The organism is Streptomyces sp. CC208A, from assembly GCF_030010625.1.
Classification (GTDB): Bacteria; Actinomycetota; Actinomycetes; order Streptomycetales; family Streptomycetaceae; genus Streptomyces.
In genome coordinates, this window is record NZ_JASCXN010000027.1 from 1 (window position 1) to 57,265 (window position 57,265).

Below are 57,265 nucleotides of genomic sequence, written 5' to 3' on the forward strand. Positions count from 1 at the left end.
AGGCTCACGACGAGATCGTGCGGACGGACGAGGGCATCAGGCGCACCTCCGGCCGCTCCGGCGGCACCGAGGGTGGTCTCACCACCGGCGAGCTGCTGCGCGTGCGTGCCGCGATGAAGCCGATCGCGACCGTCCCGCGTGCGCTCGCCACCGTCGACGTCGCCACCGGCGAGGCCGCCGCGGCCCACCACCAGCGCTCCGACGTCTGTGCCGTCCCCGCGGCCGGCATCGTCGCCGAGGCCATGGTCGCTCTCGTCCTCGCCGACGCCGTCGTCGAGAAGTTCGGCGGCGACTCGGTCCCCGAGACCCGCCGCAACGTCCAGTCGTACCTCGACCACCTGCACATCCGGTGACCGGCGGCCCCCTGGTCGTCCTCGTCGGCCCGATGGGCTCCGGCAAGTCCACGGTGGGCGCGCTCCTGGCCGCACGGCTCGGCGCGCTCTACCGGGACACCGACGCCGACATCGTCGCCGCCGAGGGCCGCGAGATCTCCGACATCTTCGTCGAGGACGGCGAGGAGCGCTTCCGCGCCCTGGAGAAGGCCGCCGTCGCCAAGGCCCTCGCCGAGCACGAGGGCGTCCTCGCCCTCGGCGGCGGCGCGATCCTCGACGCCGACACCCGCGCCCTGCTGGCCGGCCGGCCCGTCGCGTACCTCTCCATGGACGTCGAGGAGGCCGTACGACGGGTCGGGCTCGGCGCGGCCCGCCCGCTGCTCGCCGTCAACCCGCGCCGCCAGTGGCGCGAGCTGATGGACGCCCGGCGCCACCTGTACGAAGAAGTCGCGCGCGTCGTGGTCGCCACCGACGCCCGCACCCCCGAAGAGGTCGCCGAGGCGGTCCTCGACGCACTGGAGCTGAAGGACGCATGACCACGGACCAGGAAGTGACCCGCATCCACGTCGGCGGCAGTGCGGGCACGGAGCCGTACGACGTGCTGGTCGGCCGGCAGCTGCTCGGCGAACTGCCCGCCCTCATCGGGGAGAAGGCGAAGCGGGTCGCCGTCATCCACCCCGAGGCACTCGCCGAGACCGGCGAGGCGCTCCGCGAGGACCTCGCCGAGCAGGGGTACGAGGCCGTCGCCATCCAGGTGCCGAACGCCGAGGAGGCGAAGACCGCCGAGGTCGCCGCGTACTGCTGGAAGGCGCTCGGCCAGACCGGCTTCACCCGCACCGACGTCATCGTCGGCGTCGGCGGCGGCGCCACCACCGACCTGGCCGGCTTCGTCGCCGCGACCTGGCTGCGGGGTGTCCGCTGGATCGCCGTCCCGACCACCGTCCTCGGCATGGTCGACGCGGCCGTCGGAGGCAAGACCGGCATCAACACCGCCGAGGGCAAGAACCTCGTCGGCGCCTTCCACCCGCCGGCCGGCGTCCTCTGCGACCTCGCCGCGCTCGAGTCTCTGCCCGTCCACGACTTCGTCAGCGGTCTCGCCGAGATCATCAAGGCCGGTTTCATCGCCGACCCGGTGATCCTCGACCTGATCGAGGCGGACCCACAGGCGGCCCGCACGCCCGCAGGACCGCACACCGCCGAGCTGATCGTCCGCTCCATCCAGGTGAAGGCCGACGTCGTCTCCGGCGACCTCAAGGAGTCCGGCCGCCGCGAGATCCTCAACTACGGGCACACCCTCGCGCACGCCATCGAGAAGAACGAGCGGTACAAGTGGCGCCACGGCGCCGCCGTCTCCGTCGGCATGGTCTTCGCCGCCGAGCTGGGCCGCCTCGCGGGACGCCTCGACGACGCCACCGCCGACCGGCACCGCGCGGTCCTGGAGTCCGTCGGCCTGCCGCTCACCTACCGCGGCGACCAGTGGCCCAAGCTCCTGGAGACGATGAAGGTGGACAAGAAGTCCCGCGGCGACCTGCTGCGCTTCATCGTCCTCGACGGGCTCGCCAAGCCCTCCGTCCTGGAGGGCCCGGACCCGGCCGTCCTCGTCGCCGCGTACGGGGAGATCTCCGCATGAGCGGTACGGGGGAGCCCCGCCGCGTCCTGGTGCTGAACGGGCCGAACCTCGGCCGGCTGGGCTCGCGCGAGCCCGACATCTACGGCGCCACCTCCTACCAGGGGCTCGTCGAGTCCTGCCGGACCCTCGGCGCCGAACTCGGCTTCGCCGTCGAGGTCCGCGAGACCAACGACGAGGGCGAGATGATCCGCTGGCTGCACGAGGCGGCCGACGGGCGCGTCCCGGTCGTGCTCAACCCCGGCGCGTTCACGCACTACTCGTACGGGATGCGGGACGCGGCCGCGCAGCGCACCGCCCCGCTGATCGAGGTCCACATCTCGAACCCGTACACCCGCGAGGAGTTCCGGCACACCTCCGTGGTGGCCGCCGTGGCGACCGGCACCGTCGCCGGCTTCGGCATCGGCTCCTACCGGCTCGCCCTGCGTGCCCTCGCCGAGGAGCTCGACGACACGAAGGCCTGACACGGAGGCCTGAGGGGTACGGGGGAGCCCGGAGCGGTACGAGGGCCCCTGGGCGGCCGCCGGTGCGGCGGCCGCCCTCTCTTCGGGCCCGGCCGGGCCACGGGCCGTGGGGACCGGGCACGTTCGGCGGCACCCACCCGTTCCCCGGACGGGGGGACGGGGAGGTAACGTTTTGGCATCCCCGGGCGACCGGAGCGGGGCTGGCGACGGCACCGAACCGGGCGCCCTCACCGACGTACCAGGCCGACGAGACGGAGTGGCACCGGATGCAGCACGCAGTGGGGGGACCGCTGCCACCGCCCGAGCGGCCGGGCCGGGTGCCCGGCCCCGACCAGGCCGGTGGACACGGCTCCGTACCCCCGCCCCCGCAGGCCGCGCCCTACCCGACGCCGCCGTCCGGCGCGCCCGGCGGCCGGCTCGGGGTGCACCCCGCCGTACAGCCAGGACCGCCCCCGGCCCCCGGCGGCCCCGGCTGGGGCGCCGCCCCCGGAGCCGTACCCCCGCACCCTCCCGCCGCCGTGCCCCCGCACGCCACCGGCGCCGTGCCGCTGGCGCCGCCCGTGCCGGTCGTCGAGCACGGGCCAGGGACCGGGGCCGCGACCCTCGCCGTCCTGCTCATCGGGCCGGCCGGCGCGGGCAAGACGACGGTCGCCCGGCACTGGGCGCGCCGCCGGCCCGTCCCCACCGCCCACATCAGCCTCGACGACGTCCGGGAATGGGTGTGCTCCGGCTTCGCCGACCCCCAGTCCGGCTGGAACGAGCACTCCGAGGCGCAGTACCGGCTGGCCCGCCGCACCTGCGGCTTCGCCGCCCGCAACTTCCTCGCCAACGGCATCTCCTGCATCCTCGACGACGCCGTCTTCCCCGACCGGCCCGTCGTCGGGCTCGGCGGCTGGAAGCGGCACGTCGGCCCCGGCCTGCTCCCCGTGGTCCTGCTCCCCGGCCTGGAGGTCGTCCTGGAGCGCAACGCCCAGCGCTCCGGCAACCGGCGCCTGAGCGACGAGGAGGTCGCCGCGATCCACGGCCGGATGGCCGGCTGGTACGGCTCCGGCCTGCCGATCATCGACAACTCCACGCTCGACGTGGAGTCCACCGCCCGGCTCCTCGACGAGGCCCTGGCCCGCGCGATAGCCGTCCCGCCCGGCGGCTGACGGCCCGGCGCTCCCCGGTCGGACGCGCCGACAGGCCGGGGCGGGGCCCGGCTCGTAGGCTCGGAGACATGTCACAGGTGTATGCGGACCGCCGGGTCAGGCTGCGCGACCGGTGCGCGGCAGCCGGCAGCGCGGCGGCCCTGGTCTCCCGTCCTGCCAACGTCCGCTATCTCACCGGCGGCGCCCCGCCCGGCGCCGTCCTGCTCGTCGGCCCCGAGCCCGCCGCCGACGTGCTGCTCCGGCCCGCCGCCGGCGGGGAGGAGCCGTCCGACGGGCGGCTCGACGAGCTGCTCCGGCAGCAGCGGCTCCCGCTCGGCGGCGGCGATCCGGCCGTCGCCGCCGCCGAACTGGCCCGCCGCTCCGGAGCCGACGGGCTCGCCGTGGAGGAGCACCACCTGACGGTGGCCCGCCACCGCAGTCTCGGCGCCGCCGCCCCCGGCCTCCGCCTCGCCGACCTCTCCTGCGCCGTCGAGCAGCTGAGGGTGGTCAAGGACGAGGACGAGATCGCCTGTCTGCGGATCGCCGCCGAGATCGCGGACCAGGCCCTCGGTGAGCTCCTGGAGTCGATCCTCGTCGGCCGCACCGAACGCCACCTCGCGCTCGAACTGGAGCGGCGCCTCGTCGACCACGGCGCCGACGGGGCCGCCTTCCCCACCTCCGTCGCCACCGGGCCCCACTCCGGACGGCGCGGCCACCGGCCCACCGACCGCCGGGTCGAGGAGGGCGACTTCCTCTCCGTCTGCCTGGGCGCCGACTACCGCGGCTACCGGTGCGAGATCGGCCGGACCTTCGTCATCGGCACCGCCCCCGCCGACTGGCAGATCGAGCTGTACGAACTCGTCTTCGCCGCTCAGCGGGCCGGGCGGGAGTCCCTCGTGCCCGGCGCCGAGTACCGCGACGTGGACCGCGCGGCCCGTCAGATCCTCGACGGCGCGGGCCACGCGGAGACCGCCGTGCCCCTCACCGGGCACGGTGTGGGGCTCGAAATCGACGAGGACCCGCAGCTGTCCCCCTCGGCCATGGGTAAACTGGACGCTTGTGTGCCGGTCACCGTCGAACCGGGGGTCCACCTCCCGGGCCGGGGCGGAGTCCGGATCGATGACACGCTCGTCGTGCGCCAGGAGGCGGACGGCGGACCCGAGCTACTCACCATCACGACCAAGGAGCTGCTCGCGCTGTAGGGCGCGTACGCCTCCTCGGTCCCACGTCAGTCCAGGAGATTCCGCAACCGTGGCTTCCACGAACGACCTCAAGAACGGCATGGTGCTCAAGCTCGAAGGCGGCCAGCTCTGGTCCGTCGTCGAGTTCCAGCACGTCAAGCCCGGCAAGGGCCCGGCCTTCGTGCGCACCAAGCTCAAGAACGTGCTGTCCGGCAAGGTCGTCGACAAGACCTTCAACGCCGGCGTGAAGGTGGAGACCGCGAACGTCGACAAGCGCGACATGCAGTTCTCCTACATGGACGGCGACTACTTCGTCTTCATGGACATGGACACCTACGACCAGCTCCACATCGACCGCAAGGTCGTCGGCGACGCCGCCAACTTCCTCGTCGAGGGCTTCACCGCGCTCGTCGCGCAGAACGAGGGCCAGGTCCTCTACGTCGAGCTGCCGGCCGCCGTCGAGCTGACCATCGCCGAGACCGAGCCGGGCGTCCAGGGCGACCGCTCCACCGGTGGCACCAAGCCCGCCACCCTGGAGACCGGCCACCAGATCCAGGTCCCGCTCTTCATCACCACCGGTGAGAAGATCAAGGTCGACACCCGTGACAGCAGCTACCTCGGCCGGGTGAACAGCTAACCGTGGCTGCCCGGAGCAAGGCCCGCAGGCGGGCCTTCCAGATCCTGTTCGAGGCCGACCAGCGCGGTACCTCGGTCCAGGACGTCCTCGCGGACCAGATCCGGCTCCACCGTGCCGACGCGCAGCAGCCGCCGGTCGGTGACTTCACCATGCAGCTGGTCGAGGGGTACGCCCGGCACGTGGCCCGGATCGACGAGCTCATCGCCACCTACGCGGTGGACTGGGACCTCGACCGGATGCCGGCCGCCGACCGGAACATCGTGCGCCTCGCCGCGTACGAGCTGATCTGGGAGGACGGCACCCCGGACGCGGTGGCGATCGACGAGGCGGTGCAGCTCGCCAAGGAGTTCTCCACGGACGACTCCCCGACCTTCGTCAACGGTCTCCTCGGACGCTTCAAGGACCTGAAGCCGCGACTGCGCCGGGACGCGGACGCCTAGTCCCGCCACGGCTCGTCGAAGGGGCCCGCCGCACCTCGTGCGGCGGGCCCCTTCGCGTTCACCCGTACGGGTGAAAAAGCGCCGGGCCCGTGGCGTCGGATGACGTCCACGGGCCCGGCGGCACGTTTCTGCAGAAGGAGCTCCGAGGAGGTCAGTTCTCCTCGTGGGCGACCGCGCGGCGCGCGTCCGCGTCGAGCACGCCCCAGCTGATCAGCTGCTCGGTCAGGACCGAGGGGGACTGGTCGTAGATGACGGCCAGGGTGCGCAGGTCGTCCTGGCGGATCGACAGCACCTTGCCGTTGTAGTCGCCGCGCTGCGACTGGATCGTCGCCGCGTAGCGCTGGAGCGGGCCGGCCTTCTCCTGCGGGACGTGGGCCAGGCGCTCCAGGTCCAGGACCAGCTTCGGCGGGGGCTCGGCGGCGCCGCCGGGGGTCGTACCGGGCAGCAGCTCCTGCACCGGCACACCGTAGAAGTCCGCCAGCTCGGCCAGACGCTGTACGGTCACGGCGCGGTCGCCGCGCTCGTACGAGCCGACCACGACCGCCTTCCAGCGGCCCTGGGACTTCTCCTCCACCCCGTGGAGGGACAGGCCCTGCTGGGTGCGGATGGCGCGGAGTTTGGCCCCGAGCTGCTTTGCGTATTCGCTGGACATAACGCTCCCGGACGCTGTGACGACATGCGGCTGCGCCGCGCGGCTGGTAACTCACTGTGAGGTTACGCAGCGTTACTCTTTCCCGTCAAGCCGAAAAGGGCCCGCCACCCCCTCCCGGGGGACGTTCCCGCGCGGGCGCGGAGCGGACGGGGGCCCGCCCCGGGAAAGCCCGTACGAGCCGCCCTGCTAGAGTGGACCCCGTACATCCGACGTCCTTTAAAGACCGTCCCGTGAGGCGGAGAAGGAGGTCCTTTCTTCATGGACACGCACGCGCATACCGATGAGGCGCGGCCCGTTCTCGAGGCCCCCGACATCGCCCGGGTCCTGACCCGGATCGCCCACGAGATCGTCGAGCGCGCCAAGGGCGCCGACGACGTGGTCCTCCTCGGCATCCCCACCCGCGGCGTCTACCTCGCCCGCCGGCTCGCCGAGAAGCTCGAATCGATCACCGGCACCAAGGTCCCGGTCGGTTCCCTCGACATCACCATGTACCGCGACGACCTGCGGATGAAGCCGGCGCGCGCCATCGGCCGCACCGAGATCCCCGCGGAAGGCGTCGACGGCAGCCTCGTCGTCCTCGTCGACGACGTCCTCTTCTCGGGCCGCACCATCCGCGCCGCCCTCGACGCCCTCGGCGACATCGGCCGCCCCCGCGCGGTCCAGCTCGCCGTCCTCGTCGACCGCGGCCACCGCGAGCTCCCGATCCGCGCCGACTACGTCGGCAAGAACCTCCCCACGTCGCTGCGGGAGACCGTCAAGGTCCAGCTCGCCGAGGAGGACGGTCGCGACACCGTCCTGCTCGGCGGCAAGTCCGCCTAGCCGGACCGGCCATCCCCTGCGGGGACCGGGGCACCGCCCCGCGCCCCCGCATGCCCTCACACCTCCCCACACGGAGAGAAACCCCGATGATGCGTCACCTCATCTCGGCCGCCGACCTCACCCGCGACGACGCCGTCCTGATCCTCGACACCGCCGAGGAGATGGCCCGGGTGGCCGACCGGCCGATCAAGAAGCTGCCGACCCTCCGCGGCCGGACCATCTGCAACCTCTTCTTCGAGGACTCCACCCGGACCCGGATCTCCTTCGAGGCCGCAGAGAAGCGCCTCTCCGCCGACGTCATCAACTTCGCGGCCAAGGGCTCCAGCGTCTCCAAGGGCGAGTCGCTGAAGGACACCGCGCAGACCCTGGAGGCGATGGGCGTCGACGCCGTCGTCATCCGGCACAGCGCCTCCGGCGCCCCGTACCGCCTGGCCAACTCCGGCTGGATCGACGCCCCCGTCATCAACGCGGGCGACGGCACCCACCAGCACCCCACCCAGGCCCTCCTGGACGCCTTCACCATGCGCCGCCGCCTCGTCGGCCGCGACGCCGGGCTCGGCAAGGACCTGGCCGGCAAGCGGATCACGCTCGTCGGCGACGTCCTGCACAGCCGGGTCGCCCGCTCCAACGTCGACCTGCTGCACACCCTCGGCGCCGAGGTCACCCTGGTGGCCCCGCCCACCCTCGTCCCCGTCGGCGTCGAGACCTGGCCCTGCGAGGTCTCCTACGACCTCGACGGCGTGCTGCCGAAGTCCGACGCGGTGATGATGCTGCGTGTGCAGCGAGAGCGGATGAACGCCGCCTTCTTCCCGACCGAGCGCGAGTACTCGCGCCGCTACGGCCTGGACGGCGAGCGGATGGCGAAGATGCCGGAGCACGCACTTGTCATGCACCCCGGCCCCATGGTCCGCGGCATGGAGATCACCGCCGAGGTCGCCGACTCCGACCGCTGCACGGTCGTCGAGCAGGTCGCCAACGGCGTCTCCATCCGGATGGCCGTCCTCTACCTGCTGCTCGGCGGCTCCGAGCCGGCCGCAGCTCCCGTCACCACCGCCCGCACAGAGGAGAGCAAGTAAGCATGAGCAAGATCCTGATCCGTGGCGCGAAGGTGCTGGGCGGCGAGCCGCAGGACGTCCTCATCGACGGCGAGACCATCGCCGAGGTCGGCAGCGGCCTCTCCGCCGAGGGCGCGACCGTGATCGAGGCCGACGGGCAGATCCTCCTCCCCGGCCTCGTCGACCTCCACACCCACCTGCGCGAGCCCGGCCGCGAGGACTCCGAGACCGTCCTCACCGGCACCCGCGCCGCCGCCGCGGGCGGCTACACCGCCGTCTTCGCCATGGCCAACACCCACCCCGTCGCCGACACCGCCGGCGTCGTCGAGCAGGTCTACCGGCTCGGCAAGGAGGCCGGCTACTGCGACGTGCAGCCCATTGGCGCCGTCACCGTCGGCCTGGAGGGCAAGAAGCTCGCCGAGCTCGGCGCCATGCATGACTCCGCCGCCGGTGTCACCGTCTTCTCCGACGACGGCAAGTGCGTCGACGACGCCGTGCTCATGCGCCGCGCCCTGGAGTACGTGAAGGCCTTCGGCGGCGTCGTCGCCCAGCACGCCCAGGAGCCCCGCCTCACCGAGGGCGCCCAGATGAACGAGGGCGTCGTCTCCGCCGAGCTCGGTCTCGGCGGCTGGCCCGCGGTCGCCGAGGAGTCGATCATCGCCCGCGATGTCCTCCTCGCCGAGCACGTCGGCTCCCGCGTCCACATCTGCCACCTCTCCACCGCCGGCTCCGTCGAGATCGTCCGCTGGGCCAAGTCCCGCGGCATCGACGTCACCGCCGAGGTCACCCCGCACCACCTCCTCCTCACGGACGAGCTGGTCCGCACGTACAACCCGGTCTACAAGGTCAACCCGCCGCTGCGCACCGAGCGCGACGTCATGGCCCTGCGCGAGGCCCTGGCCGACGGCACCATCGACATCGTCGCCACCGACCACGCCCCGCACCCGCACGAGGACAAGGACTGCGAGTGGGCCGCCGCCGCCATGGGCATGGTCGGCCTGGAGACCGCGCTCTCCGTCGTCCAGCAGACGATGGTGGAGACCGGCCTTCTCGACTGGGCCGGCGTCGCCGACCGGATGTCCTCCGCCCCGGCCCGCATCGGCCGGGCCACCGGCCACGGACGCCCCGTCTCGGCAGGTGAGCCCGCCAACCTGGTCCTCGTCGATCCGGCTTACCGTGGGACCGTGGACCCCGCGGACTTCGCCTCCCGCAGCCGCAACACCCCCTACGAGGGCCGTGAGCTGCCGGGTCGCGTCACCCACACCTTCCTGCGGGGCCGGGCAACGGTCATGGACGGGAAGTTGGCGTGACACACACCATCGCAAGCGCGGCCCTCGCCGCGGAGCAGAAGTCGGCCGAGGTGACCGACTGGGCCGGCCGCATCGGCTGGGTCGTCGGCCTCCTGATCTTCGTCGCCTTCGTCTACTGGCTCATGCGCCAGGGCTGGAAGTGGCGCGGCAGTCTCCAGTCGGACCTCCCCGCACTCCCCGAGGTGCCGGAGACGCCCGGTGAGGCGAAGCTGAGGCTGGACGGCCGCTACCACGGCTCCACCACCGCCGGGCAGTGGCTCGACCGGATCGTCGCCCACGGCCTCGGCACCCGCAGCCGCGCCGAGCTCACGCTCACCGACGCCGGGATCACCGTCGTCCGCCCCGGGGCGAACGACTTCCTGATCCCCGCCGCCGCCCTGCGCGGCGCCCGCCTCGACAAGGGCATCGCCGGCAAGGTCCTCGCCGAGGGCGGGCTCCTGATCGTCACCTGGGAGCACGGCGGCACCCTGCTCGACTCCGGCTTCCGCTCCGACCGCGCCGCGGAGCACACCTCCTGGGTCGAGACCATCGACACCATGACCGACACGACGGAAGGCATCGCACGATGACGACCTCCACCAGGGGAGCCCAGGCTCCCGCCGTACTCGTCCTGGAGGACGGCCGCACCTTCCGCGGCCGCGCCTACGGGGCCGTGGGGGAGACCTTCGGCGAGGCTGTGTTCTCCACCGGCATGACCGGCTACCAGGAGACCCTCACCGACCCGTCGTACGACCGCCAGATCGTCGTCGCGACCGCCCCCCAGATCGGCAACACCGGCTGGAACGACGAGGACGACGAGTCGAGCCGCATCTGGGTCTCCGGCTACGTGGTCCGCGACCCCGCCCGCATCCCGTCGAACTGGCGCGCCAAGCGCAGCCTCGACGAGGAGCTGGTCGCCCAGGGCGTCGTCGGCATCTCCGGCATCGACACCCGCGCCCTCACCCGCCACCTGCGCGAGCGCGGCTCCATGCGCGCCGGCGTCTTCTCCGGCGAGGCCCTCGCCCCCGAGGCCGAGCTGCTCGCCCGTGTGCAGGCCCAGCCGCACATGAAGGGCGCCAGCCTCTACGAGGAGGTCGCCACCAAGGAGCCGTACGTGGTCCCCGCGATCGGTGAGAAGAAGTTCACCGTCGCCGCGATCGACCTCGGCATCAAGGGCATGACCCCGCACCGGATGGCCGAGCGCGGCATCGAGGTCCACGTGCTGCCCGCCACCGCCACCGCCGAGGACGTCTACGCGGTGAACCCGGACGGCGTCTTCTTCTCCAACGGCCCGGGCGACCCGGCCACCGCCGACGGCCCGGTCGCGCTCATGACCGCCGTCCTGGAGCGGAAGACCCCGCTCTTCGGCATCTGCTTCGGCAACCAGATCCTCGGCCGCGCGCTCGGCTTCGGCACCTACAAGCTGAAGTACGGCCACCGGGGCATCAACCAGCCCGTCCAGGACCGGACCACCGGCAAGGTCGAGGTCACCGCGCACAACCACGGCTTCGCCGTCGACGCGCCCCTCGACAAGGTCTCCGAGACCCCCTTCGGCCGCGCCGAGGTCTCGCACGTCTGCCTGAACGACAACGTCGTGGAGGGCCTCCAGCTGCTCGACCAGCCGGGCTTCTCCGTCCAGTACCACCCCGAGGCGGCCGCGGGCCCGCACGACGCCGCGTACCTCTTCGACCGCTTCGTGACCCTCATGGAGGCCGAGCGTGCCTAAGCGCACCGATATCCAGTCCGTCCTGGTCATCGGCTCCGGCCCGATCGTCATCGGCCAGGCCGCCGAGTTCGACTACTCCGGCACCCAGGCCTGCCGGGTGCTGAAGTCGGAGGGCCTGCGGGTCATCCTGGTCAACTCCAACCCGGCCACGATCATGACCGACCCGGAGATCGCCGACGCCACCTACGTCGAGCCGATCACCCCCGAGTTCGTCGAGAAGATCATCGCCAAGGAGCGCCCCGACGCCCTCCTGCCCACCCTCGGCGGCCAGACCGCGCTCAACACCGCGATCTCCATGCACGAGCAGGGCGTCCTGGAGAAGTACGGCGTCGAGCTCATCGGCGCCAACGTCGAGGCCATCCACAAGGGCGAGGACCGCGACCTCTTCAAGGGCGTCGTCGAGGCCGTCAACGCCAAGATCGGCCACGGCGAGTCCGCCCGCTCGGTCATCTGCCACTCCATGGACGACGTCCTGAAGGGCGTCGAGACGCTCGGCGGCTACCCCGTCGTCGTCCGCCCCTCCTTCACCATGGGCGGCGCCGGCTCCGGCTTCGCCCACGACGAGGAGGAGCTGCGCCGCATCGCCGGCCAGGGCCTCACCCTCTCGCCGACCACCGAGGTGCTCCTGGAGGAGTCCATCCTCGGCTGGAAGGAGTACGAGCTGGAGCTCATGCGCGACAAGCACGACAACGTCGTGGTCGTCTGCTCCATCGAGAACTTCGACCCGATGGGCGTCCACACCGGCGACTCGATCACCGTCGCCCCGGCGATGACCCTCACCGACCGCGAGTACCAGATCCTCCGCGACATCGGCATCGCGATCATCCGCGAGGTCGGCGTCGACACAGGCGGCTGCAACATCCAGTTCGCGGTCAACCCCGAGGACGGCCGGGTCATCGTCATCGAGATGAACCCGCGCGTCTCCCGCTCCTCGGCCCTCGCCTCCAAGGCCACCGGCTTCCCGATCGCCAAGATCGCCGCCCGGCTCGCCGTCGGCTACACCCTGGACGAGATCCCGAACGACATCACCGAGCAGACCCCCGCCTCCTTCGAGCCCACGCTCGACTACGTCGTCGTCAAGGCCCCGCGCTTCGCCTTCGAGAAGTTCCCGCAGGCCGACTCCACGCTGACCACCACCATGAAGTCGGTCGGCGAGGCCATGGCCATCGGCCGCAACTTCACCGAGGCGCTGCAGAAGGCCCTGCGCTCCCTGGAGAAGAAGGGCTCCCAGTTCGCCTTCACCGGCGAGCCCGGCGACAAGGCCGAGCTGCTCCGCGAGGCGGTCCGCCCGACCGACGGCCGGATCAACACGGTCATGCAGGCCATCCGCGCCGGCGCCACCCCGCAGGAGGTCTTCGACGCCACGAAGATCGACCCGTGGTTCGTCGACCAGCTCTTCCTGATCAAGGAGCTCGCCGACGAGCTCGCCGGCGCCGAGAAGCTCGGCCCCGAGCTCCTCGCCGAGGCCAAGCGCCACGGCTTCTCCGACGCCCAGATCGCCGAGATCCGCGGCCTGCGCGAGGACGTCGTCCGCGAGGTCCGGCACGCCCTCGGGGTCCGCCCGGTCTACAAGACGGTCGACACCTGCGCCGCCGAGTTCGCCGCCAGGACCCCGTACTTCTACTCCTCCTACGACGAGGAGTCCGAGGTCGCGCCGCGCGAGAAGCCCGCCGTGATCATCCTCGGCTCCGGCCCGAACCGCATCGGCCAGGGCATCGAGTTCGACTACTCCTGCGTCCACGCCTCCTTCGCCCTGAGCGACGCCGGCTACGAGACCGTGATGGTCAACTGCAACCCGGAGACCGTCTCCACCGACTACGACACCTCCGACCGGCTCTACTTCGAGCCGCTCACCCTGGAGGACGTCCTGGAGATCGTCCACGCCGAGTCCCTCGCGGGCCCGGTCGCCGGTGTGGTCGTCCAGCTCGGCGGCCAGACCCCGCTCGGCCTCGCCCAGGCCCTCAAGGACAACGGCGTGCCGGTCGTCGGCACCTCCCCGGAGGCCATCCACGCCGCCGAGGACCGCGGCGCCTTCGGCCGCGTCCTCGCCGAGGCCGGCCTGCCGGCCCCCAAGCACGGCACCGCCACCACCTTCGCCGGCGCCAAGGCCATCGCCGACGAGATCGGCTACCCGGTCCTGGTCCGCCCCTCGTACGTGCTCGGCGGCCGCGGCATGGAGATCGTCTACGACGAGGCCCGCCTGGAGGCGTACATCGCCGAGTCCACCGAGATCAGCCCCACCCGGCCGGTCCTGGTCGACCGCTTCCTCGACGACGCCATCGAGATCGACGTCGACGCCCTCTACGACGGCACCGAGCTCTACCTCGGCGGCGTGATGGAGCACATCGAGGAGGCCGGCATCCACTCCGGCGACTCGGCCTGCGCCCTGCCCCCGATCACGCTGGGCGGCTTCGACATCAAGCGGCTGCGCGCCTCCACCGAGGCCATCGCCAAGGGCGTCGGCGTCCGCGGCCTGATCAACATCCAGTTCGCCATGGCCGGCGACATCCTCTACGTCCTGGAGGCCAACCCGCGCGCCTCCCGGACCGTGCCCTTCACCTCCAAGGCCACCGCCGTGCCGCTCGCCAAGGCCGCCGCCCGCATCTCGCTGGGCGCGACCATCGCCGAGCTGCGCGCCGAGGGCCTGCTGCCGAGGACCGGCGACGGCGGCACCCTGCCGCTCGACGCGCCGATCTCCGTCAAGGAGGCCGTCATGCCGTGGTCCCGCTTCCGCGACATCCACGGCCGCGGCGTGGACACCGTCCTCGGCCCGGAGATGCGCTCCACCGGCGAGGTCATGGGCATCGACGCGGTCTTCGGCACCGCCTACGCCAAGTCGCAGGCCGGCGCCTACGGCCCGCTGCCCACCAAGGGCCGCGCCTTCATCTCGGTCGCCAACCGCGACAAGCGCTCGATGATCTTCCCGGCGCGCGAGCTGGTCGCCCACGGCTTCGAGCTGCTCGCCACCTCCGGCACCGCCGAGGTCCTCAAGCGCAACGGCATCAACGCCACCGTCGTGCGCAAGCTCAGCGAGGGCGAGGGCCCGAACGGTGAGAAGACCATCGTCCAGCTCGTCCACGACGGCCAGGTCGACCTGATCGTCAACACCCCGTACGGCACCGGCGGCCGCCTCGACGGCTACGAGATCCGTACGGCGGCGGTGGCCCGCGGCGTCCCGTGCCTCACCACGGTCCAGGCGCTCGCCGCGGCCGTCCAGGGCATCGACGCCCTCAACCACGGCGACGTCGGCGTCCGTTCCCTCCAGGAACACGCCGAACACCTGACCGCGGCCCGCGACTAGCAGCGACCGAGGGGGACACCGGAAACGGTGTCCCCCTCTTCATGAGGACCCCACCATGTACAAGCTCTTCTTCCAGCTCGTCTTCAAGCGCATGGACCCCGAGAAGGCCCACCACCTGGCCTTCCGCTGGATCCGGCTCGCCGCCCGCACCCCGGTCCTGCGCACCTTCGTCGCCGCCGTCCTCGCCCCCCGGTACAAGGAACTGCGCACCGAGGCCCTGGGCCTCCGTATGCACGGCCCCTTCGGCCTCGCCGCGGGCTTCGACAAGAACGCCGTCGCCATCGACGGCATGGCCATGCTCGGCTTCGACCACGTCGAGATCGGCACGGTCACCGGCGAGGCCCAGCCCGGCAACCCCAGGAAGCGGCTCTTCCGCCTCGTCCCGGACCGGGCCCTGATCAACCGCATGGGCTTCAACAACGAGGGCTCCGCCGCCGTCGCCGCCCGCCTCCACGCGCGCGTGCCGGTCTTCAGGACGGTCGTCGGCGTCAACATCGGCAAGACCAAGGTCGTGCCCGAGGCCGAGGCCGCCGCCGACTACGTGAAGTCCACCGAGCGGCTCGCCGCCCACGCCGACTACCTCGTCGTCAACGTCTCCTCGCCGAACACCCCCGGCCTGCGCAACCTCCAGGCCACCGAGTCGCTGCGCCCGCTGCTCACCGCCGTCCGCGAGGCCGCCGACCGCACGGTCACCGACCGCCGCGTCCCGCTCCTGGTGAAGATCGCCCCCGATCTCGCCGACGAGGACGTGGACGCCGTCGCCGACCTCGCCGTCGAACTCGGCCTGGACGGCATCATCGCCACCAACACCACCATCGCCCGCACCGGCCTCGGCCTCGCCTCCGACCCGGCCCTCGTCCAGGAGACCGGCGGCCTCTCCGGCGCCCCGCTCAAGGAGCGCTCCCTGGAGGTGCTGCGCCGCCTCTACGCGCGCGTGGGCGACCGGATCGTCCTGGTGGGCGTCGGCGGCATCGAGAACGCCGAGGACGCCTGGCAGCGCATCCTGGCCGGCGCCACCCTGGTCCAGGGCTACAGCGCCTTCATCTACGAGGGCCCCTTCTACGCCCGTGCCCTCCACAAGGGCCTCGCCGCGCGGCTCGCGGCCTCCCCCTACGCCACCCTCGCCGAAGCCGTCGGCGCCGACCACCGAAAGGCCACCACGTGACCCTCCCCTTCGGTACCCGCCTGCGCTCCGCCATGGACGAGCGCGGCCCCCTCTGCGTCGGCGTCGACCCGCACGCCTCCCTGCTCGACGCCTGGGGCCTCGCCGACGACATCGCGGGCCTGGAGCGCTTCACGTACACCGTCGTCGAGGCGCTGGCGGAGACGGTCGCCGTCTTCAAGCCGCAGGCCGCCTTCTTCGAGCGCTTCGGCTCGCGCGGCATCGCCGTCCTGGAGCGGGCCACCGCCGACCTGCGCGCCGCCGGCGGCCTGGTCGTCATGGACGCCAAGCGCGGCGACATCGGCTCCACCATGGCCGCCTACGCGGAGACCTTCCTGCGCAAGGACTCCCCGCTCTTCTCCGACGCCCTCACGGTCTCCCCGTACCTCGGCTACGGCTCCCTGAAGCCGGCCGTCGACCTGGCCCGCCAGTCCGGCGCCGGCCTCTTCGTCCTCGCCCTCACCTCCAACCCGGAGGGCGCCGAGGTCCAGCGGGCCGTGCGGGAGGACGGGCGCACCATCGGCGCGACCATGCTCGCCCACCTCGCGGAGGAGAACGCGGGGGAGACCCCGATGGGCTCCTTCGGCGCGGTCGTCGGCGCCACCCTCGGCGACCTCTCCTCCTTCGACCTCGACATCAACGGCCCGCTGCTCGCCCCCGGCATCGGTGCCCAGGGCGCGACCCCGGCCGACCTCCCGGTCGTCTTCGGGGCCGCGGTCCGCAACGTCGTCCCGAACGTGAGCCGGGGCGTGCTGCGCGCAGGACCGGACGCGTCCGCCCTGCGGGACGCGGCGACGCGCTACGCGGACGAGATCCGGGCGGCCGTCGCGGCCTGACCCGCCTCCACCTCCGTCCTGCCATCCCCGCAGGTGGGAGCGGACGGGGGCGCCGGGCGCGCCTCCTCCGCCCCGCTTGACGCCCCACTTGACGAAAACTTGGCAGAAAACCGGGTCGTTATGCCGGAAAAGTCCTGGTCGGTCGAGGCTGACCAGGACTTTTCCGCTGTTCTCGCTGACTGGAGCGGCCTTGGCCGCTAGTCTCCGGAGCAGAGCAGGCGTTCAACGGTCACGTCGTTGGTCGTTGCTCCACTGGTGTGGGTCGAGCAGGCCTCACCGGTCCGTATCCGACAGATCGACATCCGAGGTGACGTAGGCGTGGCTCTTCCGCCCCTTACCCCTGAACAGCGCGCAGCCGCGCTCGAAAAGGCCGCCGCGGCTCGCCGGGAGCGGGCCGAGGTCAAGAATCGACTCAAGCACTCCGGCGCCTCCCTCCACGAGGTCATCAAGCAGGGCCAGGAGAACGACGTCATCGGCAAGATGAAGGTCTCCGCCCTGCTCGAGTCCCTCCCCGGCGTCGGCAAGGTCCGCGCCAAGCAGATCATGGAGCGGCTCGGCATCTCCGAGAGCCGCCGCGTCCGTGGTCTCGGCTCCAACCAGATCGCCTCCCTGGAGCGCGAGTTCGGCGGCTCCGGCGCCTGACCCGCCACCCGGCCCGGTGCCGGGCCCGGGGCCCGATCCAGGACAAGCGTCCCGGGCACCCCGGCGGTACTGGAATAATCGCTGCATGGCAGCAGAGGCACGTCCGCGGCTGACCGTGCTCTCCGGCCCCTCAGGGGTCGGCAAGAGCACGGTCGTCGCTCATATGCGCAAGGTCCACCCCGAGGTCTGGCTCTCGGTGTCGGCGACGACCCGGAAGCCCCGCCCCGGCGAGAAGCACGGCGTCCAGTACTTCTTCGTCACGGACGACGAGTTCGACAAGCTGATCGCCAACGGTGAGCTCCTCGAATGGGCCGAGTTCGCGGGCAACCGCTACGGCACGCCCCGCAGCGCGGTCGTCGACCGCCTGGAGGCCGGCGAGCCCGTCCTGCTGGAGATCGAGCTCCAGGGCGCGCGCCAGGTCAAGGAGTCCATGCCCGACTCCCAGCTGGTCTTCCTGGCCCCGCCGAGCTGGGAGGAGCTGGTCCGCCGGCTCACCGGCCGCGGCACCGAGTCGCCCGAGGTCATCGAGCGCCGCCTGGAGGCCGCCAAGGTCGAACTCGCCGCCGAGTCGGAGTTCGACACCACGCTCGTCAACACCTCCGTCGAGGACGTGGCACGCGAGCTGCTAACGTTGATGCACGTAGTCTGATCTTTTATCCATCTTCGGAAGGTAGAGCGTGTCCTCTTCCATCACCGCGCCCGAGGGCATCATCAACCCGCCGATCGACGAGCTGCTCGAGGCCACTGACTCGAAGTACAGCCTCGTGATCTACGCGGCCAAGCGCGCGCGTCAGATCAACGCGTACTACTCGCAGCTCGGTGAGGGCCTGCTGGAGTACGTCGGCCCCCTCGTCGACACCCACGTCCACGAGAAGCCGCTCTCGATCGCCCTGCGCGAGATCAACGCGGGTCTGCTGACCTCCGAGGCCGTCGAGGGCCCCGTTCAGTAAGCGTTGCGTGTGTCACCACAGGCCCGGCGGTCCTTCCGCCGGGCCTGTGGTGTCTCATGGAGCCGACAGTGGAGTCGTAACCCATCCGAGTGCGCCTGCGAGCGCGGGGAGTGACAGCCGTGACCAAGCCGAAGGTCGTTCTGGGCGTGAGCGGCGGCATCGCCGCCTACAAGGCGTGCGAGCTGCTGCGCCGGCTCACCGAGTCGGGCCACGACGTCCGCGTCGTCCCCACCGACTCCGCCCTCCACTTCGTCGGCGCCGCCACCTGGTCCGCGCTCTCCGGCAACCCCGTCTCCACCGAGGTCTGGGAGACCGTCCACGAGGTGCCGCACGTCCGCATCGGGCAGGGCGCCGACCTCGTCGTCGTCGCCCCCGCCACCGCCGACATGCTCGCCAAGGCCGCCCACGGCCTCGCCGACGACCTGCTCACCAACACGCTGCTCACCGCGCGCTGTCCGGTCGTCTTCGCCCCCGCCATGCACACCGAGATGTGGGAGCACCCGGCCACCCAGGAGAACGTGGCCACCCTGCGCCGCCGCGGCGCCGTCGTCATCGAGCCCGCCGTCGGCCGGCTCACCGGCGTCGACACCGGCAAGGGCCGCCTCCCCGAGCCCGGCGAGATCTTCGAGGTCTGCCGGAGGATCCTCGCCCGCGGCGTCACCACCCCCGACCTCGCGGGCCGGCACGTCGTGGTGAGCGCCGGCGGCACCCGCGAGCCCCTGGACCCCGTCCGCTACCTGGGCAACCGCTCCAGCGGCAAGCAGGGATACGCCCTCGCCGGCGCCGCCGCCGCGCGCGGCGCCCGGGTCACCCTCGTCGAGGCCAACACCGGCATGCCCGACCCGGCCGGCGTCGACGTCGTCCACGTCGGCACCGCCGTCCAGCTCCGCGAGGCCGTCCTCAAGGCCGCCGCCGACGCCGACGCGGTCGTCATGGCCGCCGCCGTCGCCGACTTCCGCCCGGCCGTCTACGCCACCGGAAAGATCAAGAAGACGGACGACGGCGGGGCGCCCACCGTCGAACTGGTCCGCAACCCGGACGTCCTCGCCGAGCTCTCCGCCGACCGCGCGCTGCCCGGCCAGGTCGTCGTCGGCTTCGCCGCCGAGACCGACGACGTGCTCGTCAACGGCCGCGCCAAGCTCGCCCGCAAGGGCTGCGACCTCCTCGTCGTCAACGAGGTCGGCGAGCACAAGACCTTCGGCTCGGCGGAGAACGAGGCCGTGGTCCTCGCCGCCGACGGCACCGAGACCCCGGTCCCGTACGGCCCGAAGGAAGCCCTCGCCGAGACCGTCTGGGACCTGGTCCTGCCGCGCCTGCGGGAACGGTCCGCCTGAACCGGAAGCGGGCCGAGGGGGCGCGAGAAACGCCGGGGCGCGAGTGATCTGCGCCCCACCGGGCGCCCCCTCCCGGCCCCGCGCAAGGCCGTTTCGAGCCGTCCGCGGGCATTCGTCAGGCGAGACACCTGGTCCAAGGCCCGACCTGGCCCGATAGACTGTCCGTGGAACGTCGCGGGGCGCAGCCCCCTGCCGGTCCGCGAAGAGACAGCCAGCAGCCGCTGCAACCCCAGGGAGCGTTGTGTCCCGTCGTCTGTTCACCTCGGAATCCGTCACCGAGGGGCACCCCGACAAGATCGCTGACCAGATCAGCGACACCATCCTCGACGCGCTGCTCCGGGAGGACCCCACCTCCCGCGTCGCCGTCGAGACGCTGATCACCACCGGCCTCGTGCACGTCGCCGGCGAGGTGACCACCAAGGCGTGGGCGGACATCCCGACCCTCGTCCGCAACAAGATCCTCGAGATCGGGTACGACTCCTCGAAGAAGGGCTTCGACGGCGCCTCCTGCGGCGTGTCGGTGTCCATCGGGTCGCAGTCCCCGGACATCGCGCAGGGTGTCGACACCGCGTACGAGAAGCGTGTCGAGGGTGACGAGGACGAGCTGGACAAGCAGGGCGCCGGCGACCAGGGCCTGATGTTCGGCTACGCGTCGGACGAGACCCCCGAGCTGATGCCGCTGCCGATCCACCTGGCGCACCGGCTCTCCCGCCGCCTCACCGAGGTCCGCAAGAACGGGACCATCCCCTACCTGCGCCCCGACGGCAAGACCCAGGTCACCATCGAGTACGACGGCGACAAGGCCGTCCGTCTCGACACGGTCGTCGTCTCCTCGCAGCACGCCTCGGACATCGACCTCGACTCGCTGCTCGCGCCCGACATCCGCGAGTTCGTCGTCGAGCACGTCCTGAAGGAGCTCGTCGAGGACGGCATCAAGCTCGACACCGACGGCTACCGCCTCCTGGTCAACCCGACCGGCCGCTTCGAGATCGGCGGTCCGATGGGCGACGCGGGCCTGACCGGTCGCAAGATCATCATCGACACCTACGGCGGCATGGCCCGCCACGGCGGCGGCGCCTTCTCCGGCAAGGACCCGTCCAAGGTCGACCGCTCGGCCGCCTACGCCATGCGCTGGGTCGCCAAGAACGTCGTCGCCGCGGGCCTCGCCGCCCGCTGCGAGGTCCAGGTCGCGTACGCGATCGGCAAGGCCGAGCCCGTCGGTCTCTTCGTCGAGACCTTCGGCACCAACACGGTGGAGACCGAGAAGATCGAGAACGCCATCGGCGAGGTCTTCGACCTCCGTCCGGCCGCGATCATCCGCGACCTCGACCTGCTCCGCCCGATCTACTCCCAGACCGCCGCCTACGGCCACTTCGGCCGCGAGCTGCCGGACTTCACCTGGGAGCGGACCGACCGCGTCGACGCCCTGAAGAAGGCCGCCGGCCTGTAAGCGGCACCCGGCACACGGAAGCCCGGCACCCCTTGGGGGGTGCCGGGCTTCCGCCGTCCGGCCGCTGTCCGAGCCGTCTGGTAGGTATGGGGCTGTGAGCAGCGAGAAGGGGAACGGAGTGAGTGGCGACGGGCCCGAGCAGCTCGCGCTCATCCGGGAGACCGTGCGGAAGGCGAAGGTGCCGCGGGCCAAGCCGCGGACGTGGCGGGACGCCGCGCTCGCCAAGGAGCTGCCGGTCGCCCGGGTGGTGGTCAACAAGGGGGCGCTCCACCTCGACCAGTTCTTCGACTACGCGGTGCCCGAGGAGCTGGACGCCGACGCCCGGCCCGGGGTGCGGGTGCGGGTGCGGTTCGGCGCCGGGGCCGGACAGGTGCGGGGCGGCCGGCGCGAGGGCGGCCGGCTCATCGACGGCTTCCTCGTCGAGCGGCGCGCCGCCTCCGACTACGCGGGGCCACTGGCCGCGCTCGCCGACGTCGTCTCGCCCGAGCCCGTGCTCGGCCCCGAGCTCCTCGCCCTCGCCCGCGCCGTCGCCGACCGGTACGCGGGCAGCCTCGCCGACGTGCTCCAGCTCGCCGTGCCGCCGCGCAACGCCGCCGCCGAGCGCCGCCCCTCGCCCCCGCCGCTGCCACCGCCCCCACCGCCAGGGCCCGGCACGTGGAGCCGGTACGAGCAGGGGCCCGCGTTCCTGGAGTCGCTGGCGCGCGGCGGGACACCCCGGGCGGTGTGGAACGCGCTGCCGGGACCGCACTGGGCCGAGGAGATCGCCCGCGCCGTCGTCGCGACCCTCGCCTCCGGCCGCGGCGCCCTCGTCGTCGTCCCCGACGGACGGGCCGCCGCACGGGTCGACGCGGCGCTCACCACCGTCCTGGGGGAGGGCCGGCACGCGCTGCTCACCGCCGAGGCCGGACCCGAGAAGCGGTACGCGCGGTGGCTCGCCGTCCGGCGCGGCTCCGTGCGCGCCGTCGTCGGCACCCGCGCCGCCATGTTCGCGCCGGTACGGGACCTGGGCCTCGCCGTCGTCTGGGACGACGGCGACGGCAGCCACAGCGATCCGCACGCCCCCCAGCCGCACGCCCGCGAGGTCCTGCTGCTGCGCGCCGGCCACGACCGGTGCGCCTTCCTCCTCGGCTCCACCAGCTGCACCGTGGAGGCCGCCCAGCTCGTCGAGTCCGGCTGGGCCCGGCCGCTCGCCGCGAGCCGCGAGGAGGTCCGCAGGGCCGCGCCCCTCGTCCGTACCGTCGGAGACGACCAGCTCGCCCGCGACGGGGCCGCGCGGGCCGCCCGGCTGCCCTCACTCGCCTGGGAGACCCTCCGGGACGGGCTGCGCACCGGGCCGGTCCTGATCCAGGTGCCCCGGCGGGGGTACGTGCCCCGGCTCGCCTGCCAGCAGTGCCGGACGCCCGCCCGCTGCCGCCACTGCGCCGGACCCCTTGAGGCCCCCGAGCAGCGCGCGCTGCACTGCGGCTGGTGCGGGCGCGAGGCCCCCGACTGGCACTGCGAGGCCTGCGGCTCCGCCCGGCTGCGCGCCCAGGTCGTCGGCGCCCGGCGGACCGCGGAGGAGCTGGGCCGGGCCTTCCCCGCCGTGCCGGTACGGACCTCAGGACGCGACCACGTCCTGGACCGGGTGCCGGACCGGCCCGCCCTCGTCGTCTCCACCCCCGGCGCCGAACCGGTCGCCGACGGCGGCTACACGGCGGCGCTGCTGCTCGACGGCTGGGCCCTGCTCGGCCGCCCCGACCTGCGGGCCGGGGAGGAGGCGCTGCGCCGCTGGATCGACGCGGCCTCGCTGGTCCGGGGCCAGGCCGAGGGCGGCACCGTGGTGGTGGTCGCCGAGCCGACGCTCCGGCCCGTGCAGGCCCTCGTCCGCTGGGACCCGGTGGGCCACGCCCAGCGGGAGCTGGCCGAGCGCGCCGAGCTGGGCTTCCCGCCGGTCTCCCGGATGGCGGCGGTCACCGGTGCGCCCGAGTCGGTGGAGGCCTTCCTCGCGGCCGCCGCGCTGCCCATGGACGCGGAGATCCTCGGCCCGGTGCCGCTGCCGGTGGTACGGCCCGGGTCCGTCCGGCGCCCCGGCGACCCGCCGCCCGGCGAGCAGTGGGACCGCGCCCTGGTCCGGGTCCCGCCGGGCAGCGGCGCGGCCCTGGCCCAGGCCCTCAAGCACACCCGCGCGAGCCGCCAGGCCCGGGGCACCGGCGACACCGTCCGGATCAGGGTGGACCCGCCGGACATCGGCTGAGGGTCTCTCGCTCGACTCGCTCGGCCGGGGGGCCGGACACGGCGACGGCCGCCGCCCCCTCGGTCCAGGGGGTGGCGGCCGTGTGTCGGCTCCGCCGCGTCAGCCGTTGCGCGGGACGGGGAAGGCGGGGGAGCGGGGCTCCTCCCGGAGGGCGGCGCTGCCCGAGGTGGGCTGCGGCGGCATCGCACGGGCGGCCGGCACCGCCGGGATGGCGCGGGCCACGCCCGCCTCGGCACCGCGCTCCGGCTCCACCGCGGGCTGCTGGGGCGCCCGGCGGGCCCCGTAACGGCGGTGCACGGCCTGCTTGGTGACCCCGAGCGCGGAACCCACGGCGTCCCAGGAGAACCCGAGGGAGCGGTCGAACTCGACGGCGGCGGTCACCAGGGTCTCGACGCTGTCGCGGAGCTCCTGGGCGAGCCGCACGGTGGGGGCGGGGGCGCGGCCGTAGACGACGAAGCCCGTGGACGGGCCGGAGCGGCGAGGGCGGTAGACATTGCCCAGCTGGGCCGTGAGCGTGCGCAGTGCGTCCACCTGCCGCCGGACCCGCTCGATGTCCCGCACCAACAGGTGCAGACTTGCCCGGGCTTGGGCGTCGTGGGTTGCGTGGTCGGCCATGTGAAAGCCTCTCGAACCGGCGATGGTAAGGGCGGGCCGCAGGGGGGACGGCGGCCCGATTCGGTCAATCTCTCTTGACCAACGCGCCACCGGGAGTTGGGTCACGCTGCGGGGGCGTACACGCATATGCGCGGGGCGCTCGCCGCCGCGTACGCCCCCTGGGGGCCGGACGCCTAGACTGGTGCGTCGCCCGCAACGCCCCCGGACAGACAGGCAGTCGCCACCCATGAAGCTGGTCTTCGCAGGCACCCCCGAGGTCGCCGTCCCCGCCCTGGACGCCCTGCTCGCCTCCGGCCGCCACGAGGTCGCCGCCGTGGTCACCCGGCCGGACGCGCCCGCGGGCCGAGGCCGGCGCATGGTCGCCAGCCCGGTCGCGCAGCGGGCCGAGGAGGAGGGCATCGAGATCCTGCGGCCCGCCCACCCGCGCGACGAGGACTTCCTCGCCCGGCTGCGCGAGATCGCGCCGGACTGCTGCCCGGTCGTCGCCTACGGCGCGCTGCTGCCGCAGAAGGCCCTGGACATCCCGGCGCACGGCTGGGTCAACCTGCACTTCTCCCTCCTCCCGGCCTGGCGCGGCGCGGCCCCCGTCCAGCACGCGCTGATGGCGGGCGACGAGGTGACCGGCGCCAGCACCTTCCAGATCGAGAAGGGGCTCGACTCGGGACCGGTCTACGGCGTGGTCACCGAGGAGATCCGCCCCACCGACACCAGCGGCGACCTGCTCACCCGGCTCGCCTTCGCGGGCGCCGGGCTGCTCGTGGCCACCATGGACGGCATCGAGGACGGCACCCTCAAGGCGGTCCCGCAGCCCGCCGAGGGCGTCACCCTCGCCCCCAAGATCGAGGTCGAGGACGCCCACGTCGACTTCACCGCGCCCGCCCTCCGGGTGGACCGGGTCGTCCGGGGCTGCACCCCGGCCCCCGGCGCCTGGACCCTCTTCCGCGGCGAGCGCCTCAAGCTGATCCAGGCCGCACCCCTCCCCGACCGCACCGACCTCGCCCCCGGCGAGCTGGCGGCCGGCAAGAACAACGTGTACGCGGGCACCGGCTCGTACGCGGTCGAGCTCCTCTGGGTCCAGCCCCAGGGCAAGAAGCCCATGAAGGCCGCCGACTGGGCCCGCGGCGTCCGCATCGCGCCGGGGGAGCGGCTGGGGGCGTAGCCCCGCCCGCACGGCCCTCAGACGGCGGCCTCGGCCTCCCCCCACCTGCGCCAGAGCGTGTGGGCCCAGTCGGGGGCCCCGGGCCCGGGGCGCGGCACCACCGGGGGCGGTGCCGGGGCGGTCTCGACGAGGTGGACGAGGGTCCACGCCAGGCCGTAGCAGTCGTCCGGGCCGAAGCAGCGGGCGAGCGCCGCGGCCTCCTCGGCCGTGACCGGTCGGGGGACCGACTGGAGCTGCCGCTCGCGCCGCTCGATCTCCTCCTCGTCCGCCTCCTGGTCGGGCAGCGGGCCGTCGGTGACGAAGGTCCGTACGTCAGGTCTCATGGCCGCATGACCGGCCCCGGCCTCCGGCGAGAGCAACGTGGCCCGGGCCCGCGCCGCCCGGCCGGGCGGGCCGCTGGATCCGCCGCCCCCCGCGGCGACGTAGGCTGGGAGGGTTCGACCCTCCATTTCGTCACGCGGAGCACCTTTGAGCGAGCAGGCACGTCGCCGTCCCCCCAAGCCCCACCGCCGGCCCAAGAAGGACCCGGTGCGGATGCTCGCCTTCGAGGTGCTGCGGGCCGTCGACGAGCGGGACGCGTACGCCAACCTCGTGCTGCCGCCGCTGCTGCGGAAGGCGCGCGAGAAGGAGGGGTTCGAGGCGCGGGACGCGGCGCTCGCGACCGAGCTGGTGTACGGGACGCTGCGTCGGCAGGGCACGTACGACGCGATCATCGCCGCCTGTGTCGACCGGCCGCTGCGCGAGGTCGACCCGCCGGTGCTCGACGTGCTGTCGCTCGGCGCGCACCAGCTGCTCGGAACGCGGATCCCGCCGCACGCCGCCGTCTCCGCCACCGTCGAGCTGGCGCGGGTGGTGCTGGGCGAGGGGCGCGCGAAGTTCGTCAACGCCGTCCTGCGGAAGATCACGCGGCAGGACCTGGACGCCTGGCTGGCCGAGGTCGCCCCGCCGTACGAGGAGGACGCCGAGGACCACCTCGCCGTCGTGCACTCCCACCCCCGCTGGGTGGTCTCCGCACTGTGGGACGCGCTCGGCGGCGGTCGCGCCGGCATCGAGGCGCTCCTGGAGGCCGACAACGAGCGGCCCGAGGTCACCCTCGTCGCCCGGCCCGGCCGTGCCACCGTCGAGGAGCTGGCCGGTGCCGCCGAGACCGAGCCGGGGCGCTGGTCGCCGTACGCGCTGCGGCTCACCGACGGCGGCGAGCCCGGCGCCATCGAGGCCGTGCGGGAGAGCCGGGCCGGCGTCCAGGACGAGGGCAGCCAGCTCGTCGCGATCGCCCTGGCCAACGCGCCCCTCGACGGGCCCGACACCCGCTGGCTCGACGGCTGCGCGGGGCCCGGCGGCAAGGCCGCCCTCCTCGGCGCGCTGGCCGCCGAGCGCGGCGCCGCCCTGCTCGCCTCCGAGAAGCAGCCGCACCGCGCCCGGCTCGTCGAGCGCGCCCTGGCCGGCAACCCCGGCCCGTACCAGGTCATCGCCGCCGACGGCACACGCCCGCCGTGGCGCGAGGGCTCCTTCGACCGCGTCCTGGTCGACGTGCCCTGCTCCGGGCTCGGCGCGCTCCGCCGCCGCCCCGAGGCCCGCTGGCGCCGCCGCCCCGAGGACCTCGACGGCTTCGCGCCGCTCCAGCGCGGACTGCTCACCGAGGCGCTGCGGGCCGTCCGCGTCGGCGGCGTCGTCGGTTACGCGACCTGCTCGCCGCACCTCGCCGAGACCCGGGTCGTCGTGGACGACGTCCTGAAGAAGACCGGCGGCGCCGAGCTGATCGACGCCCGGCCGCTCCTCCCCGGCGTCGACCGCCTCGGCGACGGCCCCGACATCCAGCTGTGGCCGCATCTGCACGGTACGGACGCCATGTACCTGGCGCTGATCCGCCGGACGGCCTGACGGTTTCCGCTGGTCTGCCCCCGTACGTCCGGTGCCGGAACGGCCGAGCACCGGACCGCGGCAAAGAAGTCGCCAAGAACGTGGCAGGCTTGGCACATGGCGCAGATCAATCCCAGCATCCTCTCAGCGGACTTCGCCCGCCTCGCGGACGAGGCCAAGGCCGTCGACGGCGCCGACTGGCTGCACGTCGACGTCATGGACAACCACTTCGTGCCCAACCTGACGCTGGGCGTGCCGATCGTCGAGTCCCTCAGCCGCGCGACCGACACCCCCCTCGACTGCCACCTGATGATCGAGGACCCGGACCGCTGGGCGCCGCAGTACGTGGAGGCCGGCGCCGGCTCCGTGACCTTCCACGTCGAGGCCGCCGCCGCGCCGGTCCGGCTCGCCCGGGAGATCCGCGCCAAGGGCGCCAGGGCCTCCATGGCGCTCAAGCCGGCCACCCCGATCGAGCCCTTCGAGGACCTGCTCCCCGAGCTCGACATGCTGCTCATCATGACCGTGGAGCCCGGCTTCGGCGGCCAGGCCTTCCTCGACATCATGCTGCCCAAGATCCGCCGCACCCGTGAGCTGATCACCAAGCACGGCCTGGAACTGTGGCTCCAGGTCGACGGGGGCGTCTCGGAGTCCACCATCGAGCGCTGCGCCGAGGCCGGCGCCGACGTCTTCGTGGCCGGCTCCGCGGTCTACGGGGCGGCCGACCCGGCCGCGGCCGTGGCCGCGCTGAGGGCCAGGGCGGACGCCGCCACGGCCGGTGCCGCCTGGGCGTGTGGCCACTGAGCCTCCGGCCGGTGAACGCGGTCCGACGGGCCGCCGACAGGACTGATCAAGGCCCGCCGTTTCTGACAGGATGAACAGCGGGTCCAGAGTGTGAACGAACACGGATCGTGGACAGCGGTGCGTGACAGCAGTGAGGAGATCGCGGTGGCGGGAATGTCGGCGGGACGGTCGGCCCTGCGGATGGGCCCCGCGGAGCTGGTGCAGGCGGCGGCCATGGCGCGCCGCTTCTACCTGGAGGGGAAGTCCAAGATCCAGATCGCCGAGGAGTTCGGCGTGAGCCGCTTCAAGGTGGCCCGGGTCCTGGAGACCGCTCTGGAACGGGATCTCGTACGCATCGAGATCCGGGTACCGGCCGAGCTGGACGCCGAACGCTCCGACGCGCTGCGCGCCCGCTACGGGCTCCGGCACGCGGTCGTCGTCGAGTCCCCGGCCGAGGACGACGAGTCGCCGGATCCGGAGAACCTCGGCGAGGTCGCCGCCGACCTGCTCGGCGAGCTGGTCAACGAGGGCGACGTCCTCGGCCTGGCCTGGGGCCGCTCGACCATCCACATGGCGGCCGCCCTCGACCGGCTGCCGCCGTGCACGGTCGTCCAGCTCACCGGCGTGTACGACGCCGGGACCGCCGAGCGCGGCTCGGTGGAGGCGGTCCGGCGCGCCGCCCAGGTCTCCGGCGGCGAGGCCCACCCCATCTACGCGCCCATGCTGCTGCCCGACCCGGCGACGGCCGCGGCGCTGCGCAGCCAGACCGGCATCGCCCGGGCCTTCGAGTACTTCGACAAGGTCACCGTCGCCTGCGTCTCCATCGGCTCCTGGGAGCCGGGCATCTCCACCGTCCACGACATGCTCTCCGAGGAGGAGCGCGCCCACTACGCCTCCCTCGGCGTGGCCGCCGAGATGTCCGCTCACCTCTTCGACGCCGAGGGCCGCCGGGTCGGCCGCGACCTGGGCGAGCGGTGCATCACCGTCGAGGCCGACCGGCTGCGCCGGATCCCCGAGGTCGTCGCCATCGCGGGCGGGCAGCGGAAGGCGGCGGCGATCGGGGCGGTGCTCCGCTCCGGGCTCGTCACCAGCCTGGTCACCGACCGCTCCGCGGCCGACTACCTGCTCACCGAGTTCAGCCCCGGCCCGCGCCCGGCCCTCGACCGGGCCGACCCGGACACGGGCGGCACCGGCCGCTGACGGCACCGGACCGGAGGGCGTGCCGGACCGGAGGGCGTGCCGGACCGGAGGGTGCCAAACCGAAGGTGCCGGACCGGAGGGCGTCGGCCGTTCTCGTACGGGCGGCGCCCTCCGTGTGTCCGGCGGGTCGGCCGTCCGCGCGGCCCCGCCCCGGGAACGGGCGGGCGTGACAGCATCGGGGCATGATCGCTCGCTGTGTCCGGCTGGGGCTCGCCCTCCTGGCCGGGGTGTCGCTGCTCCTCACGGGCTGCTCCGCCGGGACCGGAACGCCCACCGCCACCGCCGCCCCCACCCGTACCGCCGCGACGGCGGACCCCGCCCCCTCCGCCGCCTCGCGCGCCTCCCGCCTCCCCACCGTCCGCGAGGCGGAGCTGCCGCCCGAGGCGCGCACGACCCTCGCGCTCATCCGCAGCGGCGGGCCCTTCCCGTACGCCAAGGACGGCACCGTCTTCTCGAACTTCGAGCGGATCCTGCCGAGGGAGAAGCGCGGCTACTACCACGAGTACACCGTCCGCACCCCCGGCGAACGCGACCGCGGGGCCCGCCGCATCGTCACCGGCGGGCGCGGGGAGACGTACTACACGGACGACCACTACCAGAGCTTCCGGGAGGTGGTCGGCGATGAGACTGGATGACCCCGTCGTCCTCGATCTGTACGGCGTGACCGACAAGGCGGACTTCATGGACCGCTGCGCCGCCGTGCTCGCGCTGCCGGCCTGGTTCGGCCGCAACTGGGACGCCCTCGCCGAGGCCCTCGGCGAGCTGCCCCGGCCCGTCGCCGTCGTCGTCACCCACTGGCAGGAATACGCCCGGCGCGCCCCGCGCGACTGGGAGACCGCCCAGGAGGTCTTCGCCGCCGCCGTCGAGGATTCCCCCGGGCGGCTGTCGGTGCTGATCGCCCTCGGGGACGGGCGCCGGGAGAGCACGGACGGACGGGACGGGCCGGAGCCGGGAGGCGGTTGAGGGGCGGCGCGGGCCCGGCGCGTACTCCCTGGGGAGTACGGGGTGCGCCGGGGGAGTACGCGTGGGTGTCGGCAGACGGGGGACGCCCGAGGCGGCGCCCGTTCCTAGCGTGGAGGGCGTCGGGTGGAGACGCCGCCCGGCGCCGCTCCGGCGGCTCCCCCTTCCGTCAGGAGGCTCCCCGTGCGGACCCTTTCCCCCGCCCCGTCGTCCTCTTCCCCCTCCACCGCCCGGCCTTCCGGCACCGCCGGCACGGACCGCCGGGCGCGGCTCGGCTCCCGGGCCGTCCTGGCCGCGGCCGGCACCGCCGTGGTGGCCATCGCCGCCGCCGACCTGCTCAACCCGGGGTACAGCCCGGTCACCGAGGTGATCAGCCGGTACGTGAACGGCCCCGCGGGCTGGCTGATCACCACGGCGCTGTTCCTGATCGCGGGTGCCTCCGGCCACCTCGGGGCCCGGCTGCCGTACGCGGTGCAGACCGTGCCGCGCGGGCTCGCCGACGCCCTGCTGGTCGCCGCGGACTTCATCGGCGGCCGGCGCGTCGCCCTGGTCCTCGGCGACAACGTCTTTCACGCCCCCGGGCTGCCGAAGCTGATGCGCCGCGAGATCGCGGGACTCGACGGCTGCACCCTCTTCGGCAGCCGCGTCCCCGATCCGCACCGCTACGGCGTCGCCGCGCCAGCCCCGGACGGCAGCCTCCTCGGCCTGGAGGAGAAGCCCGCGGTCCCGCGCAGCGACCTCGCCGTCACCGGCCTCTGCCTCTACGACAACGAGGCCGTACGGTACGCGGCCGGGCTGACCCCCTCGGCCCGCGGCGAACTGGAGATCACCGATCTCAACCGGCGTTTCCTCGCCGAGGGCCGGGCCCGGCTGGTCCCGGTGGGGCCCGGCACCACCTGGATGGACGCGGGGACGCCGGACAGCCTCCTGGACGCGGGCGTCTTCGCCCGCCGGCTCCACCGACGCGGCGTCCCCTTCCCCACCCTGGAGGACGCGGCCCGCACCTCCGGCTTCCTGCCCGAGGAGCTGCCGGTGGCGGCCGACGCGCGCGTCCGACCCCGCCGGACGGGCCGGGGGAGCCCGTCGGCCGACAGTTCTCGTGCGATCCTCCGAAGGCTCTGCGGCGAGCCTCGGAGGATTCGCCCGGGACCGGTAGGGGTACCAGCGTGGGACAATGAACTACGTGCTTTTTCCCCTGGCTGAAATGCCTAGGGGCCGATCCGAACGACTGGGATGTCAGCACGTGCGTTTCCTCAATGACGTCAAGCCGCCGTACGACCTCACGTACGACGATGTGTTCATGGTGCCGAGCCGCTCCGCCGTCGGCTCCCGCCAGGCCGTGGACCTCTCCGCCCCCGACGGCACCGGTACGACGATCCCGCTGGTCGTCGCCAACATGACCGCGATCGCCGGCCGCCGCATGGCCGAGACCGTCGCCCGCCGTGGCGGCCTCGTCGTCATCCCCCAGGACATCCCGATCGAGGTCGTCACCGAGGTCATCTCCTGGGTGAAGGGCCGCCACCTGGTCCTCGACACGCCGATCGTGCTGGAGCCGCACCAGACCGTCGCCGACGCCCTCGCGCTGCTGCCCAAGCGGGCGCACGAGGCCGGTGTCGTCGTCGACGAGCACCGCCGCCCGGTGGGTGTCGTCACCGACGCCGACCTGACCGGCGTGGACCGCTTCACCCAGCTCGCCGAGGTCATGTCCAAGGACCTGCTCCTCCTCGACGCGGACATCGACCCCCGCGAGGCGTTCAACGTCCTCGACGGCGCCAACCGCCGCTACGCCCCCGCCGTCGACGCCGACGGCAAGCTGGCCGGCATCCTCACCCGCAAGGGCGCCCTGCGCGCCACCCTGTACACCCCGGCCGTGGACGCCAACGGCAGGCTGCGGATCGCCGCCGCCGTCGGCATCAACGGCGACGTGGCGGGCAAGGCCAAGCAGCTGCTCGACGCGGGCGTCGACACGCTCGTCATCGACACCGCGCACGGCCACCAGGAGTCGATGGTCTCCGCCATCCGGACCGTCCGGGCGCTCGACCCGCAGGTCCCGATCGTCGCGGGCAACATCGTCGCCGCCGAGGGCGTCAAGGACCTCATCGAGGCCGGCGCGGACATCATCAAGGTCGGTGTCGGCCCCGGCGCCATGTGCACCACCCGCATGATGACCGGCGTGGGCCGCCCGCAGTTCTCCGCCGTCATGGAGTGCGCCGCCGAGGCGAAGAAGTACGGCAAGCACGTCTGGGCCGACGGTGGCGTGCGGCACCCGCGCGACGTCGCCATGGCGCTCGCCGCCGGCGCGTCCAACGTGATGATCGGCTCCTGGTTCGCCGGGACGTACGAGTCCCCCGGCGACCTCCAGCACGACGCGCAGGGCCGCGCCTACAAGGAGTCCTTCGGCATGGCCTCGGCCCGCGCGGTGCGCAACCGCACGAGCGACGAGTCCGCGTACGACCGGGCCCGCAAGGCGCTGTTCGAGGAGGGCATCTCGACCTCCCGGATGTTCCTCGACCCGGCCCGCCCGGGCGTCGAGGACCTGATCGACTCGATCATCGCGGGCGTGCGCTCCTCGTGCACCTACGCGGGCGCGAGCAACCTCGCGGAGTTCGAGGAGAAGGCGGTCGTCGGGATCCAGTCCGCCGCGGGCTACGCCGAGGGCAAGCCCCTCCACGCCAGCTGGAGCTGACCCCCTCCTTTCCGGTGCGAACGCCGGCGGGGCCGAGTCCTTCGGCCCCGCCGGCGTTCGGCGTGTCAGGCCCCGTTCGACGTCCGCCGCCGGGGGCGTTCTGATCGGAGCATGGGCCGCGGCGAGGACCGGGGGCCGAAGGGCGGCGCCACCGCGACGAGGGCCGCGGCGTGCTGCGCCCGGCTCACGGGCATCGGGTTCGGCGTGCCCTGCGCGTACGGGCTCGTGCACTTCGCCCGCCACGGCGAGGTCTGGACCTTCCTGGGCTTCCCCGCATACGGCGGGGGCCCCTTCGAGCGGATCGGGCTGAGGACCGGCGTGCCGCTGCTCGGCGGGTTCCTGGTGGTCTGCGGGGCGGAGGCGGTCACCGGTCTGCCGCTGTGGCGCCGTCGCCGGGCCGCCCGTTCCCCCGCCCTCGGGCTCCTGCCCGCCGAGGTGGCGTTCTGGACGGGCTTCGCGCTGCCCTGGGGCTTCGTCCTGGGCGCCGCCGCACCGCACTCGTCCTCGTGGGCCGGGACGGCCGTGGGGAGGCGCGGTAGCGGCGCCCGCGCCGCGCGTCACCCGCGGGAACACGGGACGAAGCCCGCCTCCCGCAGCGCCCCCGCCACCGCCGCCGCGATCCGCGCGTGGCCGCGGTCGTTGGGGTGCAGGCCGTCCGCGAGGTCCTCCGGGGCGAGCAGCGGGCCGCCGGGGAGCAGGGTGAGCCGTCCGTCGCCCGCCGCGGCCAGGTCCCGTACGGCGGCCTCCATCGCCGCCCGCAGCTCGCTGAGCGTGGCGCCCAGGGCGTTGCCGGTGTGCTCGGCCGCCGGGCGCAGGACGGGGGAGAGGAGCAGCAGCGGGGTGTCCGGGTGGCCGCGGCGCACCAGGGTGAGGAACGCCCGGGTGGTCTCGTAGAGCAGCGAAGCCGAACAGGGCGCGGCCGCCCAGCAGTTGGTGCCGAACGCGAGGGTGATCAGCTCGCCCGGCAGCCGGGAGAGCTGCTCCGCGAGGGGGAGCTCGCCGCGCGCCCCGCCCGCGTAGCCGAGGTTGACCGGATCGAGGCCCAGCGCGCGGCCGGCCACCGCGGGCCAGGAGTGCGCGGGGCGGGTGGACCACCAGCCCTCGGTGATCGAGTCGCCGTGGACCAGCCAGCGGGGCTTCCGGGGCGTGGGGACCAGGGACCCGCCGACGGCCCGCAGGGCGCGTACGACGGGCGCCTGGGCCTCCGGCAGGTGGACGGTGAACTCCCCGTCGCCCGGCGGGAGTCGGAGCCGTACCGTGGCCTCCTCCGCTGGCTCCGCGAAGACCTCCCGGACGCACCGTCCGCCCTGCCAGAGGGCGAACGCGTGCCGCAGCGCCCGCAGTTCGTCCCCTGCCGCCGGAACGGCCGCCCGGTAGCGCAGTTCCACGGCCGTCGTGCCCGGCTCCGCCAGGAACTCCACCCGCACCCCGATCGGCAGTGCGGCCCGCTCCGCGATGTCCCACGGCAGCCGGTCCAGGTCCTCGGGGTCGGCGCGGACCGGGCGGTCGCCGTCCCACCACGCCGTGCCGCGCAGAAAGGGTCCGGGCTCCAGCCAGCTCACGCGACACCTCCGATCGGCCGCGTGCAGGGTGGTCCCGCGGGGCCGAGGAGTCAAGACGCGCGCGCCGGATCCGGCCCGTCCCCGATGCGGATCGGGGTCGTTCCCGAAGCGGATCCGGCCCGTCCCCCACGTGGATCCGGCCTGCCTCCGACAGAGGTCCTTCCCGTCCCCGATGTGTCGATTCATGCGGGGGCGCGCAATGTTTCCCCGTCCGGGCCCGAAGTGCGCAATGATCATCCGCCACTGCGCAACAACACTGCATTACGGATGCGAATCTGGGCGCTAGGCTCATCCCTCGTACCAGGAGTGGCGGGAACCGCCTGCTCGGCGGACTTCCTGCCCCCGTGGGCCGCATCGGCGTGCCCGCGCGTCCGGCACGAGGTCCGTCGCCGTCCCCGTCCCACCGACAGGCAGCGATAAGGAGCCTCCGCAGTGCTGGATCACGGCGCAGCCCCACCGGTCGACCCCGCGACCGTCCGCAAGACCTCCGGGCTTTCCGCCCTCACCCGTCGTAAGCCGGTAGAAGCCCTGGTCGCCGAGGGTGGCCAGGGCGAGGGCGGTACCCTCCGCCGCTCGCTCACGATGTGGCAGCTGACCATGATCAGCATCGGTGCGACGCTCGGCACCGGCATCTTCGTCGTCCTCGGCGAGGCGACCCCGCTGGCCGGCCCCGCCGTCGCGATCTCCTTCGTCATCGCGGGCCTCACCGCCCTCTTCTCGGCGCTCTCCTACGCCGAGCTGGCCGGCTCCATACCGGTCTCCGGCTCCTCGTACTCGTATGCGTACGCAACGATGGGCGAACTCATCGCCTGGGTCTGCGGCTGGTGCCTGGTCCTGGAGTACGGCGTCTCGGTCTCCGCGGTGGCGGTCGGCTGGGGCGAGTACCTCAACGAGCTGCTCGACGGCACCATCGGGGTGACCATCCCCGAGGCCTTCTCCGCGCCGCTCGGCGAGGGCGGTTTCATCAACCTCCCGGCCCTCGTCGTGGTCCTCCTCGCCATGGTCTTCCTGATGGGCGGCGCCAAGGAGAGCGCCCGCATCAACACGATCATGGTCGCGGTGAAGATCGTCACGCTGCTGCTCTTCATCGGCATCGGCTTCCTGGGCATCAAGGCGGGCAACTACGCCCCGCTCGCCCCGCTCGGCGTCACCGGCATCAGCGCCGCCGCGGCCACGCTGTTCTTCTCGTACATCGGCTTCGACGCCGCCTCCACCGCCGGTGAGGAGGCCAAGAACCCGAAGAAGGACCTGCCGCGCGCGATCATGCTCTCCCTGGTGATCGTCACCGTCCTCTACTGCCTGGTCGCCCTGGTCGCCGTCGGCGCCATGCCGTGGCAGGACTTCGAGGGCACCGAGGCGGCCCTCGCCCAGATCATGAAGGACGTCACCGGGCAGAGCTTCTGGGGCGTCGTGCTCGCGGCGGGCGCGGTCGTCGCCATCGCCAGCGTCGTCTTCGCCGTCCTCTACGGCCAGACCCGCATCCTCTTCGCGATGTCCCGCGACGGCCTGGTGCCCAAGGTCTTCGCGAAGGTCGACCCGAAGACCGGCGCGCCGCGCGCCAACACCGTGATCGTCTCGCTCTTCTGCGGCACCCTCGCCGCGTTCATCCCCCTGGGCGAACTGGCCAACGCCACCAGCATCGGCACGCTCTTCGCCTTCGCCCTGGTCAACGTCGCCGTCGTGGTCCTGCGCTACACGCGCCCCGAGATGAACCGCACCTTCAAGGTGATGCTCTTCCCGGTCACGCCGATCCTCGGCTTCCTCTTCTGCGCGTACAACATGTACAGCCTTCCGCTCATCACCTGGCTGTGGTTCGGCGGCTGGATGATCGCGGGTCTCGTGTTCTACTTCCTGTACGGCATGCGCCGCTCCCGACTGGCCGCGGCTCCGGCCCCGGCCGAGGCACCCGCAGAGAAGTGATCCACCCGTAGTGCGACTCAACGACCTCGACGAACGCATCGTCCACGCCCTCGCGGAAGACGCCCGCCGCAGCTACGCCGACATCGGCTCGCTCGTCGGCCTCTCCGCGCCCGCCGTGAAGCGGCGTGTGGACCGGCTCCGGGCCGAGGGCGCCATCACCGGCTTCACCGTACGGGTGGACCCGGCGGCGCTCGGCTGGGAGACCGAGGGCTTCGTCGAGATCTACTGCCGCCACAACACCTCGCCGGACGACATCCGGCGAGGTCTGGAGCGGTACCCCGAGGTGGTGTCCGCGTCGACCGTCACCGGTGACGCGGACGCCGTCGTCCAGGTCTTCGCCTCCGACATGCGCCACTTCGAGCGCGTCCTGGAGCGGATCGCGGGCGAGCCCTTCGTGGAGCGCACCAAGTCCGTCCTGGTGCTCTCGCCGCTGCTGCGGCGCTTCTCCTCGGGCTCGCCCGCCTGACGGGACCCTCCGCCGGGCCGGAGCCGTACACCCTTCGCGATCACCGCCGGAAGGGCGTACGGCTCCGGCCCGGTGCTGGTCATGGGGGGTGTACGGCCCCGGTCCGACCGTGCGCAACGAATCGCCGCCCAGGCCGGACATCGCGCAACGGTTCGACGGTCGGTCCGCAACGGTCCCGTCTTGTCCGGGCCGAGCACGGAACCGTACCGTTTTGAACGTCTCCCGAAGACGCCCCTCCCTCCCCTCCGGCCCCACGAGGACTCACCATGCCCGCGCTGCGCACCGCCCTGCTCCAGAGCTCCGGCCGGCTCGGTGACGTCTCCGCCAACCTCGCGATCCTCGACGAGGCCGCCGGCCGGGCCGCGGCCGCCGGAGCGGGCCTGCTGCTCGCCCCCGAGCTCTTCCTCACCGGCTACGCCATCGGCGCCGACATCGCCCGTCTGGCCGAACCGGCCGACGGCCCCTCCGCCCGCGTGGTCGCGGAGATCGCCGCCCGCCACGGCGTGGCCGTCGCCTACGGCTACCCCGAGCGCGACACCGAGCAGCACGGCGTGATCTACAACTCCGCCCGGCTCTTCGGCGCCGACGGCGCCCCGCTCGCCCACTACCGCAAGACCCACCTCTTCGGCGACTTCGAGCTGAAGTGGTTCACCCCCGGCGACCAGCCCCTCGTCCAGGCCAGGCTCGGCGACCTCACCGTCGGCCTGATGATCTGCTACGACGTCGAGTTCCCCGAGAACGTACGGGCGCAGGCGCTGGCCGGCACGGACCTCCTCCTCGTGCCGACCGCGCTCATGCACCCCGCCGAGATCGTCCCCGAGTCGGTCGTCCCGGTGCGCGCCTTCGAGAACCAGCTCTACATCGCGTACGCCAACCGCGCCGGCGCCGAGGGCGACTTCGAGTTCGTCGGCCTCTCCGTGCTCGCCGGCCCCGACGGCACCGCCAGGGCCCGCGCCGGACGGGGCGAGGACCTGGTCGTCGGCGACGTCGACCCCGGCTTCCTGGCGGCCTCCCGCGCGGAGAACCCCTACCTCCGCGACCGCAGGCCGGGCCTCTACGGATCCCTCGTCTGAGCCGCCCCTTCTCTTCCCGCCCCACCCCCCGTGCAAGGAGTCCGTACCCCATGACGTCCACCGTGCCCAACGCCGTCGAGCACGCCGACGAGCAGCAGCCGCCGATCACCATGTTCGGGCCGGACTTCCCGTACGCCTACGACGACTTCCTGGCCCACCCGGCAGGCCTGGGCCAGATACCCGCCACCGAGCACGGCACCGAGGTCGCGGTCGTCGGCGGCGGCCTGTCCGGCGTCATCGCCGCGTACGAGCTGATGAAGATGGGCCTCAAGCCCGTCGTCTACGAGGCCGACCAGATCGGCGGCCGGCTCCGCACGGTCGGCTTCGAGGGCCCGGAGACCGAGGGCCTGACGGCGGAGATGGGCGCCATGCGCTTCCCGCCCTCCTCCACCGCCCTCCAGCACTACATCGACCTGGTCGGCCTCACGACCAAGCCCTTCCCGAACCCGCTGGCCGAGGCCACTCCCTCGACCGTCGTCGACCTCAAGGGCGAGTCGCACTACGCCGAGACCATCGACGACCTGCCGCAGGTCTACCGCGACGTCGCCGCCGCCTGGAACAAGTGCCTCGACGAGGGCGCCGACTTCTCCGACATGAACCGGGCGATGCGCGAGCGCGACGTCCCGCGCATCCGCGAGATCTGGGCGAAGCTCGTCGAGAAGCTCGACAACCAGACCTTCTACGGCTTCCTCTGCGAGTCCGAGGCCTTCAAGTCCTTCCGTCATCGCGAGATCTTCGGCCAGGTCGGCTTCGGCACCGGCGGCTGGGACACCGACTTCCCCAACTCCATCCTGGAGATCCTCCGCGTCGTCTACACCGAGGCCGACGACCACCACCGCGGCATCGTGGGCGGCTCCCAGCAGCTGCCGCTGCGCCTGTGGGAGCGCGAGCCGGAGAAGATCGTCCACTGGGCGCAGGGCACCTCGCTGGCCTCCCTGCACGAGGGCGGGCAGCCGAAGCCGGCCGTCACCCGGCTGAACCGCACGGCGGGCAACCGGATCACCGTCACCGACGCCTCCGGCGACATCCGCACCTACCAGGCGGCGATCTTCACCGCCCAGTCCTGGATGCTGCTCTCCAAGATCGCCTGTGACGACTCGCTCTTCCCGATCGACCACTGGACGGCGATCGAGCGCACCCACTACATGGAGTCCTCGAAGCTCTTCGTCCCCGTCGACCGGCCGTTCTGGCTGGACAAGGCCGTCGACGACAGGGGAAATCCGACCGGGCGTGACGTCATGTCGATGACGCTCACCGACCGGATGACCCGCGGCACGTACCTCCTGGACGACGGCCCGGACAAGCCGGCCGTCATCTGCCTCTCGTACACGTGGTGCGACGACAGCCTCAAGTGGCTGCCGCTCTCCGCGAGCGAGCGGATGGAGGTCATGCTGAAGTCGCTCGGTGAGATCTACCCGAAGGTCGACATCCGGAAGCACATCATCGGCAACCCGGTGACGGTCTCCTGGGAGAACGAGCCCTACTTCATGGGCGCCTTCAAGGCCAACCTGCCCGGCCACTACCGCTACCAGCGGCGCCTGTTCACCCACTTCATGCAGGACCGCCTCCCCGAGGACAAGCGCGGCATCTTCCTCGCCGGCGACGACATCTCGTGGACGGCCGGCTGGGCCGAGGGCGCGGTGCAGACGGCGCTCAACGCGGTGTGGGGCGTGATGCACCACTTCGGCGGCGCCACCGACGCCACCAACCCGGGCCCGGGTGACGTGTACGACGAGATCGCCCCGGTCGAGCTGCCGGAGGACTGATCCCTACGGCCGGGCCAGTGGGGTGAGCAGCATCCGCCCCACCAGGCCCACCGAGCGGTCGAGCCGCTCGGTGAACTCGGCCGCGAGGCCGGGCAGCGCCCGCAGCTGCCACAGCGAGCGGGCGGCGAGCCAGGCGCCGTCCCTGGCCCGGTCCAGGCTCCAGCAGCCGAGCAGATGCGTCAGCGGGTCCGCGATCTCCAGGAGGTCCGGGCCCGGCATCAGTTCCTCGCGGATCCGTTCCTCCAGGAGGACGAGGATGTCGCCGACCCGGTCGAACTCGTCCTCCAGGTCCGCGGGGCCGCACTCCAGGGTGCGGCAGGCGTCCACCACGGCGAGCGCCAGGTCGTGCCCGATGTGCGCGTTGATCCCGGCGAGCGCGAACTGCAGCGGGGTCACGCCGGGGTGGCGGCGGTAGTGGAAGAGGGGCCGCCAGCAGGCAGGACCCGGGGCGCCGGCCGCGTGGGCGTCGACGGCGGCGAGATAGCGCTCGGCGAAGCGCACGTCCAGGGTGGCCGCCGCCCGCCGGTCCTCGAAGGTGCCGGCCTCGATGGCGCGGCCGATCTCCTCGGTGACCGTGAGGTACACCCGGTTGAAGACGGCGACCCCGTCGGCCGGGTGCCAGGCCGCCCGCAGCGACCGCATCCGGTCCACCACGGGGTCGACCGCCACGAACTGTCCGATCCGCTCATCCGTCCACTGGGTCTGCGCCATGGGGGCAGACTTCCAGCCGCCGGGCCCGGGAGGGAGTCCTTGGGGCCCGGCTTCGCCGGAACGGGCGAACGGCCTCAGCTCTTCGCCGTGTCGCCGGGCTCCTTCCCGTACGAGCTGGTGCCGGCGTCCAGGAGCGGTTCCTGCTCCGTGGGGGCGGCCTTCAGGTGCGCCGGGGCGAAGGCGCGCAGCACGTGGTAGCCGGTGATGACGACGAGGGTGCCGAGCGCGATGCCGCCGAGCTCGAAGGTGTCGGTGAAGGTCAGCTTCACGCCGCCGACGCCGATGATGATGCCGGCGGCGGCCGGGACCAGGTTGAGCGGGTTGCGCAGGTCGACCCCGGCGTTGATCCAGATCTGGGCGCCGAGCAGGCCGATCATGCCGTAGAGGATGACGGTGATGCCGCCGAGGACCCCGCCGGGGATGGCGGCGACGACCGCGCCGAACTTGGGGCAGAGGCCGAAGAGCAGCGCGAAGCCGGCGGCGGCCCAGTAGGCGGCCGTGGAGTAGACGCGGGTGGCGGCCATGACGCCGATGTTCTCGGAGTACGTGGTGTTCGGCGGGCCGCCCACGGCGGTCGACAGCACGGACGCGGCGCCGTCGGCGGCGATCGCGGTGCCGAGCTTGTCGTCGAGGTCGTCGCCGGTCATCTCGCCGACGGCCTTGACGTGGCCGGCGTTCTCGGCGATCAGGGCGATGACGACGGGGAGCGCGACGAGGATCGCGGACCACTCGAAGCTCGGGCCGTGGAGGGAGGGCAGGCCGATCCAGTCGGCTTCGCCGACGCCGGAGAGGTCGAGCCGCCAGTGGTCGGTGACCTGGCCGGACGGGGACATCGAGTGGATCCTGCCGAAGACCAGGTCGAGGGCCCAGGAGAGGGCGTAGCCGAAGACCAGGCCGAGGAAGATCGCGATCCGGGACCAGAAGCCGCGCAGGCAGACCACGGCCAGACCGGTGAAGAGCATCACCAGGAGCGCCGTCCACTGGTCCTGCGGCCAGTACGTGGAGGCGGTCACCGGCGCCAGGTTGAAGCCGATCAGCATGACGACGGCGCCGGTCACCACCGGCGGCATCGCCGCGTGGATGATCCGGGCGCCGAACCTCCGCACCGCGAGACCGGCGAGGAAGAGCACCACGCCGACCACGAGGACGGCGCCGGTGACGGTGGCGCTGCTGCCGCCGGAGGCCCGGATCGCGGCGGCCACGCCGACGAAGGAGAGCGAACAGCCCAGGTACGAGGGGACCGTGCCGCGCGTCGCGAGCAGGAAGACGATCGTCGCGACACCGGACATCATGATCGCGAGGTTGGGGTCGAGGCCCATCAGCACGGGTGCGACGAAACTCGCCCCGAACATGGCGACCACGTGCTGCGCGCCGAGACCGGCCGTGCGGGGCCAGGAGAGCCGCTCGTCGGGGCGGACGACGGCCCCGGGGGCGGGCGTTCTCCCGTCCCCGTGCAGGGTCCAGCGCACGCCGAGGTTCATGAGGTCGCTCCCGTTCTCCGGTTCCGCAGGCCGTGTCACGGCCGTAAAAGATCAGCCATATGGTATGTGCCGGCGGCGGCCGGGGGAGGGGCCGGAAGGCCCCCGGGGGCGGGGCTCAGGCGACCGGTCCCGCGCTCTTCGCGGGGTCGGTGCCGGCGGGCGCCGCCGTCGCCCGGCGGGGCGCCGTGCGCAGCACGCCCGCGCCGAGGACCAGGCCGAGGGCGAGCGCGGTGACCAGGCCGAAGGAGAAGACCAGCGAGGTGGCGTCGGCGATGCCGCCGATCGCGGAGGGGGCGATCAGACCCGAGGTGTACGTGATGGTGGCGACGCCCGCGATGGCCTGGCTCGGGTTCGGGCCGCTGCGCGCGGCGGCGGCGAAGGCGAGCGGCACCACGACCGCCACGCCGAGGCCCAGCAGACCGAATCCGGCCATCGCCACGGCGGCGTGCGGGGCGAGGACGACCAGGACCCCGCCGACGGTGGCGGCCGCGCCCCCGACCCGTACCGTGCGGACCGCGCCGAAGCGGTCCACCACCCGGTCGCCGATCAGCCGGGCCACGGCCATGGTCAGCGCGAAGACGGTGGTGGAGGCGGCGGCGAGACCGGCCGAGCCGTCCAGCTCGTCGCGGAGGTAGACGGCCGACCAGTCGAGGCTGGCGCCCTCGGCGAAGACCGCGCAGAACCCGATCGCGCCGATGACCAGGGCGGACTTCGGCGGCAGCGCGAAGCGCGGCGGGGCCTCCTCCTCCCCGGCGGGGGCCGGGTCCAGGACGCCCTGGCAGAGGGCGAGGCCGAGGGCGGTGAGGACGAGCGCGGCGATCAGGTGGTGGAGGCGGGCGTCGCCGCCGAGGTGGGCGGCGACGGTGCCGGCCGCCGAGCCGAGCAGGGCGCCCACGCTCCACATGCCGTGCAGGCCGGACATGATCGAGCGGCGGAGCCGGTTCTCGGTCTCGACGCCGAGCGCGTTCATCGCCACGTCGGACATGCCGGCCGTGGCGCCGTACACGAGGAGCGCCGCGCACAGGCCCCAGACGTTCGGCGCGAGCGAGGGCAGGACGAGGGAGAGCGTCCACAGCGCGAGCAGTCCGCGCAGAGCGGTGCGGGTGCCGAAGCGGTGACTGATCCGGCCAGCCAGCGGCATCGCGAGCGAGGCGCCGAGGGCGGGGAAGGCGAGAGCGAGGCCCAGCTGGCCCGCGCTCACCCCCGCGTGCTCCTGGATCCAGGGGATCCGGGTCGCGAAACTGCCGGTCACGGCGCCGTGCACGCAGAAGACGGCGGCGACGGCGAAGCGGGCCCGCCGGAGCCGTCCGGAACTTTCGGAGCTGGGGGCGGTCTCCGCCGCCATGGGTTCCTCCCCGGGATTCTTCGTGGCCGAGTTCTTCTCGTCGGCTGTCGAGCCGTAAACTATCAGGAACCCTGCCTGATAAATAGTGGTCCGGAGAGACGACGGTAGGGAAGCGTCTGAGAGGATCACCGCATGGCCGCATCCCCGAGCACCGCCCGGGCCATCAACGACCGGCTCGCCCTGCGCCTGCTCCAGGACGAGGGCCCGTTGACGGCAGCCCAGCTCAAGACCCTCACCGGACTCTCCCGGCCCACCGTCGCCGATCTCGTCGAGCGGCTCAGCGGTTCCGGGCTCGTGCACGTCGTCGGCGAGACCGGCACGGAGCGCCGCGGCCCCAATGCCAAGCTGTACGGGCTCGTCGCCGACCGCGCCCACCTCGCCGCGCTCGACGTCCGCACCCGCTCGGTCTCCGTCACCGTCACGGATCTGCTGGGCGCCCCGCTCGCCGAGGCCGCCGCCCCGGTCGGCGCGGACGCCGGCACCGGCCCCGCCGTCGAGAAGGCGGTGGCCCTCCTCGAGCGCACCGCGAAGGAGGCGGGCGTCGAGAGGCTGCACACCGTCGCCGTCGGCGCCCCCGGCCTCATCGACCCGGCCACCGGCGAACTCCGCGACTCCACCGGCCTGCCCGCCTGGCACCGCCGGCTCGTCGCCGTCCTCCAGGAACGCCTTCCGGCCCACGTCCTGGTCGAGAACGAGACCAACCTCGCGGCCGTCGCCGAGCTGCGCGAGGGCGCGGCCCGGGGCCGCGAGGACTTCGTCCTGCTCTGGCTCGGCCAGGGCGTGGGCGCCGCCGTCGTCCTCGGCGGACGGCTGCGCCGGGGAGCCTCCGGAGGCGCCGGCGAGATCGGCTTCCTGCCCGTACCCGGCACCTCCGGGCCGCCCTCGGCCACCGGCTGCGACGGCGGCTTCCACGAACTGGCCTGCGTCGCGGCCGTGGAGGCCCTCGCTGCCGAGCACGGCCTCGACCCGGCCGGCGCCCTCGCCTCGGGCCACGGCCCCTTCCTCGACGCCCTCGCCCGCCGGCTCGCGATCGGCGCGGCGGCCGTCGCCGCCGTCCTGGACCCGGGCTGCGTGGTCCTCGCGGGCGAGACCGGCCACCAGGGCGGCCCCGAGCTCGCCGCCCGCGTCGAGGCCGAGCTCGCCGTGCTCTCCCCGCTGCGCACGGAGGTCCGCGCCACCCTCCTCGGCGACGCGGCGGTCCTGCGGGGCGCGCTGCTGCGGGCCCGGGACGCGGCGCAGGACGCGCTCTTCCCGTAACCCCTGGGGAAGCACGACCGCGCCGCGCTCCGGACAGGGGAGCGCGGCGCGGGGGAGGGCCCGGCGGCGGCCAAGGGCCGTGAGACCGCCGCCGGGGGTTCTTTCAGCGGATGATCAGCAGGCGCCCAGGTCCTGCCAGACGCCCCACTCGCCGGTCGTGCCCGGCTCCTCGTTCTGGGTCCACCACTTGGCCTTCCACTGGTGGCCCTTGTGGGAGACCTCGTTGCCCGCGTTGTAGACCTGGCCGGCCACGTACGCCGGGGCGGTGCAGCCGGCGGGCGGCTCCGTCGTCGGAGGAGTGGTGGTCGGCGGGGGCGTCGTCGGCGGGGTGGTGCCGGAGCCCGGCTCCACGACCGTCGTGCCGCGCGCCAGGTCGCCGGCGAGGGCGTACGTCGTCCCGCCGATGGTCACCGTCCAGTTGGAGGGGGTGGAGACCGGCAGGTAGTAGTTGAAGGCGAGGTCGACCGTGGCGCCCGGGGCGAGCGACTGCCAGGCCGGGAGCTTCAGGGAGACCCGGTGGAAGTCGCCCTTCAGACCGCCCACGTTGGAGCCCGTGTGGTCGCTGCTGACGACCTTGGTGCCGAAGCCGGACTGGTCGGAGGCGTTGGCCGGGGCGGAGGTGCCGTAGTCGAACTGGAACTCCGTGCCGCCGGGCAGCGTGGTGTTCGTCCGGTTGGTGATCCTGAGCTTCGGGGTGATCGGGTAGTTCGAGTCGCCCAGCTTGAACTCGGTGAACGCGGTCTCGATGTCCACGGCCTGCGTCGGCAGCGCCTTGTTCGACTTCTTCGCGCCGTACGGGGTGGCCGACTTGAACTTGTCGTACATCAGCGAGGTGAGCGTGGAGCCCATCTCGTACTGGCCCTTGGCGGCGTTCCAGGCGTAGTCGCCGGCCATCTCCCAGACCATGGTGCCGCCGATGCCGCGGTCGACCACGTAGTCGGCCTTGGCGGCCACGGACTGCTCGTCCTCGGTGGAGAGGAAGACCTTCTTCTCGGCGTTCCACAGCCACGGCGCGACCAGGGTCGGGTCGTACTTGCGGACGTAGGTGCCGGTCAGGGTGGTGTTCGCCGGGAAGCCGTACTGCGTGACGTAGTCGCCGACGATCCCCTTCTCCAGGTTCTTGGCGTGCCACATCGGGTTGGAACCGGCCGGCGCCTCCTGGCCCGCGTCGTCCTTGTCGTGCCACAGGTTGTCGATGCCGGAGGCGCCGTCACCGCACTTGGTCAGGCCGGAGCCCACCGGGCAGGTGGCCGCGGTGGCCTTGCCCCAGAGGCCGTCGGTGCCGCCCTGCACGTTCTTGTGGCCGCGGGTGTAGTACGGCAGGCCGATGTTGATGCGGCCGGCCGGCATGGAGCCGCGGAAGTAGTGGTAGGCCCAGTCGGTGTTGAGGTAACCGATGTTGCCGTACTGCGAGGAGCCGTAGACGTTGGCGGCGGCGAGCTCGGCGTCCTTGCCGTCGTCGAAGAGCGAGGCGTTCGGGCCGACGTACTCGTTCCAGGCGCCGTGCAGGTCGTACGACATGATGTTGACGTAGTCCAGGTACTTCTGCATCTGGTACGTCTCCATGCCGCGCAGAAGGTAGCCGGAGGAGGGGGCGGCCACGGTCAGCAGGTAGTGCTTGCCGTCGGCGGCGCCGGCCGCGTCCAGCTTCTCCCGCAGGGACTTCATGAGGGCGTCGTAGCTCTTGACCAGACCCGCGCGGCGGCCGTTGGAGATCGACCAGTCGAGCGGGTTGCCCGCGTCCTTCATGGTCGTCGCGTACTCGTAGTCGATGTCGACGCCGTTGAAGCCGTACTTCCGGATGAAGTCGACCGCCGAGGTGGCGAAGGTGTCGATGCCGGCCTGGTTCACCGAGCCGTCGGCGTTGGTCGTCATCGAGTAGAAGCCGCCGGAGTTCACCCGGTCGCCGTTGTCGGCGAAGTAGCCGCCGGTCTCGGCCCAGCCGCCGACGGAGATCAACGTCTTCACGTCGGGGTGCTGCTTCTTGTATTTGTTCAGGAGGTTGAAGTGGCCCTTGTAGGGGAGGGCCGGGTCCATCTCGGCGCCGGCCACTCCGGGCCAGGTCATCCCGGTGGAGGCGTTGTTCGGGCCGTCCGTCCCGACGGAGATCTTGTTGGCGCCGTCGACGTGGGCGAAGGCGTAGTTGATGTGGGTGATCTTGTCCCACGGGATGTTGTTGGCGAGGAAGGCGGGCTGGCCGTTCTTCCCGGTCCGCCAGCTGGTGAAGTAGCCGATGACGCGGCGCTGGTGGTCGGCGCCCATCTTCTCGCGGCCCTCGGTGTCGTAGACCGAGCAGTAGGGGACGTCGACGCCGGGCGTCTTGTACAGGCCGTCGGGGCGACAGCTCTCGTTGTCGGCGGCGTACGAGACGCCGCCGGCGAGCGAGCTGAGCAGGAGCCCGGTGACGGCGGCACCGGACGCGAGCAGCGACGCTCTCTTGGTCGTGGGGGACAGCACGATCTGGTCCTCCTCGGGGAGGTGGAAAACACGCAACGAACAAGGGGGTGGTACGTGTCGGGCCCCTGGTGTGCGCACACCGGCGGGGCCGTTCCTCGGAGGTGACACGGAGATTAAGAGGACTAGACCAGTGCGTCAATAGGTCTGGACCAAAGTCGAGTTCCGTGAGATCGTGTGAGCCATCGCACAGGGATCGTGTGCATGCCCGTTGACGGGCCGTGGCACACTGGCCCTGTATCAGCAGCAGCGCACTCCGGGGTCGGTGTAATTCCGAACCGGCGGTATAGTCCGCGACCCGTCCGCAGCCAGCGGCCGGTTGACCAGGTGAGATTCCTGGACCGACGGTGAAAGTCCGGATGGGAGGCAGTGCGCGGCGGGCGACCCCGTACGGGGGTGTGCCGGCCGTACGTCCGCTGGCGACCACGGTTCCCGTGGGCGCCCCGTGGACATCCGGCCGTACCGGCACATCCCGTGCGCAGCGTCGTACCCGCTCTCTGTCGTCATCGACAGGCCCCGGAGTCCGTGCCCGAAGAGGCAGGAGGACCCGGTGGACCGGCAGGCCGACATCACCGCCATGCGACGCGCCGTGGAGCTCGCCGCCCGCGGACTCGGCGCCACCAGCCCCAACCCCGTCGTCGGCTGCGTCGTCACCGACGCCTCCGGCCACGTCGTCGGCGAGGGCTGGCACCAGCGGGCCGGCGGCCCCCACGCCGAGGTCCACGCCCTGCGCGCGGCCGGCGTCCTGGCCCGCGGCGGCACCGCCTACGTCACCCTCGAACCCTGCAACCACACGGGCCGCACCGGCCCCTGCGCCCTCGCCCTGATCGAGGCCGGGATCAGCCGCGTCGTGTACGCCGTCGCGGACCCGAACCCGCAGGCCGAAGGCGGTGCGGACACCCTCCGCGCGGCCGGCGTCCAGGTGGAGCGGGGCCTCCTGGAGGCCGAGGCCGAGGCCAGGAACCTCGCCTGGCTCACCTCCGTCCGCGCGGGCCGCCCCTTCGTCTGCTGGAAGTACGCCGCCACCCTCGACGGCCGGATCGCCGCCGCCGACGGCACCTCCCGCTGGATCAGCTCCGCCGCCTCCCGCGCCGACGTCCACCGGCTGCGCGCCGAGTCCGACGCCGTCGTCGTCGGCTCCGGCACCGCCCGCACCGACGACCCCCACCTCGCCGTCCGCGGCATCGAGAGCGCCGTCCAGCCGCTCCGGGTCGTCGTCGACACCCACGGCACCGCCGTGAAGCCCGGCGCCCGCGTCCTCGACGACGCCGCGCCCACCCTGATCGCCGTCGCCGAGGACGCCGAGACCTCCCTCCCGGACGTCGTACGCCTCCCCAGGGCCGCGACCGGCGGCCTCTCCGTACCCGCCCTCCTGGACGCCCTGCACGCGCGCGGCGTCCGCTCCGTCCTCCTCGAAGGCGGCCCCACTCTCGCGGGCGCCTTCGTCGCCGCCGGAGCCGTCGACCAGGTCGTCGGCTACCTCGCCCCGGTCCTCCTCGGCGCGGGCCCCGCCGCCCTCGCCGACGCCGGGATCACCACCCTCACGGACGCCCTGCGGCTCGACATCACCGAGACCACGCAGATCGGATCCGATATTCGCGTCACCGCCGTCCCCACCACCGCCAAGGGAGCCTGACCGTGTTCACCGGAATCGTCGAAGAGCTGGGCGAGGTCGTCGCCGTCGAGCAGCTGCCGGACGCCTCCCGCTTCCGCCTCCGCGGCCCCGTCGTCACCGAGGGCGCCCGCCACGGCGACTCCATCGCCGTCAACGGCGTCTGTCTGACGGTGGTCGAGACCGGTGACGGCGAGTTCACCGCCGACGTCATGGCCGAGACCCTCAAGCGCTCCTCCCTCGGCGCACTGGAGCCCGGCTCCCGGGTCAACCTGGAGCGCCCCATGGCCGTCGGCGGCCGGCTCGGCGGCCACATCGTCCAGGGCCACGTGGACGGCACCGGCACGATCCTGGAGCGGACCCCGTCCGAGCACTGGGAGCTCGTCCGCGTCGGCCTCCCCGCGGACCTCGCCCGCTACGTCGTCGAGAAGGGCTCCATCACCGTCGACGGCGTCAGCCTCACCGTCGTCGAGGTCGGCGACGACTGGTTCACCATCAGCCTCATCCCCACCACCCTCGCTCTGACCACGCTCGGTCACAAGCAGCCCGGCGCCCCGGTCAACCTCGAAGTGGACGTCATCGCCAAGTACGTCGAGCGGCTGCTCGGCCCGAACGGACAGGGGAACGCCAAGTGAACTGGCTCAACTCCGAGGCGTTCACCGTCCTCGACCAGAAGATCATCTGGTCGGACCTGATCGGCAACACCGTCGGCCTCATAGCCCTGGCCCTCGGCTGGCGCCGCTCCATCCTCACCTGGCCCGCCCAGCTCCTCTCCGGCCTGATCCTCGTCGGCGCCTACGCCACCGCCCACCTCTCCGGCGGCGTCGGCAAGCAGCTCCTCGTCATCGGCGTCGCCGCCTGGGGCTGGTGGCAGTGGAACCAGGGCAGGCGGCAGGCGCAGGACGGCTCCATCGCCGTCCGCTTCGCCACCTGGAAGGAGCGCGGCCTCCTCGCCGGCGGCGCCGTCCTCGGCACCCTCGCCGTCGGCGGGCTCTTCACCCTCTACCCGTCGCTCTCCTGGAGCCCCTGGGCCGACGCGTACATCTTCGTCGGCACCCTCGTCGCGATGGTCGCCCAGGCCCGCGGCCTGGTCGAGTTCTGGTTCGCCTGGCTCCTCGTCGACCTCGTCGGCGTCCCGCTCGCCTTCAGCAGCGGCCTCGCCTTCTCCGGCCTCGTCTACGTCGTCTACTTCGCCCTCGTCCTGTGGGGCATGCGCGACTGGTGGCTCCGGTCCCGCACCCCCGCCCTGGAAGGAGCCCCCGCATGAGTGTCTGGGACATCGAGGAGGACCTCGCCCTCGACCCCGTCGAGCAGGCGATCCGCGACATCGCCGCCGGCCGCCCCGTCGTCGTCGTCGACGACGAGGACCGGGAGAACGAGGGCGACCTCGTCATCGCCGCGGAGAAGGCCACCCCCGAGGTCGTCGCCTTCATGATGACCGAGTGCCGCGGCCTGATCTGCGCCCCCATGGAGCACGACGAGCTGGAACGGCTCCGCCTCCCGCAGATGGTCGAGAACAACACCGAGTCCATGCGGACCGCCTTCACCGTCTCCGTCGACGCGGGCCCCGAACACGGCGTCACCACCGGCATCTCCGCCGCCGACCGCGCCACCACCCTCCAGATGCTCGCGAGCGGCCGGCACGAGCCGTCCGACTTCGTCCGCCCCGGCCACATCTTCCCGCTGCGCGCCCGCGAGGGCGGCGTCCTCGCCCGCCCCGGACACACCGAGGCCGCCGTCGACCTCGCCCGCCTCGCGGGCCTGCGACCGGCCGGCGCGATCGTCGAGATCGCCGGCGAGGACGGCGTGATGCTCCGACTGCCCGAACTGATCCCCTTCGCCCGCAAGCACGGCCTGACGATCATCTCCATCGAGGACCTGATCGCCTACCGCCGCTCCGCCGACCCCACCGTCCGCCGCGAGGCCGAGGTCAACCTCCCCACCGCCCACGGCGACTTCACCGCCTACGGCTACCGCTCCACCGTCGACGGCGTCGAGCACGTCGCCCTCGTCCACGGGGAGATCGGCGACGGCACCGACGTCCTCGTCCGGGTCCACTCGGAGTGCCTCACCGGCGACATCTTCCACTCGCTGCGCTGCGACTGCGGCCCCCAGCTCCAGGCCTCCCTGGACCGCATCCAGGAGGCCGGCCGCGGCGTCGTCGTCTACCTCCGCGGCCACGAGGGACGCGGCATCGGCCTGCTCTCCAAGCTGCGCGCGTACGAGCTCCAGGAACGCGGCCGCGACACCCTCGACGCCAACCTCGAACTCGGCCTGCCCGCCGACGCCCGCGACTACGCCGCCGGCGCGCAGATCCTCGCCGACCTCGGCGTCCGCAGCCTCCGGCTCATGACCAACAACCCCGACAAGATCGACGCCCTCACCCGCCACGGCCTCGCCGTCGAGGGCCGCGAGCCGATGCCCGTCACGGCCGGCGAGCACAACCTCCGCTACCTGCGCACCAAGCGGGACCGGATGGGCCACGACCTCCCCTGGCTGGACGCCTCCCCGGCCTCCACCTGCGGCAACCAGTAACCATTCCCGTACGACCTGCAAGGAGAACCATGAGCGGCAAGGGCGCACCCGTCCTCAGCGTGAAGAACTGCGGCGACCTGCGGGTCGCGGTCGTCGCGGCCCAGTGGCACGAGAAGATCATGGACGGCCTCGTCGACGGCGCCCTGCGCGCCCTGTCCGAACTCGGCATCGACGAGCCCACCCTGCTCCGTGTCCCGGGCAGCTTCGAGCTCCCCGTCGTGGCCAAGGTCCTCGCCGGACGCGGTTACGATGCCGTCGTGGCGCTCGGCGTCGTCATCCGCGGCGGGACGCCCCACTTCGAGTACGTGTGTCAGGGCGTCACCCATGGCCTCACCCAGGTCTCGATCGACACCGGCGTACCCGTCGGATTCGGCGTCCTGACCTGTGACACCGAGGAACAGGCCCTCGACCGGGCCGGCCTCGAAGGCTCCAGCGAGGACAAGGGCCACGAGGCCGTCACCGCCGCCGTCGCCACCGCGACCATCCTGCGCACGGTCAGCGAACCCTGGCGCTAGGGGCTCCCTCTCCACCCCGTACTCTTAGGACATCATGGCGAACGAAACCCGTAAAAGCTTCGAAGACCTCTTCGCCGAGCTGAAGCTCAAGGCCGAGACCGGCGACCCCGCCACCTCCCGCACCGCGGAACTGGTCGGCAAGGGCGTCCACGCCATCGGCAAGAAGGTCGTCGAGGAGGCCGCCGAGGTCTGGATGGCCGCCGAGTACGAGGGCAAGGAAGCTGCCGCCGAGGAGATCTCGCAGCTGCTGTACCACGTCCAGGTGATGATGGTCGCCCGCGGGATCTCCCTCGACGACGTCTACGCCCACCTCTGAGCACCCCTCCGTCTCCCCACCACTCCCCAGGCAAAGGAAGCCCCTCCCATGCTGCGCATCGCCGTCCCCAACAAGGGTTCCCTCTCCGGACCTGCGTCGGCCATGCTCCATGAGGCCGGCTACCGCCAGCGCAAGGAGTCCAAGGAGCTCGTCGTCATCGACCCCGACAACGAGGTCGAGTTCTTCTACCTGCGGCCCAAGGACATCGCCATCTACGTGGCCTCCGGGAAGCTGGACATCGGCATCACCGGCCGTGACCTGCTCCTCGACTCCGGCGCCAGCGCCGAGGAGATCCTGGCGCTGAACTTCGGCCGCTCCACCTTCCGTTACGCCACCCGCCCCGGCACCGCCGACGGGCCCGAGGACTTCGCCGGGATGACGATCGCCACCTCCTACGAGGGCATCGTCGCCAAGCACCTCGCCGACCAGGGCATCGACGCCTCCGTCGTGCACCTCGACGGCGCCGTCGAGACCGCGATCCAGCTGGGCGTCGCCCAGGTCATCGCCGACGTCGTCGAGACCGGCACCAGCCTGCGCAACGCGGGCCTGGAAGTCATCGGCGAGCCGATCCTGAAGTCCGAGGCGGTCGTCGTCCGCCGCCACGGCGCCGAGGCCGACCACCCGCAGGTCCAGCAGTTCCTGCGCCGCCTCCAGGGCGTCCTGGTCGCCCGCAGCTACGTGATGATGGACTACGACTGCCGCGCCGAGCACCTGGAGCAGGCCGTCGCCCTCACCCCGGGCCTGGAGTCGCCGACCGTCTCCCCGCTGCACAACGAGGGCTGGGTCGCCGTCCGCGCCATGGTCCCCGCCAAGGACGCGCAGCGGATCATGGACGACCTGTACGAGCTGGGCGCCCGCGCGATCCTCACCACCGCGATCCACGCCTGCCGTCTCTGAGCCCCGCCGCACCACTCCTGGCACCGAGGAACCCGATGTCCGAGCCGACCACGCCCGCCCTCCCGGTCACCTTCCGGCCGGGCCGCACCCGCGCCGTCCTGCTGACCGTGGGCGTCGCCATGTTCGCGGCGATCACCGCCGTGGCGATGATGCTGGAACGGCTCGGACCGGGGGAGCGGGCCAGCTTCGTCTTCACCGCCGCGCTCTTCCTCGGCGTCCTCGTGCTGCTGAGCCGCCCCAAGGTCGTCGCCGACGACGAGGGCGTCACGGTCGTCAACATCACCCGCACCCGGCGCCTCGCCTGGGCGGAGATCCTCCGCGTCAACCTGCGCCCCGGCGACCCGTGGGTCTTCCTGGACCTCAGCGACGGCACCAGCCTGCCCGCCCTCGGCATCCAGCCGGGCATCGCCAAGGAGTCCGCGATCAAGGACGCCCGCGCCCTGCGCGCCCTCGCGGAGAGCCACGGCACCGGCGTCGAGGCGGCCTGAACTCCTGGGACGGGGCCTCAGCCCCTCATCCGGGCCTGAACTCCTGACAGGGGGCTGAACCCCTGACACGGGGCCGGGGGAAACCCCTGATCAGAGCCGGGGAGAACCCCCCTCCGTCCCCCATCCGGGGCGTCCCCCTGCCACACGGGGCGTCCGCGTGACTACTCTTGAGGCGGTGGTGCCGGGTGCACCACCGCCTCGCGCTGTGCAGGGCCGCCGCCGGCGGCCCGCGAGGCCGCCTTTCGACCCGAGGAGTGACTCCCTCCGGCAATGGACGGATCGTCCGGTAGTACCTGCGCCGCCCCCTCTCCCGAGGCGGCGGCATGATCGTCTCCCTGCTGCTCCTCCTGGCAGCCTTCCTCCTGATCCTCGCCAACGGCTTCTTCGTCGCCGCCGAGTTCGGTCTCGTGACCGTCGAGCGCGCGGAGGCCGAGCGGGCCGCGGCCGCCGGTGACCGGCGCGCCCGCACCGTCGTCTCGGCGTTGCGCGAGCTGTCCTTCCAGCTCTCCGGCACCCAGCTCGGCATCACCCTCACCTCGCTCGTCGTCGGCATGCTCGCCGAGCCCGCGCTCGCCGGACTGCTGCGCCCCCCGCTGACCGCCACCGGGCTGCCCCCGGGCGCCGTCTCCGGGATCGCCGTGGTGATCGGCATGCTGCTCGCCTCCGCGGTGCAGATGGTCGTCGGCGAACTCGTCCCCAAGAACTGGGCGGTCTCCCGGCCGCTCCAGGTCGCCCGTTTCGTCGCCGCTCCGCAGCGCCGTTTCTCCGCCGTCTTCCGGCCGGTGATCGCCCTGCTCAACCGGGTGGCGAACGGCCTGGTCCGCGCGCTCGGCGTCGAGCCCACCGAGGAGCTGGACTCCGTCCGCACCCCCGGCGAGCTGGAATCCCTCGCCCGGCACTCGGCCCGGGCCGGCGCCCTCGAACAGGACACCGCCGACCTCTTCGTACGGACCCTGTCCCTCGGCGGGCTCACCGCCGAGCAGGTCATGACCCCGCGCGTGAAGGTCAGCGCCCTCCAGTGGGACGCCACCGCGGCCGACGTCCTCAACCTCACCCGCGCCACCGGCCTCTCGCGCTTCCCGGTCTACCGGGACCGCATCGACGAGGTCGTCGGCATGGTCCACCTCAAGGACGCGCTCGCCGTCGCCCCCGACGCCCGGCCGCGCACCTCCGTCGGACGGATCGCGGTCCCGCCGCTCCTCGTCCCCGAGACGCTGCCCGTCCAGACCCTCCTGGAGCGGCTGCGCCACGAGCAGCCGATCGCCGTCGTCGTCGACGAGTACGGCGGCACGGCCGGTGTGGTCACCCTGGAGGACATCGTCGAGGAACTCGTCGGCGAGGTCCGCGACGAGCACGACACCGCCGCCGACGCCCACCCCGAACTGGCCGCCGCGCCCGCCGAGGACGGCCGCCCCGCCTGGGAGGCCGACGGCTCCTGCCGGGTCCACACCCTGCGCCGGATAGGCCTCGACGTGCCGGACGGGCCGTACGAGACCGTCGCCGGGCTCGTCGCCGACCTGCTCGGCCGGATCCCGGCCCCCGGCGACCGGGCCGAACTCCCCGGCTGGCGCCTCTCGGTGCGCCGGGTGGACCGCTTCCGGGCCGAACGGGTCCGGATCGTGCGCACCGCGCCGGTGCCCGTCCCCGCGGAGGCGGTCCGATGAGCACCCTCCAACTCCTCCTCGCCCTGCTCCTCGTCCTGGCCAACGGCTTCTTCGTCGGCGCCGAGTTCGCGCTCGTCTCCGTCCGCCGCAGCCAGATCGAGCCCCTCGGCGGCGCCCGCGCCACACAGGTGCTGTACGGCCTGGAGAACCTGCCGCGGATGATGGCCGCCGCCCAGTTCGGCATCACCGTCTGCTCGCTCACCCTCGGCGCGGTCGCCGAACCGACCGTCGCCCACCTGCTCGAACCGGCCTTCCACGCCGTCGGCGTGCCGGCCGGACTCATCCACCCGCTCGGCTATGTGATCGCCCTCGCCGCGGTCGTCTTCCTCCACCTCGTCATCGGCGAGATGGTCCCGAAGAACCTCGCCATGGCGGCACCCGAACGGACCGCGCTCTGGCTCGCCCCCGCCCTGGTCGGCTTCGCCCGGCTCTGCCGACCGGTGACGACCGCCCTGGGCGCCTGCTCGCAGCTGGTCCTGCGGGCCTTCAGGGTCGAGCCGAAGGACGAGGTCGAGGCCGTCTTCACCAGCGCCCAGCTCGGGCGCCTGGTGGAGGACGCCGGGCAGGCCGGACTCCTCGCCCCGGCCGAGCAGGAGCGCCTGGAGGACGCCCTGGAGCTGGGCAGCCGCCCGGTCATCGACGTCCTCATCCCGGCCGCCGCCCTGGTCACCGTCCCGCCGTCGGTCACCCCGGGGGAGATCGAGGAGCTGACCGTACGGACCGGCTACTCGCGCTTCCCGGTCCGCGCCGAGGGCCGCCACCAGGGCGTCTTCCTGGGCTTCGTGCACGTGAAGGACGTCCTGGACCTGGAGGAGCGGGAGCGGGCGGTGCCGCAGCAGCTGTGGCGCCCGATGGCGACGCTCCGCCCTGAGCTGCCGCTCGACGACGCCCTCGGCGTGATGCGCCGGGCCGCGACCCACCTCGCGCAGGTCGCCGACGGCTCGGGACGGGTCCTCGGCCTGGTCGCCCTGGAGGACGTCCTGGAGACGCTGGTGGGCGAGGTCCGCGACCCCGCGCACCGGCTGAACCCCGCCCCGGCGCCCGCCGTCTAGCCCCCGGCCCCGGGGGATGGCTCAGAACGGGGGCTCCTGCTGGGGGCCGCGGTCCGCAGGACCGCGGCCCGACAGCACCTCCCCGTACGCCTGCATCAGGTCCGCGAGCCGCAGCGTCGCCAGGTCCTCGCGGGTGAGCGTGCCCGGATAGCCGGAGAGCCGCAGGTCCCGGTAGGCGCAGGACTTCTCGTACAGGGTGCGCAGGAAGCGTCCGTTGCCCAGCTCGTCGATCCAGCCCTGCTCGACCACGTGGGCGCTGATCGAACGCAGCTCCTCCAGGGCCTCCTCGTCCCAGCCGTCGCCGTTGGCGGCGGCCAGCACCTCGCCGATCGCGGTCAGTTCGAGCGGCCGGTACGAGGGGAAGTCGACCCGGGTGGTGAACCGGGAGGAGAGCCCGGGGTTGGCCGCGAGCAGCCGGTCCATGCCCTCCGGGTAGCCCGCCAGGATGACGACGAGGTGGTCCCGGTTGTCCTCGGCCCGCTTCAGGAGCACCTGGAGGGCCTCGTCGCCGTAGGCGTCGCCCTTGCTGTAGCCGGAGTTGGAGAGCGCGTACGCCTCGTCGACGAAGAGCACCCCGCCGACCGCCGAGTCGATCAGCTCGTTCGCCTTCACCGCCGTCTGGCCCAGGAACTCGCCGACCAGATCGGCCCGTTGGGCCTCCACCAGATGGTCGCCGCCGAGCAGGCCGAGCGCGTAGAAGACCCGGCCGAGGATCCGCGCCACGGTCGTCTTGCCGGTGCCGGACGGCCCGGAGAAGACGAAGTGCCGCTTCGGCGGCTGCACCGGCAGCCCCTGCCCGGCCCGCAGCCGGGCCATCTCCAGCTGCGCCGACAACGCCTTGACCTGCCGCTTCACGGGTTCGAGCCCGACCATGCCCTCCAGCTCGGCCAGCGCCTCGGCGAGCAGCACCGGATCGGTCGGCCCGGCCGGGAAGCGCGGAGGACCGGCCTGCGCGGGCACCGGCGAGCTGTGCCGTACGCCCTCCGGGGGCGCGGCCGGCGCGCCGGGCGGCACCGGCTCGGGGGAGCGCCGCAGCCCGTCGCCGCCGAGGACCCCGGACTCCGGCTCGGGGCCGGGGGCGGTGTCCGTGCCGTCCTGGCCGGGGGCGCCGCCGGACGCGCCGAGCGCGACCGTGGCGAGCCCGGCCTGCTCGTCCATGCCGTCGAGCCCGTCGAAGCCGTCGTACTCGGCGATGGCGGCGAGCCGGGCCGCGGTGTCCATGAACGCGGGGTCGACGCGGTGCACCGCGCGGTAGAGGGGGAGGGCGGCGGCGCTGCGGCCGGTGCCCTCGTGGGCGCGGGCGAGCCAGTAGCGCAGCTCCTTGCGCTGCGGCTGCTCGCTGCGACAGCGCATCAGCGCCGCCGACAGCAGCGGCTCCGCCTGCCCGTACATCTCCAGGCGCACCCGGGCCATGCCGCCGAAGAGACCGGCCTCGATGCCGAGCAGCGGGTCGTCCACGAGCGGTTCGGTGTGCCGGACCAGCTGCTCCCAGTCCTTGATCAGATAGGCGCGGCAGGCGTGCAGGAAGCGGACCTGCGGGTCGGTGTCGACCGGCGGCAGCTCGGCGAGAGCCCGGTCGAGCTCCGGCACGTGCCGTCCGTCGAGCCAGTGGGAGGCGTGCGCGAGCAGCA

Annotated in this window: 54 protein-coding genes and 1 riboswitch (1 of these 55 cut by a window edge); of the genes, 45 read left to right on the top strand and 9 right to left on the bottom strand. The window is 73.0% G+C overall.

All coding sequences use genetic code 11. The features are described 5' to 3' along the window. From QK442_RS25695 to nusB, 8 genes are all read left to right on the top strand, one after another. The coding region (locus QK442_RS25695) for a chorismate synthase (RefSeq protein ID WP_282695732.1) at positions 1–353 on the top strand (353 nt) is incomplete at its 5' end. After that, entirely contained in the window at positions 350–868 is a 519-nt protein-coding gene (locus QK442_RS25700) for a shikimate kinase (RefSeq protein ID WP_282696437.1), read from the top strand. The genes QK442_RS25695 and QK442_RS25700, both read left to right, overlap by 4 nt. Beyond that, entirely contained in the window at positions 865–1,962 is a 1,098-nt protein-coding gene (gene aroB, locus QK442_RS25705) for a 3-dehydroquinate synthase (RefSeq protein ID WP_282696438.1), read from the top strand. Before QK442_RS25700 ends, aroB begins: the two co-directional genes overlap by 4 nt. Further along, positions 1,959–2,423, top strand: coding sequence for a type II 3-dehydroquinate dehydratase (gene aroQ, locus QK442_RS25710; RefSeq protein ID WP_282696439.1), 465 nt, complete (start codon positions 1,959–1,961; stop codon positions 2,421–2,423). The genes aroB and aroQ overlap by 4 nt, the downstream gene beginning before the upstream one ends. 266 nt (positions 2,424–2,689) lie before the next feature. Continuing rightward, positions 2,690–3,574, top strand: a complete 885-nt coding sequence (locus QK442_RS25715) for an AAA family ATPase (protein ID WP_282696440.1) — start codon at positions 2,690–2,692, stop codon at positions 3,572–3,574. A gap of 68 nt (positions 3,575–3,642) precedes the next feature. Next, positions 3,643–4,755, top strand: coding sequence for an aminopeptidase P family protein (locus QK442_RS25720; protein WP_282696441.1), 1,113 nt, complete (start codon positions 3,643–3,645; stop codon positions 4,753–4,755). Between the two features lie 49 nt (positions 4,756–4,804). Next, positions 4,805–5,371 carry an elongation factor P gene (gene efp, locus QK442_RS25725; RefSeq protein ID WP_030493603.1) on the top strand — a complete coding sequence of 189 codons (567 nt, stop codon included), beginning with the start codon at positions 4,805–4,807 and terminating at the stop codon, positions 5,369–5,371. Positions 5,372–5,373: 2 nt separating this feature from the next. Next, on the top strand, positions 5,374–5,811 hold the full coding sequence (gene nusB / locus QK442_RS25730; protein ID WP_282696442.1) for a transcription antitermination factor NusB: 438 nt from the start codon (positions 5,374–5,376) through the stop codon (positions 5,809–5,811). A 151-nt stretch (positions 5,812–5,962) separates the two neighbouring features. Here nusB and bldD read toward each other — a convergent pair whose 3' ends face one another. After that, positions 5,963–6,463: a transcriptional regulator BldD gene (bldD, locus tag QK442_RS25735; protein ID WP_015032294.1), complete on the bottom strand. Its 501-nt coding sequence runs from the start codon at positions 6,461–6,463 to the stop codon at positions 5,963–5,965. 258 nt (positions 6,464–6,721) lie between these two features. Here bldD and pyrR point away from each other — a divergent pair, with 258 nt between their 5' ends. The 14 genes from pyrR (at position 6,722) to QK442_RS25805 (ending at position 23,260) form a co-directional block, all read left to right on the top strand. Then, a complete protein-coding gene (gene pyrR, locus QK442_RS25740) occupies positions 6,722–7,282 on the top strand; it encodes a bifunctional pyr operon transcriptional regulator/uracil phosphoribosyltransferase PyrR (RefSeq protein WP_282696443.1) in 561 nt (186 codons plus the stop codon). A gap of 86 nt (positions 7,283–7,368) precedes the next feature. Beyond that, positions 7,369–8,358, top strand: a complete 990-nt coding sequence (locus QK442_RS25745) for an aspartate carbamoyltransferase catalytic subunit (protein ID WP_282696444.1) — start codon at positions 7,369–7,371, stop codon at positions 8,356–8,358. Positions 8,359–8,360: 2 nt separating this feature from the next. Then, the gene (locus QK442_RS25750; RefSeq protein WP_282696445.1) at positions 8,361–9,647 is read left to right on the top strand and encodes a dihydroorotase; all 1,287 of its coding nucleotides are present in this window, start codon (positions 8,361–8,363) and stop codon (positions 9,645–9,647) included. Beyond that, complete coding sequence (locus QK442_RS25755) at positions 9,644–10,216, top strand: hypothetical protein (protein WP_282696446.1); 573 nt, start codon at positions 9,644–9,646, stop codon at positions 10,214–10,216. The genes QK442_RS25750 and QK442_RS25755 overlap by 4 nt, the downstream gene beginning before the upstream one ends. Further along, on the top strand, positions 10,213–11,352 hold the full coding sequence (carA, locus tag QK442_RS25760; RefSeq protein ID WP_282696447.1) for a glutamine-hydrolyzing carbamoyl-phosphate synthase small subunit: 1,140 nt from the start codon (positions 10,213–10,215) through the stop codon (positions 11,350–11,352). Before QK442_RS25755 ends, carA begins: the two co-directional genes overlap by 4 nt. Then, on the top strand, positions 11,345–14,653 hold the full coding sequence (gene carB, locus QK442_RS25765; RefSeq protein ID WP_282696448.1) for a carbamoyl-phosphate synthase large subunit: 3,309 nt from the start codon (positions 11,345–11,347) through the stop codon (positions 14,651–14,653). Before carA ends, carB begins: the two co-directional genes overlap by 8 nt. Before the next feature lie 55 nt (positions 14,654–14,708). Then, the gene (locus QK442_RS25770; RefSeq protein ID WP_282696449.1) at positions 14,709–15,818 is read left to right on the top strand and encodes a quinone-dependent dihydroorotate dehydrogenase; all 1,110 of its coding nucleotides are present in this window, start codon (positions 14,709–14,711) and stop codon (positions 15,816–15,818) included. After that, positions 15,815–16,651 carry an orotidine-5'-phosphate decarboxylase gene (gene pyrF / locus QK442_RS25775; protein WP_282696450.1) on the top strand — a complete coding sequence of 279 codons (837 nt, stop codon included), beginning with the start codon at positions 15,815–15,817 and terminating at the stop codon, positions 16,649–16,651. Before QK442_RS25770 ends, pyrF begins: the two co-directional genes overlap by 4 nt. Before the next feature lie 318 nt (positions 16,652–16,969). After that, complete coding sequence (locus QK442_RS25780) at positions 16,970–17,293, top strand: integration host factor (protein WP_016638838.1); 324 nt, start codon at positions 16,970–16,972, stop codon at positions 17,291–17,293. A gap of 85 nt (positions 17,294–17,378) precedes the next feature. After that, positions 17,379–17,942, top strand: a complete 564-nt coding sequence (gmk, locus tag QK442_RS25785; RefSeq protein WP_282696451.1) for a guanylate kinase — start codon at positions 17,379–17,381, stop codon at positions 17,940–17,942. Between the two features lie 28 nt (positions 17,943–17,970). Further along, positions 17,971–18,243 (top strand): DNA-directed RNA polymerase subunit omega, encoded by a 273-nt coding sequence (gene rpoZ / locus QK442_RS25790; protein WP_030493615.1) that lies wholly within the window; start codon positions 17,971–17,973, stop codon positions 18,241–18,243. Positions 18,244–18,362: 119 nt separating this feature from the next. Further along, on the top strand, positions 18,363–19,577 hold the full coding sequence (gene coaBC / locus QK442_RS25795; protein ID WP_282696452.1) for a bifunctional phosphopantothenoylcysteine decarboxylase/phosphopantothenate--cysteine ligase CoaBC: 1,215 nt from the start codon (positions 18,363–18,365) through the stop codon (positions 19,575–19,577). Positions 19,578–19,818: 241 nt separating this feature from the next. Then, positions 19,819–21,027, top strand: a complete 1,209-nt coding sequence (gene metK, locus QK442_RS25800) for a methionine adenosyltransferase (protein ID WP_282696453.1) — start codon at positions 19,819–19,821, stop codon at positions 21,025–21,027. A gap of 94 nt (positions 21,028–21,121) precedes the next feature. After that, positions 21,122–23,260, top strand: coding sequence for a primosomal protein N' (locus tag QK442_RS25805; protein ID WP_282696454.1), 2,139 nt, complete (start codon positions 21,122–21,124; stop codon positions 23,258–23,260). Positions 23,261–23,359: 99 nt separating this feature from the next. Here the strand turns inward: QK442_RS25805 and QK442_RS25810 are convergent, their stop codons facing one another. Next, complete coding sequence (locus QK442_RS25810) at positions 23,360–23,875, bottom strand: hypothetical protein (RefSeq protein WP_282696455.1); 516 nt, start codon at positions 23,873–23,875, stop codon at positions 23,360–23,362. Positions 23,876–24,101: 226 nt separating this feature from the next. On the opposite strand from QK442_RS25810, the gene fmt reads away from it, so the two are divergent. Beyond that, positions 24,102–25,034, top strand: a complete 933-nt coding sequence (fmt, locus tag QK442_RS25815; protein ID WP_282696456.1) for a methionyl-tRNA formyltransferase — start codon at positions 24,102–24,104, stop codon at positions 25,032–25,034. Positions 25,035–25,051: 17 nt separating this feature from the next. Here the strand turns inward: fmt and QK442_RS25820 are convergent, their stop codons facing one another. After that, positions 25,052–25,357, bottom strand: coding sequence for a hypothetical protein (locus tag QK442_RS25820; RefSeq protein WP_282696457.1), 306 nt, complete (start codon positions 25,355–25,357; stop codon positions 25,052–25,054). A 145-nt stretch (positions 25,358–25,502) separates the two neighbouring features. Here QK442_RS25820 and QK442_RS25825 point away from each other — a divergent pair, with 145 nt between their 5' ends. The 7 genes from QK442_RS25825 (at position 25,503) to QK442_RS25855 (ending at position 32,520) form a co-directional block, all read left to right on the top strand. Continuing rightward, positions 25,503–26,915, top strand: a complete 1,413-nt coding sequence (locus QK442_RS25825; RefSeq protein ID WP_282696458.1) for a transcription antitermination factor NusB — start codon at positions 25,503–25,505, stop codon at positions 26,913–26,915. Between the two features lie 96 nt (positions 26,916–27,011). Then, positions 27,012–27,695, top strand: coding sequence for a ribulose-phosphate 3-epimerase (gene rpe / locus QK442_RS25830; RefSeq protein ID WP_282696459.1), 684 nt, complete (start codon positions 27,012–27,014; stop codon positions 27,693–27,695). Positions 27,696–27,848: 153 nt separating this feature from the next. Then, the gene (locus tag QK442_RS25835) at positions 27,849–28,874 is read left to right on the top strand and encodes a sugar-binding domain-containing protein (RefSeq protein WP_282696530.1); all 1,026 of its coding nucleotides are present in this window, start codon (positions 27,849–27,851) and stop codon (positions 28,872–28,874) included. A gap of 182 nt (positions 28,875–29,056) precedes the next feature. After that, on the top strand, positions 29,057–29,509 hold the full coding sequence (locus QK442_RS25840) for a ribonuclease domain-containing protein (protein ID WP_282696460.1): 453 nt from the start codon (positions 29,057–29,059) through the stop codon (positions 29,507–29,509). Beyond that, positions 29,496–29,837, top strand: coding sequence for a barstar family protein (locus QK442_RS25845; RefSeq protein WP_282696461.1), 342 nt, complete (start codon positions 29,496–29,498; stop codon positions 29,835–29,837). Before QK442_RS25840 ends, QK442_RS25845 begins: the two co-directional genes overlap by 14 nt. 180 nt (positions 29,838–30,017) lie before the next feature. Further along, positions 30,018–31,037, top strand: coding sequence for a sugar phosphate nucleotidyltransferase (locus QK442_RS25850; RefSeq protein ID WP_282696462.1), 1,020 nt, complete (start codon positions 30,018–30,020; stop codon positions 31,035–31,037). Positions 31,038–31,077: 40 nt separating this feature from the next. Then, the gene (locus QK442_RS25855) at positions 31,078–32,520 is read left to right on the top strand and encodes a GuaB1 family IMP dehydrogenase-related protein (RefSeq protein ID WP_282696463.1); all 1,443 of its coding nucleotides are present in this window, start codon (positions 31,078–31,080) and stop codon (positions 32,518–32,520) included. 557 nt (positions 32,521–33,077) lie between these two features. Here the strand turns inward: QK442_RS25855 and QK442_RS25860 are convergent. Next, on the bottom strand, positions 33,078–34,082 hold the full coding sequence (locus QK442_RS25860) for a GDSL-type esterase/lipase family protein (protein ID WP_282696464.1): 1,005 nt from the start codon (positions 34,080–34,082) through the stop codon (positions 33,078–33,080). 432 nt (positions 34,083–34,514) lie between these two features. On the opposite strand from QK442_RS25860, the gene QK442_RS25865 reads away from it, so the two are divergent. The 4 genes from QK442_RS25865 to QK442_RS25880 all read left to right on the top strand — a co-directional run bounded on the left by QK442_RS25865 (position 34,515) and on the right by QK442_RS25880 (position 39,307). Continuing rightward, positions 34,515–36,002, top strand: a complete 1,488-nt coding sequence (locus QK442_RS25865; protein WP_282696465.1) for an amino acid permease — start codon at positions 34,515–34,517, stop codon at positions 36,000–36,002. A gap of 10 nt (positions 36,003–36,012) precedes the next feature. Continuing rightward, complete coding sequence (locus QK442_RS25870; protein ID WP_015032260.1) at positions 36,013–36,468, top strand: Lrp/AsnC family transcriptional regulator; 456 nt, start codon at positions 36,013–36,015, stop codon at positions 36,466–36,468. A 266-nt stretch (positions 36,469–36,734) separates the two neighbouring features. After that, positions 36,735–37,541, top strand: a complete 807-nt coding sequence (locus QK442_RS25875) for a carbon-nitrogen hydrolase family protein (protein WP_282696466.1) — start codon at positions 36,735–36,737, stop codon at positions 37,539–37,541. 50 nt (positions 37,542–37,591) lie between these two features. Further along, the gene (locus QK442_RS25880; RefSeq protein WP_282696467.1) at positions 37,592–39,307 is read left to right on the top strand and encodes an NAD(P)/FAD-dependent oxidoreductase; all 1,716 of its coding nucleotides are present in this window, start codon (positions 37,592–37,594) and stop codon (positions 39,305–39,307) included. Between the two features lie 3 nt (positions 39,308–39,310). Here the strand turns inward: QK442_RS25880 and QK442_RS25885 are convergent, their stop codons facing one another. The 3 genes from QK442_RS25885 to QK442_RS25895 all read right to left on the bottom strand — a co-directional run bounded on the left by QK442_RS25885 (position 39,311) and on the right by QK442_RS25895 (position 42,844). Continuing rightward, positions 39,311–40,018: a DUF5995 family protein gene (locus QK442_RS25885; protein WP_282696468.1), complete on the bottom strand. Its 708-nt coding sequence runs from the start codon at positions 40,016–40,018 to the stop codon at positions 39,311–39,313. 74 nt (positions 40,019–40,092) lie between these two features. Then, positions 40,093–41,499 carry a solute carrier family 23 protein gene (locus QK442_RS25890; protein WP_282696469.1) on the bottom strand — a complete coding sequence of 469 codons (1,407 nt, stop codon included), beginning with the start codon at positions 41,497–41,499 and terminating at the stop codon, positions 40,093–40,095. Positions 41,500–41,614: 115 nt separating this feature from the next. After that, on the bottom strand, positions 41,615–42,844 hold the full coding sequence (locus tag QK442_RS25895; protein ID WP_282696470.1) for an MFS transporter: 1,230 nt from the start codon (positions 42,842–42,844) through the stop codon (positions 41,615–41,617). Between the two features lie 132 nt (positions 42,845–42,976). Here QK442_RS25895 and QK442_RS25900 point away from each other — a divergent pair, with 132 nt between their 5' ends. Further along, positions 42,977–44,101: an ROK family transcriptional regulator gene (locus QK442_RS25900; RefSeq protein WP_282696471.1), complete on the top strand. Its 1,125-nt coding sequence runs from the start codon at positions 42,977–42,979 to the stop codon at positions 44,099–44,101. Between the two features lie 114 nt (positions 44,102–44,215). Here the strand turns inward: QK442_RS25900 and QK442_RS25905 are convergent, their stop codons facing one another. Further along, on the bottom strand, positions 44,216–46,558 hold the full coding sequence (locus QK442_RS25905; RefSeq protein ID WP_282696472.1) for a chitinase C-terminal domain-containing protein: 2,343 nt from the start codon (positions 46,556–46,558) through the stop codon (positions 44,216–44,218). A gap of 244 nt (positions 46,559–46,802) precedes the next feature. After that, positions 46,803–46,932, top strand: a riboswitch (FMN riboswitch). A 173-nt stretch (positions 46,933–47,105) separates the two neighbouring features. Here QK442_RS25905 and ribD point away from each other — a divergent pair. The 10 genes from ribD to QK442_RS25955 all read left to right on the top strand — a co-directional run bounded on the left by ribD (position 47,106) and on the right by QK442_RS25955 (position 55,634). Then, positions 47,106–48,191 (top strand): bifunctional diaminohydroxyphosphoribosylaminopyrimidine deaminase/5-amino-6-(5-phosphoribosylamino)uracil reductase RibD, encoded by a 1,086-nt coding sequence (gene ribD / locus QK442_RS25910; protein ID WP_282696473.1) that lies wholly within the window; start codon positions 47,106–47,108, stop codon positions 48,189–48,191. Between the two features lie 2 nt (positions 48,192–48,193). Further along, entirely contained in the window at positions 48,194–48,802 is a 609-nt protein-coding gene (locus QK442_RS25915; protein ID WP_282696474.1) for a riboflavin synthase, read from the top strand. After that, on the top strand, positions 48,799–49,434 hold the full coding sequence (locus QK442_RS25920; protein WP_282696475.1) for a nicotinamide mononucleotide transporter family protein: 636 nt from the start codon (positions 48,799–48,801) through the stop codon (positions 49,432–49,434). The genes QK442_RS25915 and QK442_RS25920 overlap by 4 nt, the downstream gene beginning before the upstream one ends. Then, on the top strand, positions 49,431–50,702 hold the full coding sequence (locus QK442_RS25925; protein ID WP_282696476.1) for a bifunctional 3,4-dihydroxy-2-butanone-4-phosphate synthase/GTP cyclohydrolase II: 1,272 nt from the start codon (positions 49,431–49,433) through the stop codon (positions 50,700–50,702). Before QK442_RS25920 ends, QK442_RS25925 begins: the two co-directional genes overlap by 4 nt. Positions 50,703–50,731: 29 nt before the next feature. Continuing rightward, positions 50,732–51,217 carry a 6,7-dimethyl-8-ribityllumazine synthase gene (gene ribH, locus QK442_RS25930; protein WP_282696477.1) on the top strand — a complete coding sequence of 162 codons (486 nt, stop codon included), beginning with the start codon at positions 50,732–50,734 and terminating at the stop codon, positions 51,215–51,217. Between the two features lie 34 nt (positions 51,218–51,251). Beyond that, on the top strand, positions 51,252–51,533 hold the full coding sequence (locus QK442_RS25935) for a phosphoribosyl-ATP diphosphatase (RefSeq protein ID WP_282696478.1): 282 nt from the start codon (positions 51,252–51,254) through the stop codon (positions 51,531–51,533). Positions 51,534–51,581: 48 nt separating this feature from the next. Then, on the top strand, positions 51,582–52,430 hold the full coding sequence (gene hisG / locus QK442_RS25940) for an ATP phosphoribosyltransferase (RefSeq protein ID WP_282696479.1): 849 nt from the start codon (positions 51,582–51,584) through the stop codon (positions 52,428–52,430). Positions 52,431–52,465: 35 nt separating this feature from the next. After that, the gene (locus QK442_RS25945) at positions 52,466–52,918 is read left to right on the top strand and encodes a PH domain-containing protein (RefSeq protein WP_282696480.1); all 453 of its coding nucleotides are present in this window, start codon (positions 52,466–52,468) and stop codon (positions 52,916–52,918) included. Between the two features lie 323 nt (positions 52,919–53,241). After that, a complete protein-coding gene (locus tag QK442_RS25950) occupies positions 53,242–54,582 on the top strand; it encodes a hemolysin family protein (RefSeq protein WP_282696481.1) in 1,341 nt (446 codons plus the stop codon). After that, complete coding sequence (locus QK442_RS25955) at positions 54,579–55,634, top strand: hemolysin family protein (RefSeq protein ID WP_282696482.1); 1,056 nt, start codon at positions 54,579–54,581, stop codon at positions 55,632–55,634. The genes QK442_RS25950 and QK442_RS25955 overlap by 4 nt, the downstream gene beginning before the upstream one ends. 21 nt (positions 55,635–55,655) lie before the next feature. Here the strand turns inward: QK442_RS25955 and QK442_RS25960 are convergent, their stop codons facing one another. Beyond that, positions 55,656–57,265, bottom strand: partial view of an AAA family ATPase gene (locus QK442_RS25960; RefSeq protein ID WP_282696483.1) — the 3' portion only. Its footprint extends 310 nt past the window's final position; only the last 1,610 of its 1,920 coding nucleotides appear in the window; its start codon lies off the right edge, out of view; it ends in the stop codon at positions 55,656–55,658.

Excerpts from the sequence above, each read along its gene's own strand:
- aroB (WP_282696438.1), top strand. The coding sequence starts at position 865 with ATGACCACGGACCAGGAAGTGACCCGCATCCACGTCGGCGGCAGTGCG.
- QK442_RS25900 (WP_282696471.1), top strand. The coding sequence starts at position 42,977 with ATGGCCGCATCCCCGAGCACCGCCCGGGCCATCAACGACCGGCTCGCC.
- QK442_RS25820 (WP_282696457.1), bottom strand. The coding sequence starts at position 25,357 with ATGAGACCTGACGTACGGACCTTCGTCACCGACGGCCCGCTGCCCGAC.
- QK442_RS25885 (WP_282696468.1), bottom strand. The coding sequence starts at position 40,018 with ATGGCGCAGACCCAGTGGACGGATGAGCGGATCGGACAGTTCGTGGCG.
- QK442_RS25895 (WP_282696470.1), bottom strand. The coding sequence starts at position 42,844 with ATGGCGGCGGAGACCGCCCCCAGCTCCGAAAGTTCCGGACGGCTCCGG.
- QK442_RS25950 (WP_282696481.1), top strand. The coding sequence starts at position 53,242 with ATGATCGTCTCCCTGCTGCTCCTCCTGGCAGCCTTCCTCCTGATCCTC.
- QK442_RS25880 (WP_282696467.1), top strand. The coding sequence starts at position 37,592 with ATGACGTCCACCGTGCCCAACGCCGTCGAGCACGCCGACGAGCAGCAG.
- carA (WP_282696447.1), top strand. The coding sequence starts at position 10,213 with ATGACGACCTCCACCAGGGGAGCCCAGGCTCCCGCCGTACTCGTCCTG.
- QK442_RS25715 (WP_282696440.1), top strand. The coding sequence starts at position 2,690 with ATGCAGCACGCAGTGGGGGGACCGCTGCCACCGCCCGAGCGGCCGGGC.
- QK442_RS25810 (WP_282696455.1), bottom strand. The coding sequence starts at position 23,875 with ATGGCCGACCACGCAACCCACGACGCCCAAGCCCGGGCAAGTCTGCAC.
- aroQ (WP_282696439.1), top strand. The coding sequence starts at position 1,959 with ATGAGCGGTACGGGGGAGCCCCGCCGCGTCCTGGTGCTGAACGGGCCG.
- QK442_RS25745 (WP_282696444.1), top strand. The coding sequence starts at position 7,369 with ATGATGCGTCACCTCATCTCGGCCGCCGACCTCACCCGCGACGACGCC.
- bldD (WP_015032294.1), bottom strand. The coding sequence starts at position 6,463 with ATGTCCAGCGAATACGCAAAGCAGCTCGGGGCCAAACTCCGCGCCATC.
- QK442_RS25945 (WP_282696480.1), top strand. The coding sequence starts at position 52,466 with ATGTCCGAGCCGACCACGCCCGCCCTCCCGGTCACCTTCCGGCCGGGC.
- fmt (WP_282696456.1), top strand. The coding sequence starts at position 24,102 with ATGAAGCTGGTCTTCGCAGGCACCCCCGAGGTCGCCGTCCCCGCCCTG.
- QK442_RS25845 (WP_282696461.1), top strand. The coding sequence starts at position 29,496 with ATGAGACTGGATGACCCCGTCGTCCTCGATCTGTACGGCGTGACCGAC.
- QK442_RS25955 (WP_282696482.1), top strand. The coding sequence starts at position 54,579 with ATGAGCACCCTCCAACTCCTCCTCGCCCTGCTCCTCGTCCTGGCCAAC.
- QK442_RS25875 (WP_282696466.1), top strand. The coding sequence starts at position 36,735 with ATGCCCGCGCTGCGCACCGCCCTGCTCCAGAGCTCCGGCCGGCTCGGT.
- QK442_RS25720 (WP_282696441.1), top strand. The coding sequence starts at position 3,643 with ATGTCACAGGTGTATGCGGACCGCCGGGTCAGGCTGCGCGACCGGTGC.
- gmk (WP_282696451.1), top strand. The coding sequence starts at position 17,379 with ATGGCAGCAGAGGCACGTCCGCGGCTGACCGTGCTCTCCGGCCCCTCA.
- QK442_RS25890 (WP_282696469.1), bottom strand. The coding sequence starts at position 41,499 with ATGAACCTCGGCGTGCGCTGGACCCTGCACGGGGACGGGAGAACGCCC.
- QK442_RS25770 (WP_282696449.1), top strand. The coding sequence starts at position 14,709 with ATGTACAAGCTCTTCTTCCAGCTCGTCTTCAAGCGCATGGACCCCGAG.
- pyrR (WP_282696443.1), top strand. The coding sequence starts at position 6,722 with ATGGACACGCACGCGCATACCGATGAGGCGCGGCCCGTTCTCGAGGCC.
- hisG (WP_282696479.1), top strand. The coding sequence starts at position 51,582 with ATGCTGCGCATCGCCGTCCCCAACAAGGGTTCCCTCTCCGGACCTGCG.
- QK442_RS25935 (WP_282696478.1), top strand. The coding sequence starts at position 51,252 with ATGGCGAACGAAACCCGTAAAAGCTTCGAAGACCTCTTCGCCGAGCTG.
- QK442_RS25750 (WP_282696445.1), top strand. The coding sequence starts at position 8,361 with ATGAGCAAGATCCTGATCCGTGGCGCGAAGGTGCTGGGCGGCGAGCCG.
- rpe (WP_282696459.1), top strand. The coding sequence starts at position 27,012 with ATGGCGCAGATCAATCCCAGCATCCTCTCAGCGGACTTCGCCCGCCTC.
- QK442_RS25925 (WP_282696476.1), top strand. The coding sequence starts at position 49,431 with ATGAGTGTCTGGGACATCGAGGAGGACCTCGCCCTCGACCCCGTCGAG.
- QK442_RS25840 (WP_282696460.1), top strand. The coding sequence starts at position 29,057 with ATGATCGCTCGCTGTGTCCGGCTGGGGCTCGCCCTCCTGGCCGGGGTG.
- ribH (WP_282696477.1), top strand. The coding sequence starts at position 50,732 with ATGAGCGGCAAGGGCGCACCCGTCCTCAGCGTGAAGAACTGCGGCGAC.
- QK442_RS25835 (WP_282696530.1), top strand. The coding sequence starts at position 27,849 with ATGTCGGCGGGACGGTCGGCCCTGCGGATGGGCCCCGCGGAGCTGGTG.